Source organism: Bacillus sp. FSL R5-0585, from assembly GCF_038004545.1.
GTDB lineage: Bacteria > Bacillota > Bacilli > Bacillales > Bacillaceae_G > Bacillus_A > Bacillus_A cereus.
In genome coordinates this window covers 3,508,568-3,566,238 of sequence record NZ_JBBORJ010000001.1, presented here as the reverse complement: position 1 = coordinate 3,566,238, position 57,671 = coordinate 3,508,568, and the positions used below count along the sequence as shown (strand labels likewise).

The window sequence follows — 57,671 nt, the reverse complement described above, 5'->3', positions numbered from 1 at the left end:
CAGCAAATGAAGAGATAGCGGCTGAAGTTAGGAATTGTGGGTTTGATTGGACTTATAGCTGCAGTAAGGAGCAGGACTTTACTAGTATTTGTGAGTGTATTAAGAAGGTGATTTTACTAGGGGATGAGCTTCCAATCGTTAGTTTTTTCACAGAACACATTCGCTTTTCTTTTCAAGCACCTATTACTGTTGTTACAAGGAATAAACGATATCCAGCGAGGCTCTATGAAACAATTGGAGCTAAGTTTGTCGTGTTTACAAATTGTGATAATATTTCTTTTTTATTTTTTGAATAGGGCGGGGGAAGAAATGATGAAGGTACTATTACTTGGAGATATAGCAAATCGTTGGGCAGTATCGGTAGAGCGAGTTCAAGAATTGGTTCAGATCGATCCCCTTTTTCCAGGGCCGTATATTATATTACCATCAAAAGATGCTTTGTATTTAGAGGTAGATATTACCGAGTATGAGCAGCTACATGCAGAATTGACACAAGTTTATATTCGCGGGAGAAATTTACGTGCATTTTTACGAGGAGAATAAAGGTTGAATAAAAAAGAGCGAATGCTGAGTGCAACAAGCTATGCACTTCATGTCATTCGCTCTTTTTATTTCATATTTAAAAGGTCATTTTTAAGAAAAGAGAAGAGAAATAAAGAAAATAGATGAAATAATAGTAATAATCTTCAATGTAAGCGTTTAAATCAATGTAAATATTATTATTTTCAGTAATTTAATCCTTTACAAGTGAAATATAGAGGAGTATATTTACTCTCATAAATCATTCATAAAATTTCCAAAAAAACCTAAAATCGCTGAGTTCCAGAAATGGAGCGGGGGAACCAATTTTGTGCATCGTCACTTGGGGTGAATCTTTCAGTTTTGAAAGTAGGGCTACTCTTTAGGCCCGAATCCGACAGCTAACCTCGTAAGCGTTTAGAGAGGAGGTTTACTTTTTGTTGTTCATTTTTTGAACACTGAGTAGAGCTCAGTGTTCTTTTTTAATATTTAAATGGTAAATTTTAACAAAAGAACAAAGCGAGGGATAGCTATGTTAGATGTTGTAATGGTCGGGATTTTTATTTTATTAGTTGCATCAATGGCAAGTCTTGCAAGTTGGTCAGATAAAGTTGTGAAAGAAGGAAAGCAATCATGATGATTGTCTTATCGGTTATTGTCGCAGCAATTACAGTGTATTTAGTGTATGCATTATTAAATCCAGAGAAGTTTTAATTAGGGGGAATCATTCATTATGATTTGGGTTGCAGTCATTATTACAATGCTCTTGTTTATTTTAGTAGCAAAGCCAACGGGGGTTTATTTAGAAAAAGCTTTTCAAGGTAGCAAAACGCTAGATAAAGTATTTGGGCCTTTTGAAAAAATTATTTTTAAAATTACGGGTGTAAAAGAATACAATCAAACGTGGAAACAGTACGCATTATCATTAGTTTTACTCAACGGATTTATGATTGTTGTTGTATATTTCATTTTCAGATTACAAGGTGTGCTGCCGTTAAATCCAGCGCATATTGAAGGGATGGAGCCTACGCTCGCTTTTAATACAGCGATTAGTTTTATGGCTGATACAAATTTACAGCATTATAGCGGTGAAAATGGTTTATCCTATTTATCACAATTAATCGGGATTACATTTTTAATGTTTGCGGCACCAGCAACGACATTAGCGCTCGTTATGGCTTTTATAAGAGGACTTGCTGGAAAAGAACTTGGTAACTTTTTCGTTGATTTTACGAGAGCGTTAACGAGAGTGTTTCTTCCTATCGCATTTATTGCGGCACTAGTTTTTGTCGCACTCGGCGTACCCCAAACGTTAGATGGGGCGGTTACAGCACAAACGATTGATGGGGCAAAGCAAAGTATATTACGTGGACCTGTTGCATCATTCGTTTCCATAAAGGAACTTGGAAATAACGGCGGTGGATTTTTCGGAGCGAACTCTACGCATCCTTTTGAAAATCCAGGACAAATGAGTAATATTTTGCAAATGATGCTTATGATGTTATTACCAACAGCACTTCCATTTACGTACGGACGAATGGTAGGAAATAAAAAACAAGGTCGCATCCTTTTCGTATCACTTTTTATGGTGTTTTTACTAGGATTTATAACGATTACGACATCTGAACTAAATGGGAATCCGGCATTAAATGGAATGGGTATCGAACATGTACAAGGAAGTACAGAAGGGAAAGAAGTACGATTTGGAACAGTATTTTCTTCACTATACGCAACGGTAACGACAGCTGCTGAAACAGGCGCTGTTAATACGATGCATGATACGTTAACACCAATTGGCGGTTTAGTTCCGCTTGTAAATATGATGTTAAATACTGTGTATGGCGGCGTTGGAGCAGGTTTTGTAAACATTATTATGTATGCAATTATCGCGGTGTTTATATCTGGGTTAATGGTTGGACGGACACCAGAGTTTTTAGGTAAAAAGATTGAAGGTAAGGAAATGAAATTAATCGCGGTCACGATTTTATTTCATCCATTGCTCATTTTAGGATTTTCGGCATTAGCTCTTTCAACAAATTTAGGGACGGATGCTATTTCTCATTCCGGTTTCCACGGTTTGACGCAAGTGGTATATGAATATACATCGTCAGCTGCGAATAACGGATCTGGATTTGAAGGATTAGGAGATAATACACCGTTTTGGAATATTACGACTGGTTTAGTTATGTTTTTAGGACGTTACTTCAGTTTAATTACGATGCTAGCTGTGGCAGCTTCATTGAAAGAAAAAACGGTAGTGCCAGAAACAGTCGGAACGTTCCGTACAGATAATAGTTTATTTGGTGGCATCTTCATCGGAACAATTGTAATTGTCGGTGCATTAACATTCTTCCCAATGTTAGTACTCGGTCCAATTGCAGAATTTCTTACATTGAAGTAATGGAGGGTAAATGATGAGACCGGTAGTAGTAAAAGAAAAACAATTAAATGAGTCCCAAATACATGCTGTAGAAGATGAAGTTAGACAAGCGAAAACGATGGATCGTGATATCGTAACACATGCGATGAAGCAATCCGTTGCGAAATTGAATCCGAAGGTCATGATAAAGAATCCGATTATGTTCGTTGTGGAAATTGGATTTATCATTACGTTCATTTTATCTTTTCTTCCAAGCAGTTCTAGTAGTATACCAGGATGGTTTAATATAACAGTTTCTCTCATTCTATTATTTACAGTTTTATTTGCGAATTTTGCAGAAGCATTAGCAGAAGGTCGTGGTAAAGCGCAAGCCGATTCTTTAAAGCAGTCGAAGAAAGATGTGTTTGCAAATGTAGTAAAAGAAAATGGAGACATTGTCCAAGTTTCAGCAACTGATCTTAGAAAAGGTGACGTTGTTATCGTAAAACAAGGAGAAATGATTCCAAGTGATGGCGAAGTAATCAAAGGATTAGCATCTGTAGATGAATCTGCAATTACAGGTGAATCAGCTCCTGTTATAAAAGAAGCAGGCGGTGATTTTTGTTCCGTAACAGGTGGAACGATGGTCGTAAGTGATGAAATTACAATTGTCATTACGAGTAATCCTGGTGAATCATTTATCGATAAAATGATTTCTTTAGTAGAAGGAGCTGCTCGTCAAAAAACGCCGAATGAGATTGCTTTAAATACAGTATTAACGAGCTTAACTCTTATTTTCTTGATCGTCGTTGTGACGTTGCCGATTTTTACAAATTATTTAGGTTTTCAAATTGATACTGCTGTACTTGTAGCGTTGTTAGTATGTTTAATTCCAACGACAATTGGTGGTTTGCTATCAGCGATTGGTATTGCTGGGATGGACCGGGTAACAAAATTTAACGTGTTAGCGATGTCAGGGAAAGCAGTAGAAGCTGCTGGCGATATTAATACAATTATTTTAGATAAAACAGGTACAATTACTTTTGGGAACCGAATGGCTCATACATTATTACCTGTAGGAAATGAAACGATTGAGCAAGTTGGAAAGTGGGCCGCTATTAGTTCTGTTTTAGATGAAACACCAGAAGGTCGATCTGTTATCGAGTATGTGCAGGGAAAATCTATATCATATAATAGAGAACTTGCAGAACAAGGTGAGTTTGTTCCGTTTAAAGCAGAAACGAGAATGAGTGGTGTTGATTTACAAGACGGAACGAAAGTGAGAAAAGGTGCTGTAGGTGCCGTTATTGAATGGGTTGAGTCACAAGGCGGAACAATTCCGAAAGATGTAAATCAAAAAGCAGACTTAATTTCAAAAGAGGGCGGAACACCACTTGTAGTTGCAGTAGATAATCGTATTTACGGTTTAATTTATTTAAAGGATACAGTAAAACCGGGTATGCGTGAGCGTTTTGAACAGTTACGCCAAATGGGGATTAAAACGGTTATGTGTACAGGTGATAATCCGTTAACAGCAGCAACTATTGCAAAAGAAGCTGGAGTAGATGAATTCGTTGCCGAGTGTAAACCGGAAGATAAAATTGCTGTCATTAAAGCAGAGCAAGATAAAGGGAAACTTGTAGCGATGACAGGTGATGGTACAAATGATGCTCCAGCATTAGCACAGGCGGACGTTGGATTAGCGATGAACAGTGGTACGACAGCAGCGAAAGAAGCGGCAAACATGATTGATCTAGACTCGAATCCAACGAAAATTATTGAGGTTGTAGGAATCGGTAAGCAATTGTTAATGACGCGAGGTGCTTTAACGACGTTTAGTATTGCGAATGATATAGCAAAATATTTTGCTATCATTCCAGCAATGTTTACACTTGCGGTTCCGCAAATGGAGGCATTGAACATTATGAAATTAACATCACCACTGTCAGCGATTTTATCAGCATTAATATTTAACGCTGTTATTATTCCATTACTCATTCCGTTAGCGATGAAAGGTATTGCATATAAACCGATGAGTTCTAATGCATTGCTTAGCCGAAACTTACTTATTTATGGGCTTGGCGGAGTTATCGTTCCGTTCATTGGAATTAAGGTAATTGATATGATTGTCGGCTTGTTTATATAAGGAAGAGGGGAAAAAGATGGAGAAGAAACAAAGTATACTATCACCAATTATCCGTATTACTTTTACATTTCTAGTGTTGTGTGGACTTGTATACCCACTTATTGTTACTGGTATTGCACAAGCAGTAATGAAGGATAACGCGGATGGAAGTCTAATATATAATGATAAAAATGAAGTGATTGGTTCTAAATTAATTGGTCAAAACTTCACGGATCCACGTTATTTTCAAGGGCGTGTTTCTAGTATTGAATATAAGGCTGAAGCATCTGGTTCAAATAACTATGCACCATCTAATCCAGATTTAGCAAAGCGAGTAGAGAAAAGTATTGCGGACTGGAAGGAAAAAAATCCAGCTGTTCCGGTTACAGAAATACCGATAGATTTAGTGACAAATTCAGGTTCAGGGCTTGATCCTGATATTAGTCCAAAGGCGGCCTCGGTGCAGGTGGATCGCATCTCGAAATTAACGAATATTCCGAAAGAAAAACTTAATCAATTGATTAAAGATCAAACAGAAGGTGCTGCGCTTGGTTTATTTGGAGAGACCCGCGTAAACGTCTTAAAGCTAAATTTGGCATTACAGAAATTAATGAAATAGTAACAGTGCTACCTCAATCTAATGGATTGAGGTAGCGTTGTTTCGAATGAAAGGTAGTGTTTATTTTGTATGCAGATGATTATGAACCGAAGTTTCAAAGGCGAACGCCAGAGGAATATTTAGAATATATTCGTCAGCAAAATCGCGGAAAGTTAAAGTTATATGTAGGAGCAGCTCCAGGCGTAGGAAAAAGTTATAAAATGCTCTTTGATGCAAGGGAAATGAAAAAAGATGGAATTGATATTGTAATTGGTTTAATTGAAACGCATGGAAGAAAAGAGACGGAAGAAGCAATTGCTGATTTAGAAAAAGTTCCTTTGAAAGAAATACAGTATAAAGGAAAGGTATTTTATGAGCTTGATGTGGAAGGAATAAAAAAACGCGCGCCTCAAGTAGTCGTAGTGGATGAACTTGCGCATAGTAATGTTCCTGGTTCTAAACATAAGAAACGTTATATGGATGTGCAGGAATTGTTAGAGGCCGGTATATCGGTATTATCAGCTTTTAATATTCAACATTTAGAAAGTGTTCATGATATTGTAGCTCAAATTACGAATGTAAAAGTAAGAGAACGAATTCCAGATTTTATTTTACAAAAAGCAAATGAAATTCAGCTCGTTGATGCAACGCCCGAGGTATTAAGGAAGAGACTAATAGACGGAAAGATATATAAAGAAGAAAAAATTCAGCAAAGCTTACAAAATTTCTTTACGCTTAATAATTTAGGAGCACTTAGGGAATTATCGCTTCGTGAAGTCGCTGACGATATGGACGAAAAGATTAGTCAAACAGTGATAGAACCAATCGGAGTGAAAGAAAAAATTCTCGTTTGTGTACAATACAGTTCAACAGCGGAGAAATTAATAAGACGGGGATGGCGCATGGCTGATCGGTTAAACGCTGAATTGTACGTATTAAACGTTGAGAGGGAAAATATAGATTCTATTTCAGCTGGAAAAAAGCAGACGATTGAAGAGTGGAAGTTGCTAACGAATCAATTTGATGCAAGTTTTGTATTAGAAGAAGCAAAGGGAAGAAAGCCAGCAGATGTTATTATTGAAGTCGCGAAAAGATTGCAAGTAACACAAATTTTACTTGGGCAATCAGCGAGAACGCGGTGGGAAGAAATTCGAAAAGGTTCTATTGTAAATGAAATTATGAGACAAACAAAGTATATTGATATTCATATTGTTGCGGATCAAAGAGGGTAAAATAGAGCCGACATTTTTGGGGCTCTATTTTAATTTTTGTACAGAATGAAAACTTAGCATTTTCATTGTATATAAGATTACAAGTAAAAACATAATTGCGCCTAGGAAGAAAATCCAAAAGTAATTTTGGTTAAATAAAAGAAATCCACCTATAAGTGGCCCTGTGCCCATACCAAGATAGCGGATGAAGTTGTACATACCGATAGCTGTTGCGCGTTCTTGTACGAATTCTTCTGTTAATAAAGTGGTGTGAGTTGGCATAGAAAGTCCCATACTAAAACCGTACAAAGATGTAACGATAATGATAAATGGGATATTGATGTTATATGTGAAAGAGAATAAAACGACACATATAATATTGAAGAAACTCGTAATAAATAAAGCTTGCTTTGTTGTGAGGCGTTTTTGCAAAAATTTGTAGCAAAAACTTCCTAGCATGATAGAAAGAGACATTGGTACAAACATAAGACCAATTTTATTTACAGTTAAATGAAATGAATTTGTTAAAATACTCGGTAAAAAAACGAGAAAGCAAAAGTAAATACAAAATTGAATGAAGCCAATAAGAGTAATAGAAAATCCAGTTTTATTTTTTAAGATAAGAGAGTAATTCTTTTGTGCTTTAGATTGTTTAATTATATTTGGCTTTGTTTCTGGGAGTAGTGAAATGTTTATAATTAATAAGATAATGCCAAGTGTAGATAAAAAGAGAAATACAGATAAGTGACCATTTATACTGCCAAGATAACCACCTATGAGAGGAGCCATTGCAGGTGCGAGGGCAAGTAACATTTGGTATAGGCTCATCGCTTCTCCGCGTTCTTTTCCTTCAAATAAATCGCCGATAATCGTTGCTGAAACTACAGGTATAGCCGCTATTCCTATAGCTTGAACAGCTCTAAAAAAGAGAAATAAATAAATGTTTGCCGAAAAAGCACATCCGATTGAACCAATTGTACTAATGACCAAACTAGGAATAAGGACAGATTTTCTTCCTTTTGTATCAATTAAAGGTCCATATACGAGCTGCATAATTGCAAGAACGAATGTGAAAAGTGAAACGGTTATATTTACAAGATAAAGAGAAGTGTGAAAAGAATTTTGAATCATCGGTAAGATAGGTGTGTAAATATTTTGCGCGAAGGAACCGAATAAGGCACTAATACAGACAACATATAAAATAAAAGTTAGTTTAGAGTTTTTCATCATGTTAACCTCCTTGTGATTTAGTTTCCTTGGAAACTAAATTTATTTTAACATGATTTTCTTACTTGTAAAGATGAAAAAATGGTTTTAAAATGGTATATAGTTAAATTGTTTCTTTGGAAACTTAGGAGGCGAACGGATTGAAGCATGCAACGAAGCAAATGGAAATACTTTCGGACATTCGTACACTTTTGCATAAAAAAGAAGAACATTTAAAACGACAAAATGAGAAGTTTCTTCGTGAGACAGGCGTAAGTAGTATGTCTTTATCTGAGTTACATGTAATCGAATGTATCGGAAAAAATGGTTTGATGAATGTAACGGCAATTACGACAAGAATGGGCATGACGAAGGGAGCAATCTCTAAAATTTGTACAAAGTTGTTTCAAAAGCAATTCGTTGAGAAGATGCAAATGTTAGATAATCAAAAAGAAATCTTCTTCAGCTTAACGGAGAGTGGGAATGAAATATATAAAGCTCATGAAAAATTGCATAAGCAAGCTGAAGAAAAGTGGTTGTTACTTTTAGATGGATATACGAAAGAAGAGCAAGACTTTATTCAAAGGTTTATAAAGGATGTCTCCGGTCATTTGGAAATATAATTGGAAGAAAAAACTCCTTTTTCTCAAGGCTTTTAAATATAATTTCTGAAAGAACTCATATATAATAGAAAAAGATACTTAACATGGTGAATAATTAAAGAGTCAATATATATAGAGGAGAGAGTAACATGCTTGAAAATACGGGGTTAGTATTAGAAGGCGGCGGTATGCGTGGTGTATACACGGGCGGGATATTAGAATACTTTATGGAACAAGATTTATATTTTCCATATGTAATCGGTGTATCAGCTGGTGCTTGTCATGCAGCGTCGTATCTTTCCAGACAAAGAAATAGAAATAAAACGGTCAATATTGATTATGCATCACATCCGAAATATTTATCGTATAAAAATTTATGGAGAAAACGTCAGCTATTTGATATGGATTTCATTTTTCATGAAATTCCAGAAAAGCATGTGCCGTTTGATTTTGAAACATACTTTAATAGCCCAGAACGTTTCCTTGTAGGAACGACGGATTGTGAAACAGGACAGTCTGTTTATTTTGAAAAAGAAGGAACGAATGATGATGCACTAAATTTATTACAAGCGTCTAGTTCATTGCCTTTCATTGCACCAGTAGTAAATTATCGTGGTAAGCAACTGTTAGATGGCGGGATTTCTGATCCAATTCCAGTTCGTAAAGCACAGGAAGATGGATTTAAAAAATCAGTCGTAATTTTAACGAGAAATCATGGTTACGCAAAGAAAAAATCAAGATTTGGGTGGATTGCTGCGAAAGCTTATAAAAAATATCCGAACCTTGTGAACACGATGCTAAATCGTTATGAAGTGTATAATGAAACACTTCACTATATTGAAAAAGAAGAACAAGCTGGGAATTTATTTGTTATTCGTCCAGAAGTACCGCTTCAAGTAGATCGTATGGAAAAAGATACAGCAAAACTACAAAATCTATATGAGCAAGGCTATGAAGATGCAAAGAGACAGTTTGCAGATTTGCAGGCGTTTTTGCAAAAATAAGTACTAGGCTGTGGAGATGGAGTTCTCTGCAGCCTTTTTTATTATTGGTTTCAATACCGAATGTTGGTTATACACGCTTTTAGGTTATGGTATAATATGGATGAAAGTATGTAGGGAGGTGATACATATGGAAAATGTATATAAAGGACTTGGACATACTGGATTTATCATGATGTTTATTTTTGGTAGCGTATTTTTACTTCGCTGGTTTATTCATGATGAAATGTTAATAGATCAACTTATTGGTTTTAGTGTGGGCATAGTAATGGTTATTTCATCGGTTTTCATTCAAAAGTGCAGTAAAGAATTACAGATAGAAGAGAAGTATTAAAAGGTTATAAGCTCCTTCATATTTTAGAGGTGCCTTTATAGTTTGAAAGATTGTTATAAAAGAAAAGTAGAGCATCGAATTTCGATGCTCTACTTTTTTAATGTGGTAAGAATATCAATTGATAAGTAAACAAAATTCCAAATACATATACAAGTGGGTGAACAGCACGGAATTTACCTTTTGCCACTTTCATAAGTGGATATGAAATAAATCCAAGTGCGATACCTGTTGCGATACTTGATGTAAGAGGCATGCTTAAGATTACTAAAAATGCTGGGAATGCTTCATCAAATGCGTCCCAATCAATGTGGCGAACTGAACCCATCATAAGACTACCAACGATAATTAATGATGGAGCAGTAATAGCTGATACACCAGAGACAGCACTTACTAATGGTCCGAAGAATGCTGCTAGTGCGAATAGAACAGCTACTGTAACAGTTGTTAAACCAGTACGACCACCAGCTGCAACACCAGCAGATGATTCAATGTAAGCTGTTGATGGTGTCGTTCCGAACATAGAACCAATAGTTGCTGAGAATGAGTCAGATAGAAGAGCTCGTCCAGCTTTTGGGAGTTTTCCGTCTTTCATAAATCCACCTTGTTGAGCTACCCCAAGTAATGTACCTGTTGTATCAAATAATGTAACAAGGAAGAATGAAAATACAACGCCGTATAATCCATAGTTAATTACGTCAGATACAGCAGTAATTGGATTTGAAACGATAATTCCTTCTGGTAATCCAGGCATTGATGTAACACCGTTTGAGAATGTTAATTGTCCTGTGAAGAAAGCGATAATACCAGTTAATAGCATACCGATAAATAGTGCGCCATTTACATTTAAAGACATAAGGATAATAGTAATTCCAAGTCCAGCTAATGCTAGTAGAACTGGAGCAGAGTGAAGATCACCAAGTCCAACTAAGTTTGCATCATTTTTTGTAACGATACCTGTTAAACGTAAACCGATAAAGGCGATAAATAGCCCGATACCAGCCGTAATTGCATGTTTTAAGTTTTCAGGAATTGCTTCCATTAATTTTGTACGGAAAGATGTAAATGATAGCAAAATTAAAATCATACCTGCTACGAATACAGCAGAGAATGCAATTGCGAAAGTCATGCCTTCATGTGCTTTTACAACAGAGTAAGAGAAGTAAGCATTTAATCCCATACCTGGCGCGATAGCGATTGGTAAGTTTGTAAAGATTGCCATAAATAATGTTCCGACAACAGCAGCAATAATTGTTGCTGTAAATGCTTGTTCAAATGGAACACCTGCATCTCCAAGGATAACAGGGTTTACGACAATGATATATGCCATTGTTAAGAAGGTAATAATACCTGCCATAATTTCAGTTTTAATAGAAGTTTTATGTTTTGAAAGGTTAAACATATAAACATCCTTTCTGTTTACGAATAATTTTCACAACAGTTATATATAATATTCGTTTTTTATCTATTTTGCAATAGTTTTGCATAAAAAGTTTATAACAATTCATATTTTGTGTCTTAAATTCGAATATTAATCGTAAAACGATGTGTGAATTTCAGCTTTTTATTGTGCACATGCTAAGGAAAAGGAGTTGAAAGCAGCTATGCCACAGCAAAAAAACTTTATAACAATGCCTGCGCAACATCAAGATAAGCAGCCTGGTATTGAATCATTAATGAGCCCCCTTCCGCAGTTTGAAGATCCAAATTATAAAGGAAGTGAAAAGTTAAAAGGGAAGAATGTGTTAATTACGGGAGGAGATAGCGGAATTGGACGAGCAGTTTCCATCGCTTTTGCAAAAGAAGGAGCAAATGTTGCGATTGCTTATTTAGATGAGGAAGAAGATGCAAAAGAGACGAAACAACGTGTTGAAAAAGAAGGTGTAAAGTGTGTATTGTTGCCGGGGGATTTGAGTAATGAACAGCATTGTAAAGATATTGTGGAAGAGACCGCCCGGCAGTTAGGTAGTTTAAATATTTTAGTGAATAACGTTGCACAGCAATATCCGCAGCAAGGGCTAGAGTATATTACAGCAGAACAGCTAGAAAAAACATTTCGTATTAATATTTTTTCTTATTTTCACGTTACGAAAGCAGCCCTTTCTCATTTGAAGAAAGGGGATGTCATTATAAATACGGCATCTATCGTTGCATATGAAGGAAATGAAACGTTAATTGATTATTCCGCAACGAAAGGAGCAATCGTAGCTTTTACAAGATCACTTTCTCAATCGTTAGTGCAAAAAGGGATTCGGGTAAATGGTGTTGCACCAGGACCGATTTGGACACCGCTTATTCCATCGAGCTTTGATGAGAAGAAAGTCTCTCAGTTTGGGAGCAATGTCCCAATGCAAAGGCCTGGTCAACCATATGAGTTAGCGCCGGCATACGTATATTTAGCGTCTGGTGATTCTTCTTATGTTACTGGACAAATGATACATGTAAATGGGGGCGTTATTGTAAATGGATAGTTTTCATTTATAAGAGCAAAGTAATGTTAATTCCACTTATTATAGTGAGCGCTAGGGGGGATATAGCTGAAAAAGTTATGTTTCGTCATACTATTATTTTTCATCCTACCGGTTAGTGCTTTTGCTAATACAGATCATTTAATATTAGTGAATCTTACGACAAATCAGTTGTCTTTTTTTGAGAATGGAAATTATACAAAAACATTTCCAGTAACGACTGGAAGAGATCGTACACCTACGCCTGAAGGTAACTTTTGTATTATAACTAAATTTAAAAATAAAGAATACCATCGAAAAAAAATACCTGGGGGTGCACCGAATAACCCTCTCGGTACGAGGTGGCTTGGACTAGATAAGAATGAATATGCGATTCACGGGACGAACCGGGAATGGACGATTGGAAGTAGGGAATCAAATGGTTGTATTCGCATGCATGACAGGGATATACAATGGTTATATGACAGAGTACAATTACAAACAAAAGTAATCATTTCTCGTTTTCATACGAGCCCCGAATATGAAGCGAATAAGCTTGGTTATCGCGTTGTGAGCTGGAATGGTCGAAAAATAGAAGAAGAACAAATTGGAGTACTAACGCTAGTAGACCGCGCGGATATATATTGGCAAGAACCAAATGGACAGTTAACGAAAGTGAAAACGGTATTGCCAAATGAAAGATATCCAGTGTACTCAAAACGAAAAGATGGAATATATTATATAGGAAACAATTCGTATATTATAGATGAAACAGGAGAGAAAATTCGTTACGAGCAAATTCCTTCTTCGATTTTAAGTAATATATATAAACGGAAATACAATGTTCCGTAATGGCTACCGTATTATAGACGGTAGCTTATTTATACTTGGAGTTTAACTGCAACTATTGTATTTTGCTGAATATAATACAGTACAGATAGGGGGCGGTTATATTATGAAAAGTGAATTTGCGTTTAAAGTTTTTTTAGTAACGACCTGTTTATTTATCGTGTATTTATATGCGTTTCTCGTCTTTTCTTTTTATGTTCCATATGTTGATTTAATATTGTTCTTCGGATTTATTTGGGCGTTTGTGAAAGCGAGGGAAGGAGAGAAGAGTATATATCGGCGCATTACCTTATGCGGGACGGCTGTTCTCGTTATTTTGTACTTTTTTATTATGCATGATTTTTGGAGGGGAATGTAAAAAAGCATACGATTAATCGTATGCTTTTATATCTGTTAATGATGGAAGAGAGGCAATTGCACCGTAATTTGTACATGTGATAGCGCCTACTTTATTTGCAAAGGAGATAAACGCTGTTAAGTCTTTGAAATGATACGAAAGTGTATGTTCACTTTGGGCAATCTGATATAACATTGCTCCAACGAAAGCATCACCAGCACCAGTTGTATCGACTTGTTGAATGGAAATAGAAGAGACAATGGTTTGACCTTCATTTGTCGCAAGAAGGGTACCGTCTTTTCCAAGTGTAATAGCTACTACTTTTGCGCCATAATTTAATAATTTGAGTGCAGCTTGTTGTAAATCACTCTCTTTAGAGAGCATAGTAGCTTCCTCTTGACTTACTTTTACGAAGTGTGCATGTTTTATAAAGGTTAGACAATCTTGAGAGAATTGTTCTGTATTTGTAATGAGTGCACTTCGATAATTTGGATCAAAAGAAATAAAATGGCCGTTATCTTTCGCATATTGTAACAACTGAAAATACGTTTCTTTTAATGGGCTTGATAGTAAAGCTGTCGCTGAACCGAAATGTATTAAATCATTCGTTTGTATTTTTGATAAATCAATGCTATTGAATTGATATTCACCATCTGCACCACGCATAAAAGTAAAATCACGTTCGCCATCTTGATCGATGGATACGAATGCAAGTGTTGTTTGTTTATCTTTTATGAGCATGGATGTATCGACTTGCGCACGCTGTAAAGTTTGTTCAAGAAACTCACCAAATGGGTCATTTCCTACTTGTCCCATAAATGTAGCGTGTCCACCTAATTTTGTAATCGCAGCAGCAACGTTAGCGGGTGCTCCACCAGCTTTTTTTTCGAAATCTGAACCGTTTACTAAAGAAACGTTAGTATTTCGGCACACAAAATCAATTAATAGTTCACCTATACAAAAGACATTTCTCATACAATCCCTCTTTTCAGCTTATATTGTGTGATGGTAAAGTTTAGTTTTGCATCTGAAAAGATTGCGATATGATGTTTCATGTCTTTTCGAGGAAAAACTCGGGACGTAAAGACTGTTGAACCATCGTATAAGAAAATTTCCACGATGCTTTTATCTACAAATATTTGTAGTTCTATCGTATCTTGAATATCGATTTTTTTACAGCGTTCAAATCCATATTCTCCGCCAAATTGATGGTAGAAGTTGCCCCTGTCTATAGAAATAGTACCTTGTTCCCGATTAAATGTAATGGGGAAACATTCCTCCTCATTGTGGAAGAGAGAAAGCCCAAAACGCTTTGCATCTTCTGTTTTAAGTGTAACAATTAATTCATAGGAGTCTTCATCATCAAGCGTTGATAATACATTTAATCCAGCTATTATATCTCCTGAAATGTCTTTTTTTGTTGTTCGTAGTTTTGTTAATTCTGAAACTGGTTTTTGTTTTAAGGTGTTATCTTCTAATGTTAATTCACGTGGAAGTGTTAGGCAATGAGCCCACATATAATCATCAGAAGGATATGTGATTTCACTTGATCCTGCCCAAGCAAACAATAGGCGACGACTAGTAGAGTCTTCTAAAGTTTGAGGGGCATAAAAATCGAATCCTTTATCAGCTTCGTAATAGGAATCAACATGGAAATATAAATTTTTAATATCGAAATGGCCTATAGCATAAACGACATTGTATATATTGTGAAAGTTTTCTCCGTCTTTTTCAATCCCTTGCGGTGAAAAGAGAAGTACATCTTTCCCTGATAATTGGAAGTAATCGGGGCATTCCCACATAAATCCGAATTCTTTTAAATTTGTTGTAATTTCCCCTTGGAAATGCCAATTGTATAGGTCTTGTGATTTGTATAGTAATAGAGTTCCTGTTTTATTTTCACGTTGGGCACCGAGTAACATATAGTACATATCATTATGTTTCCAGACTTTTGGATCACGTACATGTTTTGTATATCCGTCAGGAATTATATCAATAACAGGATTATTACTATATTTCGTCATCGTATATTGTGAATCCATTGTTGCCATACATTGTTTTGCATCACGGGAATCATCAGGATTTTTTATATTCCCTGTATAAATTAAATGAAGAAGGCCATCTTTTACGATAGCACTACCAGAATATGCACCGTGTGATTCATAGCTTTCAGTAGGGATGATGGCTACAGGCATACGCTCCCAGTTAATAAGGTCTTTTGACTTCACATGCCCCCAATGCTTCATTCCATGAATGGGACCAAATGGATACCACTGATAAAAAACGTGATATTCATCATTGTAGTATGATACACCGTTAGGATCATTCATTAATCCAAATGGTGGGTGGATATGATAAATTGGTTTCCATGAATCTTGGTTTGCAATTTCATATAAAGAATGTAATTCGTCTTTATTAGATTGCAGTATTGTTTTATATTTTGACATAGGTTTTCACCCCGTTATTATTTACTTTCTTTATATAAAATGAATGTGGCAACAAAAGCAGTGATAACTGCAATAGCGAAACCAATTATATAGTGAATCATGTTCATCATGCCAAGAGGTGCAACAATTGTAAGCATCGGAATACCTGTTAAACCGTATGCATTAGCCGCTACTTGCATCCAAACAACGTAAGCGCCTCCAATTGCGCCGCCAATAGCTGCTGCAATAAATGGTTTACCAAGTTTTAAATTGACACCAAAGATAGCTGGTTCTGTAATTCCTAAAAATGCTGAAGCTGCTGCTGGAATTGCAATTTCTTTCGTTTTTTTGTTTTTTGTTTTGAAATAGACAGCTAAAGTAGCACCGCCCTGTGCAATGTTCGCCATTGACCAAATAGGGAGTAGGAAATTGACACCGATATCTTTATTTGCGAGTAAGCCCGCTTCAATAGCGTGGAAGCTATGATGTAAGCCAGTAAGAACGATTGTTGAATACAATCCACCGAATATAAGTCCAGCTACTGGTCCTGCAAATTGATAAATTGTATTTAAAAGGTACGTAATGCCGTCACCGATTTTATATCCAATTGGTCCGATAATAATAAGTGATAAAAAGCCAGTTATAATAATTGTTAAGAATGGTGTAACTAATAAATCTAAAGAGTTCGGAACACGTTTTCGAAGTTCTTTTTCAATTGTACTCATAACATATACACATAATAAAATAGGTAAAACAGTACCTTGATAGCCAATCATATCAATATCCATACCAAGGAAATGTAAAACAGTGGGTTTTGCATTTGAAAGAGTCCAAGGATTTGTTAAGTTTGGGTGAGTTAATATACCACCAACAACTGCACCTAAGAAAATGTTTCCACCAAATTCTTTAGCGGCACTAACTCCAATTAAAATAGGTAAAATGATGAAAGCTGCACTTGAGAACATATCAAGTAATTGGATAAGTGAGTGATCTCCAGGAACTAATTTAAACGCTTTCAACATTCCGAGTAGACCCATAAGTAAACCGCTTGCGACGATAGCTGGAATAATTGGAACAAAAATATTAGATAGTGTCTTTGCTAGGCGGGCGATAGGATTCATTTTTTTCTTAGGTATATCGTTTGATGTTGTAGAATCTAGTTCGGCTATTCCAATTAGTTTTGAGAATTCATCATATACTTTGTTTACTATGCCAGTTCCAAAAATAATTTGATATTGCTCGGTCGTTGCAAAAGCACCTTTTACTCCATCGATGTTTTCGATTTCTGCAGAGTTTATTTTCGTATCATCCTTTAATATAAGACGAAGGCGAGTCGCGCAATGTGTGGCACGAACAATGTTTTCCTTTCCACCAATGTTCTGTATTACTTGAGTTGCAATTTGCTTCATATCCATAAAAATTCCCCCTTACTATAAATTTCCTTATATGGAACCGGTTCCGTAATGAGTTAAAATAAAAAAACAGGGAAATGATGTTGAAAATCCTGTTTTTAAAATGTGGAACCGGTTTTAATTTTATTATAGAGCGCCTTTATATTTTGTCAACGCTTTCTTGGATTTTTAATGTATAACGAGAGTGTAATATTTTTGGTATAGTTTTGTTTTCAACAAGCTGTGAAAGAGAAGTGGCAGCAAGCTTTCCAGCATACTCATAGTCAAACGCAATTGTCGTTAAACTAGGGTGTACCATTTCTGAAATATCATATCCACCGAATCCTGTTACAGAAATATCACCTGGTACAGAAAGGGAGTGGGAGTGAATGACTTTCATTGCGCCAAGAGCGATGTTATCTGTAGCACATACGATAAGAGTTGGGCGATTATTATCTAAAATATGTTGTACTTGTTTCATGGCATCTTCTATGCGGAAAGTTGTTTCGTAATATGAAACGTTGCAAGTCGGTTCTAAATTTTCAATTGCTTTTTGAAAACCATTTTTTCGATTTATTCCAACAGAAATATCATCTTTTTCTATCCCTAAATAGGCAATATGTCGATGGCCTTGCGATAAAACGTATGCTCCTAACTCATAAGCTGCATCATAATCATCGTGAACGAGGCAATATTGATCTTTATATTCTTGCCCGACGAATAAAATAGGGATGTTTGAATTAGCCATAATTTTTTGATGTTCATTCGTTAATGTTTTTGTTAATAAAATAATGCCAGCTACCTTTTGTTTTATAAAGTTTTCAATTGCTTGTATTTCAGCTTCGGTTGTTTGATTTGCATTTGCTACAAGCATTTGATAGTTATTTTCCTGTAATGTTTTATCGATCCCGATAAGTGTTTTCATTGTAGCGAAGGAGTCTAATCGGGGGATGATGACACCAATTAAATTTGTTGTTTTTGCTTTTAAACTTTGAGCAAATGTATTGGGAGAGAAATTTGTTTCCTGAATAATACCTTCGATTTTAAGTTTTGTTTTATCACTTACATATCCGCCGTTTAAGTAACGAGAGACTGTGCTTTTTGCAACTCCAGCCAATTTGGCGATATCTGCAATTGTTTTAGCCATAGTATTTCACCTTCGTATTCATAAAAATGTTAACTTTATTATAGGGAGAATTAGAGATGACGTAAACAAGAAGAGAGAAAGAAAAAACCACCTCACGTATATGAGGTGGAATAATTGTTAATATCTAGGCTTAAATGTATGACAACAAGTCTCTACACTCGTTGCTACAGAACTTTCTAGCGTCTCGTTTGTTAAAACAGCAGCTGTATATGAATCATTTTCAGTTTGACCAGTTTCATCTGCATCAGGCTGAACGATGATCGCACTTGCTTGACAAAAGTTACCTTGTCCCCAAAAAGAACAGTTGGAAACAGAACATCTTACTTCTGGCATAAAACCCCCTCCTTATACATTAGTGTGGGATTTTACGCCCATTTCATGTGTAGAAGGAGTTTCCTTTTCTCGTTACTTTTTCGTTTGCTCAAGCCATTCTTTTAATTTATCTTTCGGCTGTTCACCGCTAATACGGCTCACTTCTTTGCCATCTTTAAAATGAATGATTGTTGGTGTTCCTTGAATTTTATATTCATCCCAAGGAGCATCTAATTTTTCAATATCCATAACTTTCATATCAACGTTTAAGTCTTTAGCCATTGGCACTAGGACAGGAGATAATTTTTGGCAATGAACGCAAGATGTTTGATAAAAGTATACTGTTTCTTCTTTTTTCTCTTTTAAGTTCTTTTGAAGATCTGAAAGAGAAATTTTATTTGTGTAGTAGTCAGGACCATCTGTTTGACTACCAGTAGCATTATCAATTTTTTGGCTAGTTGAAGCGTTTTTTTCTTCCATTTGTGTTACAGCGAAAATTGCCGCAAACAAGGCGATAATAATACCACCAAATATAAGCATTTTTTTCATTCTTTCATCTCCTTATTTGTTTTTGATGACAATAAAGCTACAAACAGCGATTGTAATAAAGCCGATAAGTGCTAAAAACGGGATTGTCACAAAGCCGAACCAGTTTATGTATTCTCCCGTACATGGTACACGTCCACAAGCTGCCCCAGCGGCTGAAAATGCTGCGACTTTTTGAATTGCATAGTGATATAAAGAAATACAAGCACCAATACTTGCGATAGGTAAAGAATAAGTTGCGATGCGATAGTCTTTCTTTGCTACAGCGATACCGAGCCATAAAACGAATGGATACATAAAAATACGTTGATACCAACAAAGTACACAAGGCTCAAATTTCATGATTTCGGAAAAATAAAGACTTCCTAGTGTAGCGATAAAAGAAGCTCCCCATGCGGTAAGTAAAGCATATTCTTGCTTTTTTTCTCGTCCCATATTTTATACCTCTCTTATAATAGTTACATACTAAATTATAGTATGAAGTGGTATGTAAAAGAAAGAAAAAATATGTTTATCAATAAAAGTTTTATGAGGAGAAACTTTTATTGATATAAAAATTTAAAAAAAGCGCCATTCTCCGGAAGAGAATAGCGCTATAGTTTACATTTGAATTTGTTCTACTTCTTCTACATGCGACTTTTGGGATGCGTGGTCAATATATTGAAATAGGAGCTGCAATTGTTTATCAACTTCTGGTAGTTCTTTACTGTATTGATAAGCGTGTAAAAAATGCTCAATACGCTTAGAAAATAATTGATCGTTCGTTTGAACCATGAGAACGAGTAATTTATCCCAATTACAGCAATACGTGTAATAGAGAGCTTTATCATAGTCGTTATATGTTTGCACTGTGTACCCTCCTTACCGAGAGTTATATATAGTGTGTGATAAGTAAGGAGAAATACACTTGAAAGAATTTGTTAAGAAAAAAAGTGAATGAAAAGAAAAAACGAGGAGTTTCCTCGTTTTTTAAGCTTTTGGCATTGGCGTAGGTGTTGGTTTGCCATAGCCTTCTTTATATTTATTATCGATATAGTTACGAATTTCTAGCGTTGATTTTCCTTTTTGTTTCATGGAAGCAGATTCAACTGCGATTTCTAGGCAATTGACGCAAGTCGTTGCATGGGAGTCCCAAACAACTTCACCATTCTTTTTAATTTCACGAATAAAGCAGTTTTTATTATTTTTATGTCCTACACTTTCACCGCAACCACAATAGCATGGAATCCAATCTAATAGCTCTGCATTTTGTCCAGCGACGGTGTAGATATCTTTCATTTGTGGATCAAGCTTATCTAGGAAGGTAGGAAGTGTGTCGACTCCTTTTGTTTTCTCTTGAATGTCAGCTTGCTGAGTGTGCGATGCGTGGTCATGTTCTTCTTTTTTTGATTCAGAAGATTTTTGGTCATTTGTACCAGTACTTCCGCATCCAGCAAGAATTAAGCTTAGTACTGCAAGTAAAGAAAATACATACTTTTTCATTCGCTTGTCCCCTTTACAAATGTATTAATCAAATTGTATCAGAGATTACGGTGTATCGGTTGAAGATTTTTTTGACTGATTTTTGAAGCGCCATCTTAGCGAATGGAATAGAAATAAAATTGGGATATAAGCGTATACAATATATAAACCCGCTTGAGATAGTACGGTATTTAATGTGTTGATACTTTCACGGTTTGTGAAAAGTAGAGAAGCTGAAAATATGATGAAAATAAAAAACGGTAATGTAAATTTAAATGAAATATGAAAGGAACGCTTCATCGTTTGACATGATGACCAAATGGTTAAGCAAAGGTTTGGTAAAATAATTAAAAACCAAACGAAAATAATAATATATTCAAAGCGCTGAATAAAAGGAACTTTAATTATTTTTAACATCGTTAAAGTAGGCCAAATAGTACGGTTTAATTGTCCCTCGCTGTAATACATAAAAGATACGATAGCTAAAACTACATAAATTAAGGTGCTAAAAGCAATTCCAGCATGGGCCCATCGCTTTAAAGATTTTCCTTTTTCAATAAAGGGATAAAAGATAAGAATTGTTTCAAACCCTAGAAATTCCAATGCAGAGTGTTTTGCAGATATAAGCATGTCAAAAGGTGAATGTGTAAAAATAGGTAAAATATTACGGAAATGAGCATATTTCATTGGATAGATTAAAAAGAATACAACGAAAATAGGAAGAACAATACCCCAAAAACATATCCCTGTCACAGAACGGAAGCCACCTTTTATAATGTAGTAAGTGACTAATAAAAACATAAGCGTAAGTTTCCATAACTTAATGGTAGGGAAAATCCAAACTTGTATCACTTCCATATATGTACGAAGAACAGTAAGGCAAAATAATAAGCAATAGAGAGTGAAAATTACAGAAAATATAGAGCCAATCCATTTTCCAAAGGTTGTTGTATGAATGCTAATTAAATCTCCGTCTTTTTCAAGCATTTTTAACATACAAAACAGCACAATATGAGTTGCAATACCTGCAATAATAAGAGAAATCCAAGCATCATAACCTGCATTTTTCAAAATTACACGTTGATATCCGAGAATTCCTATACCAATCTGGAGAGAATGCAATAAAATAAATGCAAAATATGGAGATACTGTCTTTGTTTTATTCATTGTATTCATTGCTTATTTCACCTCACTATTCTCCGATTCCAGATTGTACAATATTAAGATCTAAATTTATATCTACCGCTACATTTTTATACATATTTCGAATTTGTTTTATATTCCATTTTCTCGTATGGCTTCTAATTTCATCTCGTATTCCTAAAGGATCAATTTCTTTTTCTTGAAATTGTTTTATTAAATCTTCACAGTCTTTTTCGACATTTCGTTCAATTTGTTTTTTTATATAGTTGATATTTGCTTTTTTTCTTAGATCAATCCAATTAGGAGAGTTTTTAATTAATCCATTTAATTTTAAATGGATTTTTACTTTTGGTATGTCGCCAGTTTGATCTATATCATACTTATTTTCCCCAGCTAAGTTTTGTATAACAACCATACCTTTATGTTTATCCTTTTTTATTGCTGCTTCGTAACGTCCATTTTTCGTAGGATTAATAAGTAATTTTGCTAAAACAGAATGTCTTTTATCCGTATACATAACGACTTTATCGCCTTTTAAAAAGGCAAGTCCTTTGACAGCGACAGAATGATTATCGTCCATTTTAATATAAGGAACATAGGCATCACATACAGAAGAGTAATAATTATATAAAAAAATGTTTAATTCAGTTTGTGGAATGTTCTCATTTCTTATATTTTGCTCGAGTAAATCAGCAATATATAAAGACCCATTTTTTTTTCCGTAATTTAAAAGCTCTTCAGCCGATCCATCTACAATTGCTAGTTGTACATCACGCCCGATATTTGGGTCACGTTGTAAGTTAGTAATAATCTCTCCCATTCCGCGTTCTCCTAGAGCCTTTCCAAATAGGACGACACGCATTTGACCTACAACAACATTGTGAGGAGATTTCGCATTCAATCTTGAAGCAATTGTTTCAAGTGAACGGGCAGATGTTGTTTGAGTCTCTGGCTTAGACTTTACACCATGTGTGTACTCTGGGAATAGAATAGTTCCTTGGAATCTTTTGTTTTTTGTGATGTCAAATCCAGCAATATGAATAATACGCTGTGCATCCACTATATACGTTTGTGTACAGCCAGTTTGTAAAACGAAGAAGATAATGATAAGGTGCAATAAAATTTTCTTCATTCATTCTCACCATCACGTTTTTGCTTCGATTTGTTTGGATTATAGCGCCATTTTGATTTTGGTCTAAGAAAAGAAGGTCTTTGAGCCGTTTGGCTAAATGGTAATCGAAGAAAACCTTCTGCTGTACCTAAACCACGAAATGGATATAAAGGTAATAAATAAGGTGATCCAAGTGATTTTAATTTAATTAAATGAGCTAAAATAAATACAAATCCGACAATAAGGCCTAATCCTCCGAATGCACCGGCTAAAAGAATAAGAGGAAAGCGTAACAACCGGATAGTAGAAGACATCTTTACAGTCGGTGTTGTGAAAGATGCAAGAGCGGATAAAGCAACTGCAATTAATAAAATTGTACTTGTCAAAGCTGCCTCCACGGATGCTTGGCCAATTACAATCCCCCCAACAATCCCGATTGTTTGTCCGACTTTTGTCGGTAAACGCGCCCCCGCTTCACGAAGCAATTCGATTGTAATTTCTAAAAAGAGTGCTTCTAGAATAGGAGGAAAAGGTACGTTAGCTCTCGAGAAAATAATAGGACCTAGTAAGTCGGCAGGAATCATTTGATAATGATATGTTAAAGCCGCTGTATAAATAGCGGAGGAAAAAAGAGAAAATATAGCCCCGAAAAAACGAATGATACGAAAGAATGAACCAATCATCCACGGTAAATAATAGTCCTCTGGCGAAATAAAAAAATCCAGTAACGTTGTTGGTCCTGATAAAGCATATGGAGAGCCATCTGTTAAAATTAAAACTTCCCCGTTAATTAACGCAAATACAGCTCGATCTAATCGCTCTGTAGGTAATAGAACAGGAAAAGGTGAATTGCTATTATCACTAATAAATTGCTCAATCATAGTTGAATCAAATGGGACATCAAAGTCAATGTCTTCTAGCCGTTGTATTGCGGTGTTGATAAATTGTTCATTTGTAACTCCTTCTATATAAGCAACTGCTACTTTCGTTTTTGACATAGATCCGACGGTAACTTCTTTAAAAATGAGTTGCTCAGTTACAATATTTCGGCGTAATAAGTGTATATTTGTATCAAGGTTTTCAACGAAACCGATTTTAGGCCCGATTACGCTATACTCATTTTCTGTATCGTTATATAATCGTTTTCCTAAAACAGTACTTTCGGCACGAATTAAAGCATATTGATCAGGATTCGAATTGTTTTTTAATCGTATTAAAATATATCCACCTAATAATTTTTCACGAATATCATCAATAGAAGGGGAGGTAATAATGTCTTCAATAGAGATGATATTACATAAATCAGAGATGTTTTGGATTTGTTCCGATTCCTTTTTTAGAGGAGTTAAAATGAATTGTTTAATAATAAGTGCTTCCACGACAGATTTATAATAAAATAAGCACAACGTTTCATCTTTAAGTATGTTATAAGAGACAAAATCGCTTGATTCTTTCATGGTTTGTATAAATTCTGGGATAGAACAAAGTGTTTTTGTATTAGTCTTTTTTGATTTCTTAGATGATAAACCGAACATTTTCTCACCCCTAACTTACATCATTTACTTGTGTTAGTTTTTGGGAAAGACGGGAATTTATACTTAAAAATTGAAAGTTCATAAAGAAAAGGAAGAGTGGTGAATGCCTCTTCCTTTTTAGCAGTTTAATTTGTTTTTTGTTCTTTAATAGACTTCACTAATTTCATCATTTCCGCTCGTATATCTTCTCTTTTTACATTTAATTTTTCGGCAATTTGTTTAATGTCCATTCCATCTTTTTTCATCTTTAATACATCATCAAGAGGGGTATTGCTTTTTTGAGAGATGATTGTTAACACAGTAAGATGACGCAATTTGATGTTATATTCTTTCATTTTTTGCTTTAGCTGATCCGGTGTGGATTTTTGCATAGTTGCTAACTGTTGTAGCAGTGCTTGCTTTGTTTCTTTATTCATATGATGCTTTTTCAGCTTACTTGGATCTACACCGAAATGCTCGGCTGTTTTCTCCCAAGATTTATTTTGCTTATAGTAAGCTAAAACATCTTTTATTTCTTTATTACTAATTCTTGCAATATGAGCAGCTTTCCAAATTTCATGTTTGTTATAGCCGAGTTTTTCTAGCGATTGCATTTCTTCTTCTGAAATTGGTTTATGGTGATGCATTGTTACTTCTTTTGGCGTGGCAGCGGATGTAGGGAAGGTGGATATCCCGCATAATAATGCTGTCATAGTCATACAAACAGCGAATTTTTTGTACATGTAAACTCCTCCTAGATGGATAATGTAGAAAACTGTACACATATCATTTCCATAAAATGTGAAATACTTGTGAACAAGTTAAGTTTTTTTATTCACAGTATAAAATGACGTTTTTAGAAGTTTTCCAACATAAAACATTGATTAATAGTAAAAAACTAAGGTATAATCGAAATTGAAAATCAATATCAATAATGACGATAAACTTATACATATAGATAAAAATAAGGGAGAGATAAATATGACTACATATACTTCCATCGCTAATGTGATTAAAGAAAGACGCTCTGTTCGTACATTTACAGACAAAGCAGTAGAAAAAGATTTATTAATTGAACTATTAAACGATGCAACATGGGCACCAAATCATAAGCACCGTGAACCATGGAATTGTAAACTATACATCGGAGAAGGCCGCAAGAAATTAGTAGATGCAGTATTAAACTCTTTCACGGAAGAAGAAAGAGCGAAACGCGGTAAAATTTTATCAGATCGTTTTTTAAGCACGCCTGCACAAATCGTTGTATATATAAATGAAGATCCGCGTCAAATTCAACGTGATGAAGATTATGCTGCAACATGTGCATTCATGCAAAACTTCCAACTTCTTGCTTGGGAACGCGGATTAGGTTGCGTTTGGAAATCAGGCGGATTAAACTACAATCCATTATTTATAGAAGGAATCGGTTTAACAAGAGGCCAACGTATCGTTGGAATTCTTCATATCGGCTATTTCGATAAAGCGCCAGAAGGAAAAGCACGTACTCCGATTACAGAGAAGATGGAGATTATTGAAGGTTAATAGATGAGACATTCTCGTTTTTGCGGGGGTGTCTTTTTATTATGCAATCAATCCTCATGAAAGCTTGTTCTTCATCATACACTTTCTTAAGGGAAAGTGTAAGGAGGGAAAATAATGAGAGCAAGTGACGATAAAGCACTGCAATATGCGATTGCGGAAATTACGGAAATTGCGACTGGATTTGGGCTTGATTTTTATCCGATGCGTTATGAAATATGTCCAGCGGAAATTATTTATACATTTGGTGCATATGGGATGCCGACAAGGTTTTCACATTGGAGTTTTGGAAAACAATTTTTCAGAATGAAATTACAATACGATTTAGGACTTAGTAAAATATACGAACTCGTTATTAACTCTGATCCATGTTACGCCTTTTTATTAGATACGAACTCTTTAATTCAAAACAAATTAATTGTAGCGCACGTTTTAGCACACTGTGATTTCTTCAAAAATAATATTCGTTTTTCAAATACGAAGCGAGACATGGTGGAGAGTATGGCGGCAACAGCGGACCGCGTGAAAGCGTATGAGCATAAGTACGGAAAGGCAGAGGTAGAAACATTTTTAGATGCCGTACTTGCCATTCAAGAGCATATTGATCCGTCGCTTATGCGTCCGAAGCTCGCATGGAGTATTGATGATTTAGAAGATGAAGAAGTAGAAAAGAAAAAGGTGTCGCAATACGATGATTTATGGAATTTAGATAATCGCAATAAAAAGCAGGAACGTTCTAATGTGCGTAAAAAGAAGAAAATTCCACCACAACCAGAGAAAGATTTACTGCTCTTTATTGAAGAATATAGCCGTGAGTTAGAAGATTGGCAGCGTGATATATTAACGATGATGCGCGAAGAAATGTTATATTTTTGGCCACAGCTTGAAACGAAAATCATGAACGAAGGCTGGGCATCCTACTGGCATCAACGCATACTTCGTGAAATGGACTTAACATCTGATGAGGCTATTGAATTTGCGAAATTAAATGCAGGTGTTGTACAGCCGTCAAAAACAAGTATTAATCCATACTACCTAGGTATTAAAATCTTTGAAGATATTGAAGAACGGTACAACAATCCAACAGAAGAAATGAAACGACGAGGCGTAAAACCAGGATCTGGTCGTGATAAAATGTTTGAAGTACGCGAAATTGAATGGGACGTATCGTTCCTAAGAAACTACTTAAATAAAGATCTTGTTATGCGAGAAGATATGTACTTATTCCAGCGCCAAGGAAAAGAATATAAAGTCATAGATAAAGAATGGGAAAATGTGCGTGATCAACTCGTAAATATGCGGACAAATGGTGGGTTCCCGTACTTAGTAGTAGAAGATGGAGACTACTTAAAGAATGGAGAATTATACATTAAACATAGTTATGAAGGAATCGAGCTCGATTTGAAATACTTAGAAAAGGTATTACCATATCTTCATCAACTATGGGGAAGAACGGTGCATATGGAGTCCATTGTGGAGAGTAAGGGCGTTGTGTTTTCTTATGATGGGAAGATGGTGCATCGGAAGTATGTGTGAGGGGAAGAACGGACATAGGATACTGTGTCCGTTCTTTTTTATTTAAAATAGGAAAAATATGCTATTCTTGAAAAAAGGGAGTTACATAGAGAAATGGAGAGGTTCAAATGAGCAAAGTAGGGGTATGTAAGGTGGATATTACACCGCCTATAGGTATTGATTTTGTCGGATACCATAGAGAGACAGGAATAAATAATATTGAAGAACGTATTTATGGAACGGTTTTTGTATTTGAAAAAGATGAAATGAAAACTGTGTTTATAAGTATTGATAATATTGGAATGTTAGTAGAAGATACGAATATGATTCGTGAGCGAGTAGCAAGTAGGCTTCATGTGCCATTTGAGCGAATAACTGTTGTTTATACACATACACACTCTGGGCCGGAAACAGTCGGTGATCATCCTTTAGTAAAGTCGCATAAAACGATTTTAGTAAATAATGTAGTGCATGGTGCTGTTACTGCAAATAAAAATTTGAAGCTATGTGAAGTTGGCTGGGGTGTTACGACAGGTGATATTGGGGTAAACCGAAGAGAGAGAACATCTGATGGAAAAGCGAAGATGGGCATAAATATAGAAGGTGTTGTAGATAACCGAATTGGCATGTTAGCAATAAGAGATGCTGAAACGAAGAAGTTATCTGGGATTTTAGTATTTTGTACTGCGCATCCGAATGTTTTAAAAGGTGATAGTGATGAATTATCAGCGGATTATCCTGGAATGACGAGAGAGATTCTAGAGCAGATAGTGAACTGCCCTGTTATTATCGTTCAAGGTGCCGCTGGAAATGTGAATGCGAAATATCGCGGTTCAAGGGAAGCGTTAAAACAAATGGCCTATTTACTTAGTGGACATGTATTAACGATGTTGCCAACAGTTACATATAGCCCAATTGTAAATTTAAGAACAGTTTCAAGTATGCTGCAAATGAAGTTGAAGGATATTCCTGAAATTGATGAGATACGAAGCATGGCTCAATTAGCCGAGAAGCAGTGGGGCGTGAATACGGATGAATGGCTTACTATCGTTTTAGAGAAATTTGAGCAAGGTATTCGGCGGTTAAGTATTGATTTAGAAGTGCAACTGTTTCAAGTTAATGATGGGATTTTCTCTGGTATACCGATGGAACCTTTTTCAGAAACTGCCCTAGAAATGAAAGAAATCCTTCAAAATGAATTAGCTTTCTTTGGTGGATATACGAACGGATATATTGGTTATTTACCAACGAAGGAAGAATTCGCATATGGTGGATATGAAGTGGAATTAAGTCCTGTAGTGTATGGACCGGTTACGAATTTATTGATACCACCGGAGGAGAATACTGCGGAGTTGGTTGTGGAGAAGGTTACGGGTTTATGTAATAAAGTGAACCTTTAATGAGACAGATTTTTGAACGCAGAGTAAAGAATATAATAATTGTTTGATTTTGTTAAGTCAATGTAATTAATAATGATAATCATTATTAATTACATTGACTTCTGAAAAAAGAAAACCTAGAATTTATAAAGGGATCTTCAATTGTTCGCTATCATTTGTATAGGAGGTAAGTTATGTTGGATAGCTTTATTTCTATAAGATGTAGGTTGGCTCTTTATAGTTTTGGTGTTCTTTTTATCTTTTTTTGTACAGTATTTTTGGTGAATCAGAAGGTGTATGCAGAAGATGTACCGTGGACATCAGTTTCAAATGAGGGAGAACGTGTACTTTTTCAAGAACAATCTTTGTATAGTAATAATCGAAGGGGAGAAGATCTTGTTTCACCTTCATTTGAAGGGCGTAAACATGGTGGGGAAGATTGGGGATACTTATTAAGAGACAGTAATTTTAATTATCCATTCTCGTACGGGTGTAATAATAATAGCTACCCATACAGTAGGAAGTAGTTCTTGGAATTCTGGAAACCGGGTGACAGACGATGTTTTTAATAATCTTAAAAAATGGTCTGAATAAATATAATAACCTTATATGGATTTTATGTTGTATATTGGTCATTATCATAATGTCTAGTTCTATAGCAAATAATGAAAAGAAGTTTAGTAAGGTTGTTAATTATGTAACTTTTCACGTGAAAAATAAAGAAAAACAGCCAATAAAAGGTTTTGAAATTATACTTATGAAAGACGAATCACCTGAGCCGAGTAAAGAAATTGGGATTTCAATAGGGAAAACGGATGAAGAAGGGAAAGTTATTTGGAAGAATGTGAGGAAGGGAAATTATATCATATTTTTACCAAATAGTGAGACGCAAATAGTTAGGGTTAATGATAGAGATGAAACGAGAGTAATAAATATATTATTGTAGAAAACGAATCCATTTTGAAGAAGATGAATCAAAATGGATTCGTTTTTTGTTTACCAGACAGGTCGTATATTTGATGATAATTTCTCTGTATTTTCTTTAGTAACGAATGTTGTTAAATCTTCTTTTAGCATTTGCATTCGTTCTGTACCTATGTTTTCAATCCATCGCTGTTCTATTTCAGCTACTATTTCTTCTTTTGCTTTCATTACTGACAAACCACGTTCGGTTAAAACGATGATTTTACCTCTTTTATCAGTAGGATGTGTTTTGCGTGTAACGTAGCCATTACTCTCAAGAGAATCCACCATTTTACTTACAGCTTGTTTGGAAATCCCCAAATACTCAGCTAGCTCTATACCAGTTGCCCCATTCGGAAGGATGCGTTTGAACATAAAACCATGTGCTGGCCTAATATCTTCAAATCCTAATTCACTTAATTTGTCATGTAGCTCAGTAATTAATGTGCTAAATGATAATGATAAAAGCGATGTAAGATCTAACTCGTTGAATGTTTGATCCATGTATATAACCTCCGTACTTGTAGTCAATTAAGTTGACTATATGTAATGCCTATTGTACTATGTATAATATAGTCAATCAAATTGACTATATTATGTTGGTAGAACAAATAATGATTTATATAATATAGAATCAATGGAGGTTTCACATGGTTAATATCGTGAAAATTAGAGGGAGTGTATTTGCACCGTATGCATCGCTGGAACCTATTAAGGACCCTGCAACAGGAAGAGTGTTTGAATATGCTGGAGATGCACGTGAGTTTACACCACAAGCTGTGAACACAAAGCGTTCAAGGTTAGAACAAGAAGTGAATATTGATTTTTATAAAAGAGAAATTTTCACATATGCAGATGCTTGTATCGTCACCGTGAAGATTACAAATTCAGATGGCTCAATTGAGTATCAAAAGGGAGAAACAAGTAGAGAAAACATTGTATGTACAAATATTGTATGGAGTGAAGATGAAGTTTCATTTGAAATGAGAGCAAGTGCAAGTAATCCTTTAAACGCAGCAGCACCTGCAGCTGATTATTTTTTGACTATACGAGCTAATGAAAGTGGTACTGTGAATATTGAAGGTGTACATGATGGTTTCCCTTGCTATGAATTTTATAAACAAGTAGATTTTGGTTCGTTTGAATTGATATACACACATGATTTCAGAAAAACGGATGATACCCCAGCAGCACTAGCTGGAGAGATGGAATATAGCTTTAAAACGACAATCTAAACATAAATATAGCGCTATTTTTTAGAAGGAAATAGAAAAGTAAAAGAGAAATCTATTGGTTTTAGGATTGAAATTGTGGTCTGTTTTATTTAATAAGCATTCAGCATCTAAAATAAAATTATAGAGGTGTTTTTTATGACTAATATCGTGAAAATTAGAGCCAGTGTATTTATTCCAATGTCTTGGACTGAGGCTAAGAAGGATATGGAAACAGGAAAAGTAATTCAATTCGAAGGTGATTCACGTGAATTCACACCGTATGCGGTAAATGCGATGCGCTCTAGAGTTGAGCAAGAGGTAGTAGTTGATTTCTATAAAGAAGAAGTGTTTTCATATGCGAACACGGGTATTACGACCGAGAAGATTACAAGTCCAGATGGTTCTGTGAGTAAAAGAACAGGGAAAGCAAGTACAGAAAATATTATGTGCACTGATATCACATGGAATTCTGAAGGTGTGCAATTCAAAATGAGTGCGAGTGCAAGTAATCCATTAAATGTATATGCACCTCCTGTGGATTATGTATTAAATGTATGTGTGAAACAGGATGGTAGTATTGATATTCAAGGGGAGCATGATGGATTCCCTTGTTTTGAATTTTATAAGCAAGTCGATTTCGGTTCATTTGAAAAAATATATACACATGATTTTAGAGAAACTGGTGATACAGCGGCAGCCCTAGGCGGGAACATGGAGTATAGTTTTACAAAGAGATTATAGGAAGTATGACAATAGAACGATGGATTGATTCATTCGTAAAGAACTTGGAAATATCTAAGTTCTTTTTTGTTTCAAATTTGTGAAAGAAAGACATATTGATTGAAATTAAATTTTTTATACTCTATCATATACCCATACAGGTATAGGTTTTTCTGTGTGATGCATGAGAAAATTAAATAATATGGAGGTTCGAAATATGTCTAGAAAAATTGTTGTAGTAGGCGGAGTTGCTGGCGGGGCATCAGTAGCTGCAAGGCTTCGTCGTTTAAGTGAGGAAGATGAAATTATTATGGTTGAACGCGGTGAATACATTTCGTTCGCAAACTGTGGATTGCCATATTATATTGGCGGTGTCATTACAGAAAGACAAAAGTTATTAGTACAAACTGTTGAAAGGATGTCAAAACGTTTTAATTTAGATATACGTGTATTGAGTGAAGTTGTAAAGATTAATAAAGAAGAGAAAACAATTACGATAAAGAATGTAACTACAGATGAAACATATAACGAGGAATATGATGTTTTGATTCTTTCACCAGGGGCGAAACCAATTGTTCCACCTATTCCGGGCATTGAAGAAGCGAAGGCTTTGTTTGCGTTACGAAATGTACCTGATACAGATCGTATAAAAGCGTATATTGATGAGAAGAAACCACGTCATGCGACGGTTATTGGTGGAGGATTTATTGGAGTGGAAATGGTTGAGAATTTAAGAGAACGCGGGATTGAGGTTACTCTTGTAGAGATGGCAAATCAAGTGATGCCACCAATTGATTACGAAATGGCGGCATATGTACATGAGCATATGAAGGTGCACAATGTTGAGCTTGTTTTTGAAGATGGTGTAGATGCGTTAGAAGAGAATGGGACTGTTGTACGTTTAAAACGTGGCTCAGTTATAAAAACAGATATGATTATTTTAGCAATTGGTGTACAACCAGAGAGTAGTTTAGCGAAAGATGCAGGATTAGCATTAGGAGTTAGAGGGACGATAAAAGTAAATGAGAAATTTCAAACATCGGATCCACATGTATATGCAATTGGTGATGCGATTGAAGTGAAAGATTTTGTTACAGAAACAGAAACGATGATTCCTTTAGCGTGGCCAGCTAATCGTCAAGGTCGCATGTTAGCAGATATTATTCATGGTCATACGGAGTCTTTATATAAAGGTACGATGGGAACTTCTGTGGCTAAAGTTTTTGATTTAACAGTTGCTTCGACTGGAGTAAATGAGAAAATATTAAAACGATTAAATATACCCTATGAGGTAGTACATGTACAGGCAAATTCTCATGCAGGATACTATCCGAATGCTACGCCAGTGCTAATAAAATTAATCTTTAATAAAGAAAGCGGAAAAATTTACGGAGCACAGGCTTTAGGGCGTGATGGGGTAGATAAGCGTATCGATGTTATTGCAACGGCAATGAAGGCAAATTTAACTGTAATCGATTTACCAGATTTAGAATTATCATATGCCCCGCCGTATTCTTCTGCAAAAGATCCAGTAAACATGGTGGGGTATGCTGCAAGTAATATAGTAGATGGTTTTGTGGACACAGTGCAATGGCATGAAATAGATCACATTGTTGAAAATGGTGGGTACCTTATTGATGTTCGAGAACCTAATGAACTAAAACAGGGAATGATTAAAGGCTCTATTAATATTCCATTAGATGAATTACGTGATCGATTGGATGAAGTACCAATGGACAAAGAAATATATATCACTTGCCAACTTGGTATGAGAGGGTATGTTGCAGCGCGTATGTTAATGGAAAAGGGATATAAGGTAAAGAATGTAGATGGTGGTTTTAAGTTGTATGGGACAGTATTGCCAGAACGTGTTGTATATTGATATTTTTCATCTTCTACTTAAAAATTTAGTGGAAGATGAAAATCTATAGATTAAGGTTTTATTTTTTGGTTTGCGAACATATAAGACAAAAATTAAAAATAGGGGTTTACAAAATACCCTATAGGGTATTTTGTATTGTCATAGGTTATAAATGGTGACATAATGGTAATGAGGTGATTATAGAATGGAATATAATCAAGATATGAAAAATAGATTGAAACGTATTGAAGGTCAAGTTCGTGGTGTGCTTCGTATGATGGAAGAAGGAAAAGATTGCCGAGAAGTTATTACACAGTTAACAGCATCTCGTTCTGCACTTGATCGTACAATTGGACTCGTTGTTGGAACGAATTTAGAGCAATGTCTGCGTGAACAGTTTGAAAGTGGTAATGGTTCGAATGAAGAGTTAATTAAAGAAGCTGTTCAATTACTTGTAAAAAGCCGATAATCTGTCAAACATAATTGTTGACAGATTTTCAAAAACATTTTAACATACCCCTACAGGTATATGTATATAAATTGTGGAGGAATCGATTATGAGTATAAAAGTGGATATGAGTTTAGATTGTAAAGGGTTGGCTTGTCCGATGCCGATTGTGAAAACGAAGAAGGCGATAGAAGGATTAGCACCAGGGCAAGTGATTGAAGTTCAGGCAACAGATAAAGGTTCTACGGTAGATATAAAAAGTTGGGCGAGTAAAGTAGGACATCAATATATCGGGACGAAACAAGAGGGTGATGTATTGGTGCATTATGTTAGGAAAGCAAACGAGCATGAAGTGAATGAAGTTGTGAAATATCCTCATACAATTACGAATTCGGAATTGGAAGAGATATTATTAAATGGTGAAGAGTGTATTGTATTAGATGTTCGCGAAGCAGCGGAATTTGCTTTTGGCCATATTCCATCCGCCATTTCGATGCCATTAGGTGAATTATACAGCGCAGTGTTAGATGAGACGAAGCAAATTTATGTTGTTTGTCGAACTGGTAACCGTAGTGATGTAGCTTGCCACATGTTGAAAGAGAAAGGTTATGCAAATGTGAAAAATGTCATTCCAGGCATGTTAGAGTGGCAAGGGAATATAGAGAAATAAATTTTTTTGAATAAAAATATACCTATGGGGGTAATAAGATGAGTGTTAAACCGTTACAAGCAAAAGATGTGGCAGAGAAAGTTTTATTCGGAGAGTTATTCATTTTAGATGTTCGTAATGAGGCGGATTATGAAGATTGGAAAATTGAAGGGAAACAAGTTTCTTCTATTAATAGACCTTACTTTGACTTGTTAGATGGTGTAGATCATATTGTAAGTGAATTACCTAAAGATAAAGATGTTTTAGTAGTATGTGCAAAAGAAGGGTCTTCTATATTTGTGGCAGAGCAATTAACAGAGGCTGGATTAGAAAATATTTATTATTTAGCTGGTGGCATGAAGGCTTGGAGTGAATATGTAAAGCCTATAAAAGTTGGAGATTTAAAAAATGGTGGAAGTATGTATCAGTTTAACCGCCTTGGAAAAGGCTGTTTATCTTATATGGTCGTTTCAAATGGTGAAGCAGCAGTTATTGATGCAGTAAGAACAGCCGAGGCATATGAAGAATTTGCGAAAGAGCATGGCGTTACGATTACGACTGTAATGGATACACATTTACATGCAGACCATATTTCCGGAGGACGTAAGTTAGCGGAAAAGGTAGGTGGTACGTATTGGTTACCACCAAAAGATGCAGAGGAAGTTGTTTTCTCATACGAACCGCTTGTTGAAGGATCTGTTATTACGGTGGGGGGGACTAAAATTGTAATTGACGCATTATACTCACCAGGGCATACGATTGGAAGTACGTCATTCATTGTAGATGATTCTTATTTATTATCAGGCGATATTTTATTTGTAGATTCAATTGGGCGTCCTGATCTTGCTGGTAAGGCTGAAGATTGGGTGAGTGATTTACGTAATACTTTGTATAGCCGATATAAAGAGCTATCTCAAAATTTAGTTGTGTTACCGGCTCATTATTCAAAAATAAGTGAAATGAACGAAAGTGGTATTGTTAGTGCAAAATTAAAAGATTTATTTGAGCATAATGCAGGATTAAATATTGAGGATGAGGGAGAGTTCCGTAAAGTTGTAACAGAAAACTTACCACCTCAGCCAAATGCATATGAAGAAATTCGTCAAACCAATATGGGTAAAATTCACCCAAGTGTGGATAAAGAGCGTGAAATGGAGATTGGTCCAAATCGTTGTGCAGTGCATGAATAATGAAATAAATAAAAAATGGAGGAATTGATGATGAATATAAAACAAGTGTTAGATGCGAAAGGTTTAGCATGTCCAATGCCGATTGTAAGAACAAAGAGAGCAATGGATGCTCTACAAACTGGAGAAGTGTTAGAAATACATGTAACGGATAAAGGGTCAGTTAAGGATATTCCAGCGTGGGCAAATAAATGTGGCCATGACATCGTAAAGCTTGAAGAAGAAGGCGATGTGCTGAAGTTTTGGATTATGAAGACGTAGTGAAGCAATAGTTTTGTAAATATAGAGAGGTTGGTTATATGAACACAATATTAAGTACACTTTTCATTGTACTTGCTGCATGGTTTGTTATTTCACGATTTTTACCAGTGAAAGGTGTTCAAAATATAAATGGCAAAGAATTGAAAAGTATAGTGGGGAAAAAGGAGAAGTATTTTATTGATGTTCGCACAATAGGTGAATATAGAGGGAATCATATGAAAGGGTTTCAAAATATCCCCCTAAATGATCTAGCAAGTAAGGCGAATCAATTAGATAAGAATAAGGAAGTAATCGTTATTTGCCAAAGTGGAATGAGAAGTAAGCAAGCAGCAAAGGTATTGAAAAAACTAGGGTTTCAGCAAGTAATAAACGTTTCAGGCGGGATGAATAGTTTGTGAGGAGGGAATTTAAAATGAAAGAAATGACAGTAAAAGAATTGGAAGAAAAATTGTTACGTAAAGAAGCAGTAAATATCGTGGATGTACGTGAAGTAGAAGAAGTAGCTGAAGGGAAAATTCCAGAAGCATGTAATATTCCACTAGGACTATTAGAGTTTCGTATGCATGAGTTGGATAAAAAGAAGGAGTATATTATCGTTTGTCGTTCTGGCGGAAGAAGTGCACGAGCAGTTCAGTTTTTAGAGAGCTACGGTTTTCAAGCAATTAATATGGTAGGTGGTATGTTAGCATGGGAAGGTAAAGTCGTATAGTACAGGGATACATGATTTGAGCCTTTTTATAAATGATAAAATACCCCTATAGGTAATTGGAGAGAACAATATGGAACAACAGAAGAAAACAACAATCGTTTTATTTAGCGGAGATTACGATAAAGCAATGGCTGCTTATATTATTGCAAATGGTGCAGCGGCGTATGATCAAGAGGTAACTATTTTTCATACTTTTTGGGGATTAAATGCTTTAAGGAAAGATGAGCATGTGAAGGTAAAGAAAACTTTTATAGAAAAAGTGTTTGGAAAAATGATGCCACGCGGTGCGGATAAGATGGGATTATCAAAAATGAATTTTGCTGGTATGGGACCAAAGATGATTAAAGGCATTATGAAAAAACATAATGCAATGCCTTTGCCAGATTTAATTGATTTGGCGAAAGAACAGGGGATTAAACTTGTAGCTTGTCAAATGACAGTAGATTTATTAGGGTTAAAAGAGGAAGAGATTATGGAAGGGGTAGAGTTTGCAGGTGTAGGGGCATATTTAGCAGATGCTTCGGATGGGAATGTAAACTTATTCATTTAATCACCTTCTTTTTAGAAGGAGGGGGATGTAAGGTGAGTGTAGTATTATTACTTTTTATAATTGGATTTATAGGGTCGTTTATATCAGGAATGGTTGGAATTGGCGGTGCGATTATTAACTATCCGATGATCTTATACATTCCGGTATTGCTAGGATTTACTGGATATACGTCACATGAAGTGAGCGGTATTACAGCGGTACAAGTATTCTTCGCAACTTTTGCAGGTGCGTGGGCATATCGGAAAAGTACTGATATGAATAAAACGTTAGTTGTGTATATGGGAGCTAGTATATTAATAGGAAGTTTTATAGGAAGTTTTAGTGCAAATCTATTAGATGAACACGCTGTAAATGTTGTTTATACAGTATTGGCGACCATTGCAGCTATGATGATGTTTGTACCGAAGAAAAATAATAGTGGAGCAGTTACGTATAATAAATGGTTAGCAAGTGTGTTAGCTTTTATTGTAGGAGGTGTTTCGGGCATTATTGGAGCTGGCGGTGCGTTTCTTTTAGTTCCTATTATGCTAGTTATTTTAAAATTACCATTGCGCATGACGATAGCGACATCTATCGCTATTACGTTTATTTCCTCAGTAGGGATTACGACTGGAAAAGTGATTACTGGACAAGTAGTTATCATTCCAGCTTTAATTATTGCGGTTGCAAGTATATTTGCTGCGCCAGTTGGAGCGCGAGTCGGGAAGAGGATAAATCAAAAAGTACTACAATATATGTTATCGATTTTAATTGTCGGCACTGCTATTAAGATGTGGATTGATATGATATCGAAATAAAAGGATGGCGCTGCTTGCAGCCCATCCTTTTATTTATGCCCAAATAACTTTCATTAAGTTTTTATATTCGTCATTCGCTAATTTATATAGCATTCTCGTATGTTCAAAGACAAGTGCTGGATTAAAGTTTGGTTCTGAGAATGCAAGAGATGTTGAAATATCAATTGCATTTTGCTTATTTAATGTGAATTTTGCAAAGCGATAAGATGTATTTAATTCATTGATGACATGTAAAATATCATTTGTTGATGTTGCATCAGGTACGTGAGCAACATTGAAGCAGTATATATCCACCGTAGGATGTTCGTTTTGGAAAGCAGCGATAAGTTGAATCTTTGCGCCAGCTTCAGTCTCTAATCCTACTGAAAAATGAACAGAGCCATCATTTTCATCTATATTTTCTTCCATGTATATATCGTTGGATTTTAAGTAGTCTTTAAAATCTGAGATGTTATGTTTTACTGCAGCTTTCATATGTATAAGCCCCCTGATAATTGGAATAGATTGCTACTATTTATTATAATTTAAAAATATTAAAAAAGATAGTTAGAAAGTTCTGATTTTTAATTCTGAAGAAATAAAAAGAAGCCGTACTCTACCTCCATAGAGTACGGCTTCTTTACTATTCATTGTCGTTAGACGATGTTTCTGTATCTTCACTGCTATTTTTGTTCTTATTTTTCACTTCATTGTTACTTGATTCGCGTTCACTTGAATTTTCAGACTTAGATTCTTTTGTCTTTTTCGAATCAGAGTCTGAGTGAGACTTTGTATATGCAGGTAGCCCAAGATGAGTACGAAGTTCATTTGTAACATTAGCTAATTCTTTTTTATCTGGATTGTAGTAGTAAGTTCGACCACCACCAGCAGATTTGCTACAAGTATCGTCACCTTTTGCCATATAGCAATCATCACCTTGGATTTGTAATTTCTCAATTTCCGAATCCGATCCATATTTATAGAATGAAAGCATATCATCAAATGTTAAGTTTGTAACGAATTGTCCGTTAATATCATCAATGATGTTGCCAACTTTTGTTACAGAACCAACACTTGTTAGCTTCTTTAAAATAGCCTCGATAACGAGTTGTTGACGTTGTCCACGCATTGCATCACTATCGATGTGTCTTGTTCTAGCAAGAGCAAGAGCTTCTTCGCCATTTAGCTTTTGAACACCTTTTTCTAGGTGAATAGCCTCAGCATTATCATTGCTATCTTGCTCAGTAAATTCAACTGGTACATCAACTTCAACACCGCCCAAGTCATCGACGATTTTTATAAATGATTTAAAGTTGAATTTTACAAAATAATCGACAGGAACATTCATTAATTTTTCAACTGCATCAATGCTTGCTTGTGGTCCACCATTTTTTCCGTTTTTAGCAGAACCGAATGCATGAGCGTGTGTAATTTTATCTTTTTTCTTTTCTATTGGAATATAAGTATATGTGTCACGTGGAATACTTAATAGTTTAACAGTTTTGCTATCTTTATTAAATGTTGCAAGTAAAAGCGCGTCTGTTCTTATAGCTTCACCATATTCTTTTCCACGGACATCGCTTTCATCAACACCCATTATTAAAACAGAGACATTGTTTGTAATAGGTTTTACAGCTTTATCACGTAAATCAGATTTATCACCGCGTGCTAAATCGTGTGCGGCATTTCGAACAGCAGAAGATGCTTTATTTACTAAAAACCAAGTATAACCGCCGCCTATTAATAAAACGAATAGTATAGCGCTTATAATAATTTTTATTTTTTTCTTATTTTTTTTCGGTTTATTGCGTGTATTTTCTTGCAAAGATGGGTTTTGCTCCATTTCCTGTACTCCTTCATTTGGATTGAAATACGACACTCATATCCACTTATTATAATGAAATTTAGCGAAAAAAAACATTACAAAACATTTACATTTCGTAAAAATTCAATATATTTATAAAAAGTCAGATTTTCTATATTATATTTTTGAGATGTAGAATAAGTATAAGTTGTTTTAGTAGAAATGAAAATATATATTGTGAGAAAGTGATAGAGAAGTAAGATTTGTTGAAATATAGCCAAGAAGAAATGAGTAAGCTTACTTATTTCTTCTATATAATAAAGAAGAATTTGACGGATAAAGGAGAGAGCATAATGAATCATACATCATTCCGAGCAATCGTTGTGAACGAAAAGGAAAATCATCAGTTTGTAAGAAAAGTTGTTGAGAGAGAAGTAAGTAGTTTACCTGAGGGAGACGTATTCATACAAGTTCATTATTCTTCATTAAATTATAAAGATGCTCTTTCAGCTACTGGTAATAAGGGTGTTACGAGAACATATCCTCATACGCCAGGAATTGATGCTGCAGGAGTGGTTGTGAGTAGTGAAGATGCTACCATTAAAGCAGGAGATCAAGTTATTGTAACGGGATATGACTTAGGTATGAATACCTCTGGTGGTTTCGGAGAATATATTCGCGTGCCATCATCTTGGGTCGTGCCTTTACCGGAAGGAATGTCATTAAAGGAAAGTATGATGTATGGGACAGCAGGTTTTACTGCGGCTTTGTCGGTATATAAGCTTATTGGAGCAGGAATCAAGCCTAGTATGGGAGATGTTTTAGTAACGGGTGCTACAGGCGGCGTAGGGAGTGTAGCTGTTAGTATATTAAGTAAGCTAGGGTTTAACGTAGTAGGAGCGACAGGAAAAATGGAAGAGGAAGATATGCTACTACGTCTAGGAGCGAAAAAGGTGATTCATCGCGCGGAATTGAATGATGAATCAGGAAGACCGATGTTAAAAGGGATATACGCGGGAGTTATCGATACTGTAGGTGGACATATGCTAGAAACAGCTTTAAAAACAGTAAAGTATGGTGGTTGTGTAACGACATGTGGTAATGTGGCAGGCCAGGAACTACAAACAACGGTATATCCGTTTATTTTACGAGGTATAAGCCTTTTAGGGATAGATTCCGTGCAATGCCCAGTAGATGTGAGAAGAGATGTTTGGACGCTTTTAGCGAAAGAATGGGGAAATAAAGAGTTACTATCTTATACAGAAGAATGTACATTAGAAGAATTAGAGAAGAAGTTTGCACTTATATTGCAAGGAAAGTTAAAAGGAAGAACAGTTGTTAAAATATAATGAAAAAAGAGACGCTTAAGTTAGCGTCTCTTTCTTATTATAATGATTGTTTTAGATTGATTTTTCCTTGTTCACCTAAAACACCGTCAGCGATATTTACAGCGTGATCGCCAATGCGCTCTAAGTTACTTACCATATCGACGAAGATGATACTTGCATCACCTGAACAGCTGCGTTCGTTTAGACGTAATACATGACGTTTACGAAGAACACGTTCCATTTGGTCGATTTTGCGTTCTTTTGCAATAACAGTTTGAGCTAGTTCAGTATCGAAGTTTGTTAAAGCTTCAACTGAGTCTTGCAGTGTTGAAATTGTTAACTCAAGCATTTCGTTTAATTCAGCTAATGCTTCATCTGATAGTGAAACACGGTTTGAAATTTGGAAATCTACAAGTTCTACAAGGTTTTCTACATGATCACCGACACGTTCAATATCTCCAACAACACCTGCTAAAACAGAATGTTTTTCAGAATCCGTAGGTGAAAGTGGCTTTTCTGATAGTAAAACTAAATACTCGGTAATTTTTTTGTCTAAATTGTTAATAGCTCCTTCTAATTGAGTAGCCATGTTTGCGTGTTTTTTGTCTTGTGTATTTAAAAATTGATTTGCTTCTTTTAATCCATGTAATGAGAACTCAGCCATACGGATAATCTCTTTTTGAGCTTCAGTTAAAGCGATGGCTGGAGATTGTTCAATAAAGATTGGATTTAAATGTTGTGGTTTGAAGTCAATCGCTGCATCTTCACCACGAATAATTTTTGTTACGATCCATGCTAACACTGCAATGAACGGGAATTGAATGATTGTATTTGTTACGTTAAATGTTCCGTGTGCAAATGCAATAGTCATTTCTGGATTCAAGTTTAATGATGTTTGGAAATATTGAATTAAACTTGTAAATGGTATTAATAAAATTGTAAAGATAATTGTACCGATAATATTAAAGATAACGTGAACTAATGCTGCACGTCTTGCTGCAATTGAAGTACCGATTGCTGCTAATACAGCTGTAATTGTTGTACCGATGTTATCACCGAATAATACAGGAAGAGCTGCTTGTAAATCGATTGCCCCTTGACCGAATAGTTCTTGTAAAATACCGATAGTTGCACTTGAGCTTTGTACAATTAAAGTAAAGACTGTACCGACAACAATTCCTAAAATTGGATTATCACTCATGCTAACTGTTAATTCTTGGAATGATTCTAAAGAACGAAGAGGTTTCATACCTGCACTCATTAATTCTAAACCGAAGAATAACATACCAAAACCGAATACAACTTGACCTACAGAATGTACTTTTTTATTTTTAAAGAAGAATAGTAAGATTGCTCCAATTGCCATAACTGGGAGAGCATATTCTCCGATTTTAATTCCGATAATAAATGCAGTAACTGTCGTACCGATGTTTGCACCCATAATAACACCGATTGCTTGTCTTAATGTCATAAATCCGGCACTTACAAGTCCGACTGTTAAAGCGGTTGTTCCTGAACTGGATTGGATTAATACAGTAACTAACATACCTGCTAGTACACCCATAAGTGGGTTTGTTGTAAAACGATCTAGAATATCGCGAAGACGATCTCCAGCTGCTTGTTGTAGTCCATCGCCCATGTATTTAATCCCGAATAAGAAAATACCTAATCCACCAATGAACTGGAAGATCATATCTTGAACATTATATTCCACGCATTCCACTCCTTAAATTTCATGTACGATGTAATTATTAACTGAACCTTGAGTCACTGTAAACGGTTTGCTAGTAAAATTTACACTAAATTTACAAAGGGAAGAAAAGTTTACAATCCCTTAAAGAAACAACTGCATTTCATGGTTTTTATCTTGTATAAATCTTAATTTTGTAAAGAAATCACACTTTTTAGAATAATGTTGTTCAGTCGAATATTAAGGAAAGCGTCTGCGAGTTCATCGTATATTTTTTGATGAAAGTTAAAAAAATATGTAGGAAAATGCATGTAGTTTTATAACAGCAAAACGAGGGGAAATAATTCTTTTAACACGATAAAAAAGCCACTGAATTATCCAGCAGCTTTTTCCGTGTTTTTATCGCCATGCTTTTGTTTTCTTATGCTTGTAATGTAAATGAAGAGAAAAGCAATAAGTAATAGAGAGGAGTAACGATATACAGTTGCATAGTTTGTAAAATGAGCAATAAATCCAAATATAATCGCTCCAGCGCCGATTCCAAGGTCAAATGCGGAGAAGAATGTAGCCGTTGCTACGCCGCGTCGATGCGGTGCTACACGGTCAATCATCCATGCTTGTAGTGCAGGTTGGATCGCTCCAAAACCACTTCCGTAACATGCTGCAGCAATAATTAAGCTCGGAATTGTCGTCGTATACGACAATAAAATAATGCCTGTAAAAGTTATAATAACTCCCGGAATGATGACGAATGTATGGCCTTTCGCATCATATAGCTTTCCAGAGAATGGACGAGTTACAGCGATTGCTAGTGCGTTACATAAAAAGAAGAGACTAATATCAGCTATGCCGACTTCTGTAGCAAATAGAGTGATAAAACTTCCGATTCCTCCGTACATTAATGTAATACATAATATTAATAATGAAGGAAGTAAAGCTTTACGCTCAATAAATCCATCGAGAAAAGTACTAGATGATTGTAGTGGAGGTTTTTTCGATTTTTGGATTTGAAGTAGTTTCGTTAATATTAATGAAACAATTGTGCACGATAATGCACATAAAAAAAGAATTGTGAAGTTATATGTTTGCATAAGCCATAGTCCGATAAGTGGACCGAGGGCCATTGCAATTGTTCCAGAAAGGCCAAAATATCCCATGCCTTCTCCGCGGCGAGCTGAGGGAATTAAATCAGAAACGACAGTTCCATATGTAGTCGTTGTAATACCGAAACCAGCTCCGTGTAAAATACGAACAGCAAGCAAAAGAAAGATAGTTGAGGCGAAAAGGTAACTGCCCATAGCGAGTAAACAGATAGCAGTACCGATCATTAAAATGATTTTTTTATTGAATTTTTGCAAGGCGTTCCCAGTTAGCGGTCTAACAAAAAGTGCCGCAACGGTAAACATGCCGACAACAAATCCGATATTGGAACTTGTGCCACCAATTTCTTTCACATAAACAGGTAAGGTTGGAATTAACATTTGAAACCCTAAAAACATACATAAGTTTGCAAAAATTAAAGCAACAAACTCTTTCGTCCATAACGGTTCTCGTTTTACGAGTATTGCTTCTCCCATATATTCATCCCCTATATAAAATTTTCTCTTTTCTTTCGAGTATATGTATTGGCCAATGCAACAGTCAAGGAAGGTGTCTTGAAAACGGATAACAATTTTTAAGGTGAAAAACTGACAAATTTGTGTAAAAGCTACACAACTATGAAAAAAAGTTGTAAAGTATAGATGTATAGACTTGTAGGTGTTAAGAATGATAGAAATTGTTTTTTCTTTAAAGAAAGCGGATTCAAAAGAGTAGTGAACAAGAAGGGGGATATATACTTTTTCACTACATATATTTGAAAAGGTTTACAATATGATGAAGAAAGAGGCGTGTACATATGAGACGATTAGGTATTTCTATTTATCCAGAACATTCAACAGTAGAGAAAGATAAGGAGTATTTAACATTAGCAAGTAAATATGGATTTACACGTGTGTTCACATGTTTATTATCTGTGGATGGAGAAAAAGAGAAAATTATTGAAGAATTTAAAGAAACGATTTCTCATGCGAATGCATTAGGGTTCCAAGTATTAGTGGATATTAGTCCATCTGTTTTTGAACAATTAGGTATTTCGTATAATGATTTATCATTTTTCCATGAATTAGGTGCGTACGGTATTCGTTTAGATGTTGGTTTCTCAGGATTAGAAGAATCAATTATGACTTATAATCCGTATGGTTTGAAAATTGAGATTAATATGAGCAATGGTACGAAGTATGTAGATAACATTATGAGTCATAGACCAAATCGTGAAAATTTAATTGGTTGTCATAATTTTTATCCGCATCGTTATTCAGGGTTATCATACGATCATTTCATTAAATGCTCGAAACAATTTAAAGATTACGGTATGAGAACGGCTGCTTTTATTTCATCATTTGATGCAACATACGGACCTTGGCCAGTAACAGAAGGGTTATGTACATTAGAGCAGCATCGTGAATTACCGATGACAACACAGGCGAAACATTTATTCGCGACGGAATTAATTGATGATGTTATTATTGCAAACGCATATGCGTCAGAAGAAGAATTACAAGCACTAGGTGCATTAAATAAAGAGAAACAAACATTTGATATAGAAATATATGATACAACGACAGAACTAGAAAGAATTATCGTATTAAACGAACCACATTTTTATCGCGGAGATGTATCTGAATATATGATTCGTTCTACACAAAGTCGTGTGAAATATAAAAAAGAAGAGTTTAAACCTCATAATACGCGTGAAATTAAGCGTGGGGATTTATTAATTGATAATGAACAATATGGTCAGTATAAAGGCGAATTACAAATTGCATTAAAAGATATGGTGAATACAGGAAAAACAAATGTAGTTGGTCGAATTGTAGAAGAAGAGATTTTCTTACTAGACTATTTACAAGCATGGGATAAATTCGGGTTCACATTAAAGAGATAGAGAGAATATAAAGGGGAAAAACTACTGATTTCAGCAGCTTTTCCCCCTTTATATATAAAGAGCGAGAGGAAGAGCTATGACAAAGGTGTATCAGCGATTAATTTCTATTTTAGAGGAATTTTTAGAAGAGAAATCGATGTTAAATCGAGCTTTTTTAGCAGGCCGTTTACATGTATCAACGAAGACGATTCAAAAGGATATAAAATTATTAAATGATATATTGGAAGAAAACGGAGCGAAAATCGAATCGCAAAGAGGGAATGGGTACGAATTAGAAATTATACAAAAGAAGAAATTTGAAGACTTTTGTGTGAGTCTATTTCAAAAACAGACGGAAAAGATCCCAACTTCTTATGAAGAAAGAATAGCGTACATTCTGCAGCGTGTTTTAATGACAGAGGGATATGTGAAGCTTTCAGAATTAGCGGAAGAGATGTATGTGAGCAAATCAACGGTCAATTTAATTATGAAAGATGTTACAGATATATGTGGTTGCTATGAATTACAAATTGAGAAGAGACCGTATTATGGTATACGTATTGTTGGAGAGGAATTTAATATTCGTTCTTGTTTATCACAATATGGTTTACCGCGTTATGATCATACTCCGTTTCATGAGCAATTTGAGCAGACGGAGACATATTTATCGCTACCTCATATATCACTCATTCGCTCAATTATATTAAAGTATATTGAAGGCGGAACAATATATTTATCTGATATAGAAATTGATAATTTAGTCATTCATATTGCAATCGCATTAAAGCGTTGTCAAAGTCAACATTATGTGAAAGGACTGCATGCGGAGCAATCAGAACTTATAATAAAGAAAGAATATACAATTGCGAAGCAGATTTTAGGAGATTTAGAGAAAGAGTTAAAATTTTCATTTCCAGAAGAAGAAGTATTATATGTGACGATGCATTTATTAAGTACTGCTGTTACAACGAGAAATCGCTATGAAAATCTAGAAGAGCTATTAGGGAAAGATATATATGCATTTATGCAACATATTCTTTTTAAAGTAGCGGAAGAACGGAATCTTATTTTTTATTATGATGAAGAATTATTATTTGGATTTGGTATTCATTTAAAAACGTTATTAAATCGTTTGAAGTATAAGTTAAATACGAGAAATCCTCTTTTGGCAGAAGTGAAAAAGAATTATCCGTATGCTTTTGAAATTGCGGTTCTCGTTGGAGATATCATTGGTGAATATACGGGTGAATCGATCCCTGAAAGTGAAATTGGTTATATTGCAATTCACTTCGGCGGAGCGATGAGCCGTTTGCAGGAGCAAAATCAAAAGAAAAGATGCTTATTAGTTTGTGCGACTGGTCAAGGAAGTGCCCAACTATTAAAATATAAAATTTTATCACAGTTCCGAGATAAATTAGAGATTGTAGGTATTACAGGCTATTATCAATTGAAAGTAGAAGATCTTTATAAAGAAAAAATAGATTGTATTATTAGTACGATTCATATACCGAGTGGCTTGCCTGTTCCAGTTATAAAAGTGAATTCAATATTTGATGATAAAGAGATTAAATCGATTGGTCAGCGGTTGTTTACGCATGTGAATACTAGTGTGCAGCCTTATATTAAGGAAGATTTAATCTTTTTAAATCATAATGCTTCTACGAAAGAGGATGTTATTCAGTTTTTATGTGAAAAAGCTGCTGAGAAACGCTATGTACCAAAAAACTTTTATGCTTCTGTTATGGAGAGAGAAAATACGTCTCCGACAGCGGTTGGGAATTCAGTTGCGATTCCGCATCCGATGCAGTTATTAAGTGAGGAAACTTTTTTGATGTTTTGCACACTTGAAAAGGCTGTTGATTGGGGAGATAAAAAAGTACAAGTAATTATTTTATTTAGTGTAAAGCGCAATAATAATGAAGATTTGCAAAGGCTTTATGATTTTTTATATGATATTATGTCTAGTCAAACTACGATAGAGAAACTTACTCAGACTGAGGTAATTGAAGATTTTCAAGAAATTTTATTATCATTTTGAAAAAGTATATAAAAACTTCCGTTACATAACGGAAGTTTTTTATGTTTAATTGTATGCGTTTTCATAATAAGATAAAAATATAGAAAACATATAGCTTGGGGGAATTTAAAATGGCTGATATGCAAACTCCATTCGCGTTAATTTTACATGGTGGCAATGCAAGAAGCGCGGCGCTTGAAGCAATTGCTTTTGCAAGACAAGGAGATTTCGGGAATGCCGGTGAAAAGATGAAACTTGCTAGTGAGGAAATTTCAGCAGCGCACCGTATTCAAACGGATTTAATTCAAGAAGAGGCAAGAGGAAATCATGCAGAAATTAGTTTACTGTTAGTGCACGCACAAGATCATTTAATGAATGCAATTACAGTGAAAGAACTGGCTGAAGAATTTATTGCTCTTCATAAACGAGTAGAAGAGAAAGTGACAGTATAAGATGTACATTTTATTATGTTGTGCAGCAGGTATGTCAACGAGTATGGTCGTAAGAAAAATGCAAGAAGAGGCAAAGAAACAGGGGAAGAATTATAAAATTAAGGCGGTTGATTCAGAACTTGTGAAACTTGAAATAAAGGAAGCCGATGTCGTTTTAATTGGCCCACAGGTGAAATATTTATTTCCAGCTGTAGAGTTTCTTGCGAACTCATACAACATACCAGTTGCGATTATAGACCAACGAGATTATGGTATGTGTGATGGTTTGAAAGTGCTTAAGCAAGCAGAACAATTAGTTTTAGCATAATTATATCTTTTTAAATATAAACATTATAATGTTATAAAGTTTATTTCATTCTTTTATAGTAGAGAGAAAGAGGAGGGCTATTGATGAATGGGTTTATGAGTTTTATGGAACAAAAGATTATGCCAACAACGCAAAAGATTGCAGGACAACGACATTTATTAGCAATTCGAAATGGGGTTATTTCTACATTACCGTTAACGATCGTCGGATCATTTTTCGTTATCTTTTTAAATTTACCAATTGATGCATATATGGAATGGATTGCACCGTTTCGCCATATTTTAGATATTCCATTTCGATTTACAGTAGGACTAATGGCATTATACGCAGCGTTTGGTGTAGGGGCTTCGCTCGCGAACTTTTATCAGCTCAATCAGTTAAGTGCAGGGTTATTATCTGTACTCGCCTTTTTACTAGCATCAGTTGAACCAATTCAAATTACGAAAGCTGTACCAGGTGTTATTGATGCAGGTAGATATATTTCAGTAGGAACATTAAGTGCAACGTCTTTATTTGGCGCAATTGTTACAGCATTAATTGCAGTAGAAATTTATCATTTTATGATTAAGCATAATATCTCGATTAAATTACCAGATAGTGTACCACCAGCAGTTTCAAATTCGTTTGCAGCATTAATTCCAACGTTAGCAGTTATTCTTTTATTCTGGGGCATTCGCTACGGTTTGAAATTTGATGTGAATACAACAATTACATACTTAATCGCACCATTAAAATCAGTATTAGTAGGAAATAATTTATTCGGTGGTTTATTAACAGTATTCTTAATCGTATTTTTCTGGTCATTCGGTATACATGGCCCTGCGATTTTAGGACCGATCATTCGTCCAATGTGGGATTCGGCAATTCTTGAAAATATGGAAGTATTCACAGCTACAGGAAATGCACATCAATTACCAAACTTATTTACAGAGCAATTTATTCAATGGTTCGTATGGATCGGTGGATCAGGATCAACGTTAGCTTTAGTTATTATGTTTATGTTCTCTAAATCTAAGTTCTTAAAAGAGTTAGGTAGATTATCATTCGTGCCAGGCTTATTCAATATTAACGAACCAATTATTTTCGGTGCACCAATTGTAATGAACCCAATCTTAATTATTCCGTTCGTTATTACACCGTTAGTGACAACGACGGTATCATATTTCGCAGTTGTTTCAGGTTTGATTCCACTTATGATGGCGAAACTGCCATTTACGATGTTAGCACCAATTGCAGCGGTGATTAGTACGGACTGGACAATTATGGCTGGTGTACTTGTACTTGTTAACTTTGTTATCTCGTTCGTTATTTACTATCCATTCTTCAAAATGTATGAGAAACAACAATTAGCAGGAGAGGAGAAAACAGAATGCTCGGAGCAATTATCATCTTAATTACATTCGTGGTCGGACAGTGTATTGCCCATTATTCGAAATGGGTACAAAGTAAATCTTTATTAGTGTTACTACTAGTATCAGTTTTATTTATCGGTTGTTCAATGGGTGCATATGTAATGTTAGGATTGCAATCACCGTACGTAATTATTGTACCGACAATTTTATGTGCAACATGTTTATCTGCAAAATATAGATTTACGAGCATGGCATTAATACAACGTGTGAAGGAGATGCAAAAGCATGGAGCGTAAATTAGGAATTTCACTTTATCCAGAGCATTCAACGAAAGAAAAAGATATGGCATACATTTCGGCAGCGGCACGCCACGGTTTTTCAAGAATATTCACTTGTTTATTATCTGTGAATCGTCCGAAAGAAGAAATTGTAGCTGAATTTAAAGAAATTATTCATCATGCGAAAGATAATAATATGGAAGTTATTTTAGATGTAGCTCCAGCCGTGTTTGATCAGCTTGGTATTAGTTATAGTGATCTATCATTTTTCGCAGAGTTAGGTGCAGACGGCATTCGTTTAGATTTAGGATTTGACGGATTAACTGAAGCGAAAATGACAAATAACCCGTACGGTTTAAAAATCGAGCTAAACGTAAGTAACGATATTGCGTACTTAGAAAATATTCTTTCGCATCAGGCGAATAAACCAGCTTTAATTGGTTGTCATAACTTTTATCCGCAAAAATTCACTGGACTTCCGTATGATTATTTCATTCGCTGTAGTGAACGTTTTAAAAAACACGGTATTCGCACGGCAGCGTTTATTACGTCACATGCAGCTAACATCGGTCCATGGGATATTAATGACGGATTATGTACGTTAGAAGAGCATCGTAACTTACCGATTGAAGTACAAGCGAAACATTTATGGGCAACAGGGCTTATTGATGATGTTATTATCGGAAATGCTTATGCGAGTGAAGAAGAGTTAGAGAAACTAGGAAACTTAAATCGTTACATGTTACAGCTAAAGGTACACTTTGTAGACGAAGCGACTGAAGTAGAGAAGAGAGCCACACTACAAGAATTACACGTAAGACGCGGTGACATAACAGAATATATGGTACGTTCTACAGAAGTACGTAAAAAGTACAAAGACTATGATTTCCCAGTGCGTGAAAGCGTACTACAGGAAAGAGGGCAAGTTGTAATAGGTAACAACTCATTCGGAAAGTATAAAGGTGAACTGCAAATCATTCTAAAAGAAATGCCGATAGATGAACGGAAAAATATTGTCGGTACAATTGCGGAAGAAGAGTTATTCTTACTAGATTATGTAGGAGCTTGGACACAGTTTACTTGTGTGGAATAGGGAAGAGCAGGAGAGGAGAGGATGCTATGGCATCCTCTTTTTTCTGTTGTAGTTTATTGCTGCTAACAAGATATCTTTTGGTTTAAGGGTTGGATGTGGTGTGGCTTTGAAATAAAGTCTGTAAAGGATTGTTTTAAACCAATCCAAGTTAACACAACTAGAATTTTAAATTAAGAAAATAGCTAATAATAATATTGTACATCTAATAAGAGCATGTTTATTTATCAAAACTGATGGTGCTAATTTAATCAAATATTTAGAGGTGAATAATATATAATTATTTAGTTAGTTTATTTACGTATTTTCAATGTTTAAAGATGGAGAATCTCCCTTTTTTAGAATGATTTATAATAATTCATTTAATTTATTATCCAATTTTAATGTAAACGTTCTTGTACTAAGCTTCTGTTCTATTGCTTCAAGGTTGGTATATAACTTTCTTTCTTTTCAAATAAAAGTAGTTGCACGATGTTTTAAGTGTGTATATAATTCCTCATATAGTTTATATACATTATATAAACTATATGAGGAATTATATTGAAATAAGTTTTCGATGATAATAAATGGAGGGGTGACCATTACTAATATTTTATAGAGAATTTGAAATTAGTAACTACTCAACATGATGAAGTGTGAGTGGAGAGATTTTCAGATGTCAGGAACAATAAAGTGATACTATATTAGTTATGCAAATTGCTAGATGATTCCCCTTGTTACATTTTTAATTATATAATTGATTTATATTGCGTTGAGGGCATTTTCCTGAAGCCACAGTACAGGACATTATTTCAAATGTTCTTACAAAAAAATACAAAAGAGGTATTGGTATGCAAATAATTATTTCGAACAGTTCAAAGGAGCCGATTTATGAACAAATTACGAATCAAATCAAATCGTATATTTTAGCAGGTGAACTACAGGAGGGGACAGCAATACCTTCCATGCGTAATCTTGCAAAGGATTTACAAGTTAGTGTAATTACAACGAAACGTGCCTATGAGGAATTGGAAAAGGCAGGCTTTATTTATTCCATTGTAGGAAAAGGTTCTTTTATCGCAGAGCAAAATCTAGAGGTCATGAGAGAGAAGAAGCTGAAGGTCATTGAGGAACAATTGAGTGCGGTCATAACGAATAGTAAAGAAATTGGGATACCACTTGATGAAATACAGCAATTATTGAAGATTTTATATGAGGAGTGAAATGAATGGGAAATGTGGTTGACTTAAAAAATGTAACGAAGAAATTCAAAGATTTTTCCGTTGAAAATATTGATTTACAAGTGAAGCAAGGCTTTGTAACGGGATTTATTGGAGCAAATGGGGCCGGTAAGTCTACAATCATAAAAATGATGATGAATCTATTAAAACCGGATTTCGGAGAAGTTAAGCTTTTCGGATTGGACTACAAGACGCATGAGAAGGCGATCAAGGAACGCATTGGGTTTGTATACGATGAGAATGTATTTTTTGAAGGGCTGGACTTAAAAGATATAAAACGTATTGTTGCACCAGCTTACAAACACTGGGATGATACATTATTTTATCAATATGTTGAAAAATTCGAATTACCGCTAAATAAAGCGATAAAAACTTTCTCAAAAGGGATGCAAATGAAGACTTCATTGGCGATAGCACTATCACATCATGCAGAGCTAATTATTATGGACGAGCCGACAGCAGGCCTAGACCCCATATTTAGACGAGAGCTGTTGGATCTTTTACAGGAGTCAATGATTGATGGTAATCGTACCATTTTCTTCTCTACACATATTACAACAGATTTAGATCGCATCGCAGATTATATTACTTTTATGCAGAATGGGAAATTAGTATTTAATCAGTCCATTCACGATGTAGTTGAAAACTATGCGCTCGTTAAAGGAGGATTGGATCTGCTAGATAGAGACACTGAAAGGGCATTTGTTTATGTTCATCGTGCTCCAACAGGGTTTGAAGCATTAACGGATAATATTAAAGAAGTGAAAAGTACTTTCGGGGATACAGTTGTCATTGAACGCGCCTCTCTGGAAGATATCATGTATTACTTTAAAGGGAGGCAGACCCCATGTTTAATTTAATCAGACGTGATGTCATACTACAGAAGAAACAGCTATTAATCTTTATTCCCTTTATCGTAATCTTTATCATTTTGGGCGTACCTCCAGTTTTGATTTTTCTGGTTGCCAGTATTTTTATTCCCTTTAATACATATGCTTACGATGAAAAAGTAGAGACAAATATATTATTAAATTCCTTACCCTACACACGTAGGGAAATTATCGCATCACGTTATATTGGCGCTATCGTATATATGATTCTATCCATTGGGGTGACAAGTTTAGTATTATTTACTTTCAATGAACCTTTTACGATTACTGATATTGCGATTGGCAGCGGCTTATTTTTATTATTTGTTGCGTTTACCTTCCCATTATTTTATATATTTAAACCAGGCTATATTACAACAGTTGTTCTCATAAGCTTTATTATTTTAACATGGATAGCACGGCCTATTGCATCGTTTATAACTGAACACTCAACAGTAATAACTGATTTTACTGTCAATTTATCTATCCCGGCTTTATATACGTTAGCGACACTTGTTATTGTGGGAGTCTATGTTATTTCTTGGGGGATTACCACAGCTATGTATCAGCGAAAAGCGTTCTAAGTGGGTTCTTTGTACCAACTGAAAAACTCAAGTGAAATTCGATTAGATGTATGATGCAAGAAGCAGCAATATTCTTTTTGGGGATATAAAGTTATATGACTGAAATTGTAGTAATAGTCCTTTAATAATCATTGTTCGACAGGGAGAAGTAAACCTTGAATCAATTTTTCTGGAGGTTGGTCCTACACGGGTTTCGATGGAGTTTTTATATATGCTGCTGGGCTAGATACTGATTGGGGCCTCTGGTGTAACGCATCTTAGATATTGAATTTTAATATAATACTTAAACATTAGAAATAATGTTATTCAGGAAACGGAAGCCATTCTTAAGTAAGATGGTATCTTCTTTTATTCAAGCATATTCTTGAATGAGGAAAAGAATTGTATGAATAATCTTTGAATTGCGATTTATTCTAGGGAAAGTCATCTTTTTCGTACACCTATCGATACGTACCTTGATTAAAATAAATATGTAATAGCAAGATAAATATAAAAGTGAAAGTAACTTAATCAAACGATGTTGTAAGTTCCTTATCTGAGGAGGAATGAGTCCTCTTATCTTGAGGCTATTCAAAACAAAAATGGGATGCGAACGCAAAGCCATTTAAGAATTCTCCCGTCGCACCAAAAGGTGTAGAGCTTGTGCTTTTAATTGTAGATGTTTGATTGTATAGAAAAAGGGAGACCATGCTCTGGAAAGATTTACAGTAGAAGGAAGAACATTAATAATATTATTGTGGATTTAAAAGAAAATAGTACTATTTTACCCCTTTAGGCATTTTTGTTGAGAGGGGTGTTTTTATATCTAAAAGAAAAAGAACATCTGAAATTGAAAAGTAGATTAAACAAGGTTGAGTTTCAGAAGAGGTGCAAATTATAAAGCTATAGTTAAAGATTCAAGATGTATCCAATAAGGTTGTTCAATTTATTTAAAAGAAATAAAAACAAGTAGGAAACATGAATTTTTATCGAATTTAAAACGAAATGAATTTCATTTGACTTATATTACCAGGTTAAGTTATTGTAAAATTGTATAAAGTTAAAATTTTTAAACAAAATAAATTCCGTAACGGATTTTATTTAAGGCGCTATACATTGAAGGGAGGTTTATTACATATATGCGTTTTATCACTATCTACATGTTAATTTTTAGATACCATTAAATGTGGGGATAAGTAGGGATATTTTATTGCTTATTATATATTAAATACTTTGATCAGGAAGCTTAACAACCTGTTACTAGAGGAAAATGACGAATTTTATTACTGGATTGCCCTTTTGATTACTTTTCTTTTATTGCAGTAGTTTTAAAGACGTTGTATTGGATTGTGTGTGAAAATTATTTAAATGTGAATATCTTATATATTAAGGGAATTCTACAAATATATGTGTCTCCTTAATATTTCACATTAAAATATGATAATATACAAAACCGGAGTTTAAGATTAGTATATATTTCTTGTTCAATACAGAGATTCTAACAATAAAAGTAGAAGTTTACTTAATATATTTTTAGGGGTATACAGAATGGGCGTAATAATAACCAAATTAAAGTAATAATATATGAGGAGAGGGATATGAAAGATGGAAGATATACATATAAGTTCCAGTGAACAAAATGGGTTACAGCTACACCTATGTAACACAGATAAATTTAAGACAATTAGTATAATGTTGATGATAAAAGCACCTCTTCAAGAGGATTTCACTACCGCAAGAGCATTAATTCCTTATATTCTGAATGGAGGATCAATAAATTACCCGAATCGTAAGCTATTAAAACAAAAACTTGATGAGATGTATGGAGCCACTCTTTCAACAGATGTCCTAAAAAAGGGTGAGAATCAAATTATTGCTTTTAGAATGGAGCTACCTGCAGATAAATTTCTTAATGTACCTAACTCTTTGTTAAAATCATCTTTAGATTTATTGCACGAGGTTGTTTACAGTCCACTGCTTGAAAATGGAGTATTTAATTCCACAATTGTTGAACAAGAGAAACGTTCATTAAAGCACCGACTTGCTTCAGTGTACAATGAGAAAATGCTATACGCCAATATTCGTTTGATAGAAGAGATGTTTAAAGGTGAACCGTATCAACTGTCTGTATTTGGGAGAGAAGAAGATATTGCTTCACTTAATGCTGCATCTATTTATCAAGTATATGAAGAACTACTTCAAAACGCTTGTTTTGATTTATTCATCGTTGGTACCCTGAATGAGAATGAGATTAAATTAATGGTACAAGATGTTTTTTCTGAACAACATGACACCAAACTTATAAAGAAGATTTCTTCAGATAGGAAAGCTGTAAATGGTGTCAAGATTATTCAAGATAAAATGGATGTGAAGCAAGGGAAACTTCTTTTAGGCTATAGAACTTTTTCGACAATACAAGATGAGGATTATGAAGCTACAAGGGTAGCGAACGCAATCTTTGGTAGGTTTCCATCTTCTAAATTATTCGTTAATTTACGTGAAAAGGAAAGCCTTGCTTATTTTGTACTTTCACAAATAGAAAGCAATAAAGGAATATTAACAACGATGGCTGGAATTGATTTTGATAATTATGAACGTGCAATTGAAATTATGAGAAAACAAGAGTATGCGATGAAAGAGGGGGACTTTACTGATGCTGAAGTTGAACAAGGTAAAGCGATGTTGATTAATCTATTCCTAGAAGCATACGATACTCCTCTAGGAATTATGGATATATCTATTCAAGCGGTTGATAGTGGATTATCTAATAAAATAAATGATCAGATTAAAAGAATTCGTATGGTATCAAAAAGCGATGTTATTCGAGCTGTTAATAAATGGGAACTAGATACTATCTACTTCTTAAATAGAAAGGGATAAATAAAATGAATTCAATAATTTATAAGAAATTAGGAGAGACAATATATCAAGAAAAGCTCGCCAATGGTCTTGAAGTTTTCATACTTCCTAAGAAAGAGTTTCATAAAACATTTGCGACATTCACAACAAAATATGGTTCAATAGATAACAAATTCTCATCTCAAGGGAAAGAATGTTCCACTCAAGTTCCAGATGGAATAGCACATTTCTTAGAACATAAAATGTTTGAAAGTGAAAAGGGTGATGTTTTTCATACATTTGCAAAGCAAGGAGCTTCTGTTAATGCTTTTACAAATTTTACTCGTACGGCCTATACAGTATCAGCTACGTCTGAAATAAACAAAAATCTTATAGCTCTTCTAGACTTTGTTCAAGATCCATACTTTACAGATGAAACGGTTGAAAAGGAAAGAGGCATCATTGAACAGGAAATAAAAATGTATGATGAT

63 protein-coding genes, 1 pseudogene and 1 riboswitch (2 of these 65 running past the window's edge) are annotated in these 57,671 nt (G+C 35.0%); of the genes and pseudogenes, 44 read left to right on the top strand and 20 right to left on the bottom strand.

The window, feature by feature from the left end; genetic code table 11:
• The 9 genes from MKY38_RS18460 to kdpDN all read left to right on the top strand — a co-directional run.
• Positions 1-296: the 3' portion of a hypothetical protein gene (locus MKY38_RS18460; RefSeq protein WP_000424090.1), read on the top strand. Its footprint begins 91 nt before the window's first position; only the last 296 of its 387 coding nucleotides appear in the window; its start codon lies beyond the left edge, outside the window; its stop codon occupies positions 294-296.
• A 13-nt stretch (positions 297-309) separates the two neighbouring features.
• Positions 310-543 (top strand): hypothetical protein, encoded by a 234-nt coding sequence (locus MKY38_RS18455; protein ID WP_001985933.1) that lies wholly within the window; start codon positions 310-312, stop codon positions 541-543.
• A 3-nt stretch (positions 544-546) separates the two neighbouring features.
• Entirely contained in the window at positions 547-669 is a 123-nt protein-coding gene (locus MKY38_RS18450; protein WP_001034421.1) for a hypothetical protein, read from the top strand.
• 134 nt (positions 670-803) lie between these two features.
• A riboswitch (cyclic di-AMP (ydaO/yuaA leader) is annotated at positions 804-949 on the top strand.
• Positions 950-1,051: 102 nt separating this feature from the next.
• A complete protein-coding gene (locus tag MKY38_RS18445) occupies positions 1,052-1,156 on the top strand; it encodes a SipW-dependent-type signal peptide-containing protein (RefSeq protein ID WP_000887894.1) in 105 nt (34 codons plus the stop codon).
• Positions 1,153-1,233, top strand: coding sequence for a K(+)-transporting ATPase subunit F (gene kdpF / locus MKY38_RS18440; protein ID WP_000973728.1), 81 nt, complete (start codon positions 1,153-1,155; stop codon positions 1,231-1,233). Before MKY38_RS18445 ends, kdpF begins: the two co-directional genes overlap by 4 nt.
• A 19-nt stretch (positions 1,234-1,252) precedes the next feature.
• Positions 1,253-2,920 (top strand): potassium-transporting ATPase subunit KdpA, encoded by a 1,668-nt coding sequence (gene kdpA / locus MKY38_RS18435; RefSeq protein WP_065224743.1) that lies wholly within the window; start codon positions 1,253-1,255, stop codon positions 2,918-2,920.
• 13 nt (positions 2,921-2,933) lie between these two features.
• Complete coding sequence (kdpB, locus tag MKY38_RS18430) at positions 2,934-5,024, top strand: potassium-transporting ATPase subunit KdpB (protein ID WP_065224742.1); 2,091 nt, start codon at positions 2,934-2,936, stop codon at positions 5,022-5,024.
• A gap of 16 nt (positions 5,025-5,040) precedes the next feature.
• Positions 5,041-5,622 (top strand): K(+)-transporting ATPase subunit C, encoded by a 582-nt coding sequence (kdpC, locus tag MKY38_RS18425; RefSeq protein ID WP_000412594.1) that lies wholly within the window; start codon positions 5,041-5,043, stop codon positions 5,620-5,622.
• Positions 5,623-5,678: 56 nt separating this feature from the next.
• The gene (kdpDN, locus tag MKY38_RS18420; RefSeq protein ID WP_003269552.1) at positions 5,679-6,833 is read left to right on the top strand and encodes a KdpD-like non-kinase potassium sensor; all 1,155 of its coding nucleotides are present in this window, start codon (positions 5,679-5,681) and stop codon (positions 6,831-6,833) included.
• Positions 6,834-6,857: 24 nt separating this feature from the next.
• Here the strand turns inward: kdpDN and MKY38_RS18415 are convergent, their stop codons facing one another.
• Complete coding sequence (locus tag MKY38_RS18415; RefSeq protein ID WP_070179731.1) at positions 6,858-8,039, bottom strand: MFS transporter; 1,182 nt, start codon at positions 8,037-8,039, stop codon at positions 6,858-6,860.
• Positions 8,040-8,179: 140 nt separating this feature from the next.
• Here MKY38_RS18415 and MKY38_RS18410 point away from each other — a divergent pair, with 140 nt between their 5' ends.
• The 3 genes from MKY38_RS18410 to MKY38_RS18400 all read left to right on the top strand — a co-directional run bounded on the left by MKY38_RS18410 (position 8,180) and on the right by MKY38_RS18400 (position 9,955).
• Positions 8,180-8,641, top strand: a complete 462-nt coding sequence (locus MKY38_RS18410; protein ID WP_065224740.1) for a MarR family transcriptional regulator — start codon at positions 8,180-8,182, stop codon at positions 8,639-8,641.
• A gap of 128 nt (positions 8,642-8,769) precedes the next feature.
• The gene (locus MKY38_RS18405) at positions 8,770-9,624 is read left to right on the top strand and encodes a patatin-like phospholipase family protein (RefSeq protein ID WP_000892679.1); all 855 of its coding nucleotides are present in this window, start codon (positions 8,770-8,772) and stop codon (positions 9,622-9,624) included.
• Between the two features lie 127 nt (positions 9,625-9,751).
• The gene (locus MKY38_RS18400; RefSeq protein WP_065224739.1) at positions 9,752-9,955 is read left to right on the top strand and encodes a hypothetical protein; all 204 of its coding nucleotides are present in this window, start codon (positions 9,752-9,754) and stop codon (positions 9,953-9,955) included.
• Between the two features lie 97 nt (positions 9,956-10,052).
• Here MKY38_RS18400 and MKY38_RS18395 read toward each other — a convergent pair whose 3' ends face one another.
• Positions 10,053-11,354: an NCS2 family permease gene (locus tag MKY38_RS18395; RefSeq protein WP_065224738.1), complete on the bottom strand. Its 1,302-nt coding sequence runs from the start codon at positions 11,352-11,354 to the stop codon at positions 10,053-10,055.
• Positions 11,355-11,556: 202 nt separating this feature from the next.
• Here MKY38_RS18395 and MKY38_RS18390 point away from each other — a divergent pair, with 202 nt between their 5' ends.
• The 3 genes from MKY38_RS18390 to MKY38_RS18380 all read left to right on the top strand — a co-directional run bounded on the left by MKY38_RS18390 (position 11,557) and on the right by MKY38_RS18380 (position 13,606).
• On the top strand, positions 11,557-12,423 hold the full coding sequence (locus MKY38_RS18390; RefSeq protein WP_070179732.1) for an SDR family oxidoreductase: 867 nt from the start codon (positions 11,557-11,559) through the stop codon (positions 12,421-12,423).
• A gap of 66 nt (positions 12,424-12,489) precedes the next feature.
• The gene (locus tag MKY38_RS18385; protein WP_033682769.1) at positions 12,490-13,251 is read left to right on the top strand and encodes a L,D-transpeptidase; all 762 of its coding nucleotides are present in this window, start codon (positions 12,490-12,492) and stop codon (positions 13,249-13,251) included.
• A gap of 103 nt (positions 13,252-13,354) precedes the next feature.
• On the top strand, positions 13,355-13,606 hold the full coding sequence (locus MKY38_RS18380; protein WP_000834195.1) for a hypothetical protein: 252 nt from the start codon (positions 13,355-13,357) through the stop codon (positions 13,604-13,606).
• A gap of 12 nt (positions 13,607-13,618) precedes the next feature.
• On the opposite strand, the gene MKY38_RS18375 is transcribed toward MKY38_RS18380, so the two are convergent.
• From MKY38_RS18375 to MKY38_RS18315, 13 genes are all read right to left on the bottom strand, one after another.
• A complete protein-coding gene (locus tag MKY38_RS18375) occupies positions 13,619-14,560 on the bottom strand; it encodes a carbohydrate kinase family protein (protein ID WP_001246642.1) in 942 nt (313 codons plus the stop codon).
• Positions 14,557-16,032 (bottom strand): beta-fructofuranosidase, encoded by a 1,476-nt coding sequence (gene scrB / locus MKY38_RS18370; RefSeq protein ID WP_070179733.1) that lies wholly within the window; start codon positions 16,030-16,032, stop codon positions 14,557-14,559. Before scrB ends, MKY38_RS18375 begins: the two co-directional genes overlap by 4 nt.
• 17 nt (positions 16,033-16,049) lie before the next feature.
• Positions 16,050-17,426, bottom strand: a complete 1,377-nt coding sequence (locus MKY38_RS18365; RefSeq protein WP_070179734.1) for a sucrose-specific PTS transporter subunit IIBC — start codon at positions 17,424-17,426, stop codon at positions 16,050-16,052.
• Between the two features lie 136 nt (positions 17,427-17,562).
• On the bottom strand, positions 17,563-18,549 hold the full coding sequence (locus tag MKY38_RS18360) for a LacI family DNA-binding transcriptional regulator (RefSeq protein ID WP_070179735.1): 987 nt from the start codon (positions 18,547-18,549) through the stop codon (positions 17,563-17,565).
• A 117-nt stretch (positions 18,550-18,666) separates the two neighbouring features.
• Positions 18,667-18,882, bottom strand: a complete 216-nt coding sequence (locus MKY38_RS18355) for a DUF1540 domain-containing protein (RefSeq protein WP_001115482.1) — start codon at positions 18,880-18,882, stop codon at positions 18,667-18,669.
• Positions 18,883-18,954: 72 nt separating this feature from the next.
• Positions 18,955-19,410, bottom strand: a complete 456-nt coding sequence (locus MKY38_RS18350) for a thioredoxin family protein (protein WP_065224733.1) — start codon at positions 19,408-19,410, stop codon at positions 18,955-18,957.
• A gap of 12 nt (positions 19,411-19,422) precedes the next feature.
• Positions 19,423-19,842 carry a disulfide formation protein C gene (locus tag MKY38_RS18345; RefSeq protein WP_065224732.1) on the bottom strand — a complete coding sequence of 140 codons (420 nt, stop codon included), beginning with the start codon at positions 19,840-19,842 and terminating at the stop codon, positions 19,423-19,425.
• 165 nt (positions 19,843-20,007) lie between these two features.
• Complete coding sequence (locus MKY38_RS18340) at positions 20,008-20,256, bottom strand: YhdB family protein (protein ID WP_001195459.1); 249 nt, start codon at positions 20,254-20,256, stop codon at positions 20,008-20,010.
• A gap of 120 nt (positions 20,257-20,376) precedes the next feature.
• The gene (locus MKY38_RS18335; RefSeq protein ID WP_000761026.1) at positions 20,377-20,889 is read right to left on the bottom strand and encodes a PCYCGC domain-containing protein; all 513 of its coding nucleotides are present in this window, start codon (positions 20,887-20,889) and stop codon (positions 20,377-20,379) included.
• Between the two features lie 45 nt (positions 20,890-20,934).
• Positions 20,935-22,044 carry a GerAB/ArcD/ProY family transporter gene (locus MKY38_RS18330; protein WP_065224731.1) on the bottom strand — a complete coding sequence of 370 codons (1,110 nt, stop codon included), beginning with the start codon at positions 22,042-22,044 and terminating at the stop codon, positions 20,935-20,937.
• Between the two features lie 16 nt (positions 22,045-22,060).
• Positions 22,061-23,143 (bottom strand): Ger(x)C family spore germination protein, encoded by a 1,083-nt coding sequence (locus MKY38_RS18325; protein WP_065224730.1) that lies wholly within the window; start codon positions 23,141-23,143, stop codon positions 22,061-22,063.
• Positions 23,140-24,657: a spore germination protein gene (locus MKY38_RS18320; RefSeq protein WP_114555732.1), complete on the bottom strand. Its 1,518-nt coding sequence runs from the start codon at positions 24,655-24,657 to the stop codon at positions 23,140-23,142. The genes MKY38_RS18325 and MKY38_RS18320 overlap by 4 nt, the downstream gene beginning before the upstream one ends.
• Positions 24,658-24,782: 125 nt before the next feature.
• Complete coding sequence (locus tag MKY38_RS18315) at positions 24,783-25,379, bottom strand: hypothetical protein (RefSeq protein WP_065224728.1); 597 nt, start codon at positions 25,377-25,379, stop codon at positions 24,783-24,785.
• Positions 25,380-25,617: 238 nt separating this feature from the next.
• On the opposite strand from MKY38_RS18315, the gene MKY38_RS18310 reads away from it, so the two are divergent.
• The 5 genes and pseudogenes from MKY38_RS18310 (at position 25,618) to MKY38_RS18290 (ending at position 30,015) form a co-directional block, all read left to right on the top strand.
• Positions 25,618-26,178: a nitroreductase family protein gene (locus MKY38_RS18310; RefSeq protein WP_000214819.1), complete on the top strand. Its 561-nt coding sequence runs from the start codon at positions 25,618-25,620 to the stop codon at positions 26,176-26,178.
• A 114-nt stretch (positions 26,179-26,292) separates the two neighbouring features.
• Entirely contained in the window at positions 26,293-27,711 is a 1,419-nt protein-coding gene (gene spoVR, locus MKY38_RS18305) for a stage V sporulation protein SpoVR (RefSeq protein ID WP_001202693.1), read from the top strand.
• Positions 27,712-27,818: 107 nt separating this feature from the next.
• Entirely contained in the window at positions 27,819-29,090 is a 1,272-nt protein-coding gene (locus MKY38_RS18300) for a neutral/alkaline non-lysosomal ceramidase N-terminal domain-containing protein (RefSeq protein WP_341049366.1), read from the top strand.
• Between the two features lie 173 nt (positions 29,091-29,263).
• Positions 29,264-29,548 (top strand): annotated as a pseudogene (locus MKY38_RS18295) (trypsin-like serine peptidase); the annotation flags it as partial.
• Between the two features lie 80 nt (positions 29,549-29,628).
• The gene (locus MKY38_RS18290) at positions 29,629-30,015 is read left to right on the top strand and encodes a DUF2606 family protein (RefSeq protein WP_000478589.1); all 387 of its coding nucleotides are present in this window, start codon (positions 29,629-29,631) and stop codon (positions 30,013-30,015) included.
• A gap of 50 nt (positions 30,016-30,065) precedes the next feature.
• Here the strand turns inward: MKY38_RS18290 and MKY38_RS18285 are convergent, their stop codons facing one another.
• The gene (locus MKY38_RS18285) at positions 30,066-30,536 is read right to left on the bottom strand and encodes a MarR family winged helix-turn-helix transcriptional regulator (RefSeq protein ID WP_065224725.1); all 471 of its coding nucleotides are present in this window, start codon (positions 30,534-30,536) and stop codon (positions 30,066-30,068) included.
• Positions 30,537-30,682: 146 nt separating this feature from the next.
• Here MKY38_RS18285 and MKY38_RS18280 point away from each other — a divergent pair, with 146 nt between their 5' ends.
• From MKY38_RS18280 to MKY38_RS18230, 11 genes are all read left to right on the top strand, one after another.
• Positions 30,683-31,267 (top strand): DUF3238 domain-containing protein, encoded by a 585-nt coding sequence (locus MKY38_RS18280; protein WP_341049363.1) that lies wholly within the window; start codon positions 30,683-30,685, stop codon positions 31,265-31,267.
• Positions 31,268-31,402: 135 nt separating this feature from the next.
• Positions 31,403-31,987, top strand: coding sequence for a DUF3238 domain-containing protein (locus MKY38_RS18275; protein WP_065224723.1), 585 nt, complete (start codon positions 31,403-31,405; stop codon positions 31,985-31,987).
• A gap of 196 nt (positions 31,988-32,183) precedes the next feature.
• Positions 32,184-33,848, top strand: a complete 1,665-nt coding sequence (gene cdr / locus MKY38_RS18270; protein WP_341049360.1) for a CoA-disulfide reductase — start codon at positions 32,184-32,186, stop codon at positions 33,846-33,848.
• A 184-nt stretch (positions 33,849-34,032) separates the two neighbouring features.
• Positions 34,033-34,296, top strand: coding sequence for a metal-sensitive transcriptional regulator (locus MKY38_RS18265; RefSeq protein WP_000456206.1), 264 nt, complete (start codon positions 34,033-34,035; stop codon positions 34,294-34,296).
• Between the two features lie 88 nt (positions 34,297-34,384).
• Positions 34,385-34,945: a sulfurtransferase TusA family protein gene (locus MKY38_RS18260; RefSeq protein ID WP_065224721.1), complete on the top strand. Its 561-nt coding sequence runs from the start codon at positions 34,385-34,387 to the stop codon at positions 34,943-34,945.
• A 38-nt stretch (positions 34,946-34,983) separates the two neighbouring features.
• A complete protein-coding gene (locus tag MKY38_RS18255; RefSeq protein ID WP_065224720.1) occupies positions 34,984-36,114 on the top strand; it encodes an MBL fold metallo-hydrolase in 1,131 nt (376 codons plus the stop codon).
• A 27-nt stretch (positions 36,115-36,141) separates the two neighbouring features.
• Complete coding sequence (locus tag MKY38_RS18250) at positions 36,142-36,372, top strand: sulfurtransferase TusA family protein (protein ID WP_065224719.1); 231 nt, start codon at positions 36,142-36,144, stop codon at positions 36,370-36,372.
• Positions 36,373-36,410: 38 nt separating this feature from the next.
• Entirely contained in the window at positions 36,411-36,770 is a 360-nt protein-coding gene (locus MKY38_RS18245; RefSeq protein ID WP_065224718.1) for a rhodanese-like domain-containing protein, read from the top strand.
• A gap of 14 nt (positions 36,771-36,784) precedes the next feature.
• Positions 36,785-37,081, top strand: a complete 297-nt coding sequence (locus MKY38_RS18240; RefSeq protein WP_000661816.1) for a rhodanese-like domain-containing protein — start codon at positions 36,785-36,787, stop codon at positions 37,079-37,081.
• Positions 37,082-37,151: 70 nt separating this feature from the next.
• Complete coding sequence (locus MKY38_RS18235) at positions 37,152-37,631, top strand: DsrE/DsrF/DrsH-like family protein (protein ID WP_000437728.1); 480 nt, start codon at positions 37,152-37,154, stop codon at positions 37,629-37,631.
• A 32-nt stretch (positions 37,632-37,663) separates the two neighbouring features.
• A complete protein-coding gene (locus tag MKY38_RS18230; protein WP_065224717.1) occupies positions 37,664-38,428 on the top strand; it encodes a sulfite exporter TauE/SafE family protein in 765 nt (254 codons plus the stop codon).
• A gap of 33 nt (positions 38,429-38,461) precedes the next feature.
• Here the strand turns inward: MKY38_RS18230 and MKY38_RS18225 are convergent, their stop codons facing one another.
• Together MKY38_RS18225 and MKY38_RS18220 are read right to left on the bottom strand one after the other, a co-directional pair.
• On the bottom strand, positions 38,462-38,902 hold the full coding sequence (locus MKY38_RS18225; RefSeq protein WP_000642362.1) for a hypothetical protein: 441 nt from the start codon (positions 38,900-38,902) through the stop codon (positions 38,462-38,464).
• A 148-nt stretch (positions 38,903-39,050) separates the two neighbouring features.
• Complete coding sequence (locus MKY38_RS18220; RefSeq protein ID WP_341049355.1) at positions 39,051-40,250, bottom strand: LCP family protein; 1,200 nt, start codon at positions 40,248-40,250, stop codon at positions 39,051-39,053.
• 314 nt (positions 40,251-40,564) lie between these two features.
• On the opposite strand from MKY38_RS18220, the gene MKY38_RS18215 reads away from it, so the two are divergent.
• Entirely contained in the window at positions 40,565-41,560 is a 996-nt protein-coding gene (locus MKY38_RS18215) for a YhdH/YhfP family quinone oxidoreductase (protein ID WP_065224716.1), read from the top strand.
• Between the two features lie 37 nt (positions 41,561-41,597).
• On the opposite strand, the gene MKY38_RS18210 is transcribed toward MKY38_RS18215, so the two are convergent.
• Positions 41,598-43,253 carry a Na/Pi cotransporter family protein gene (locus tag MKY38_RS18210; RefSeq protein ID WP_000456269.1) on the bottom strand — a complete coding sequence of 552 codons (1,656 nt, stop codon included), beginning with the start codon at positions 43,251-43,253 and terminating at the stop codon, positions 41,598-41,600.
• 350 nt (positions 43,254-43,603) lie between these two features.
• A complete protein-coding gene (locus MKY38_RS18205) occupies positions 43,604-44,806 on the bottom strand; it encodes an MFS transporter (RefSeq protein ID WP_065224715.1) in 1,203 nt (400 codons plus the stop codon).
• 320 nt (positions 44,807-45,126) lie between these two features.
• On the opposite strand from MKY38_RS18205, the gene MKY38_RS18200 reads away from it, so the two are divergent.
• From MKY38_RS18200 to yfmH, 12 genes are all read left to right on the top strand, one after another.
• The gene (locus MKY38_RS18200) at positions 45,127-46,215 is read left to right on the top strand and encodes a DUF871 domain-containing protein (RefSeq protein WP_078384519.1); all 1,089 of its coding nucleotides are present in this window, start codon (positions 45,127-45,129) and stop codon (positions 46,213-46,215) included.
• Between the two features lie 76 nt (positions 46,216-46,291).
• Entirely contained in the window at positions 46,292-48,232 is a 1,941-nt protein-coding gene (locus tag MKY38_RS18195; RefSeq protein ID WP_065224713.1) for a BglG family transcription antiterminator, read from the top strand.
• Positions 48,233-48,342: 110 nt separating this feature from the next.
• Positions 48,343-48,663, top strand: a complete 321-nt coding sequence (locus MKY38_RS18190; RefSeq protein WP_000774631.1) for a PTS lactose/cellobiose transporter subunit IIA — start codon at positions 48,343-48,345, stop codon at positions 48,661-48,663.
• 1 nt (position 48,664) lies between these two features.
• A complete protein-coding gene (locus tag MKY38_RS18185; RefSeq protein WP_000275642.1) occupies positions 48,665-48,970 on the top strand; it encodes a PTS sugar transporter subunit IIB in 306 nt (101 codons plus the stop codon).
• Between the two features lie 83 nt (positions 48,971-49,053).
• Positions 49,054-50,364 (top strand): PTS sugar transporter subunit IIC, encoded by a 1,311-nt coding sequence (locus MKY38_RS18180; protein WP_065224711.1) that lies wholly within the window; start codon positions 49,054-49,056, stop codon positions 50,362-50,364.
• Positions 50,340-50,618: a hypothetical protein gene (locus tag MKY38_RS18175; RefSeq protein WP_000900048.1), complete on the top strand. Its 279-nt coding sequence runs from the start codon at positions 50,340-50,342 to the stop codon at positions 50,616-50,618. The genes MKY38_RS18180 and MKY38_RS18175 overlap by 25 nt, the downstream gene beginning before the upstream one ends.
• Positions 50,608-51,693: a DUF871 domain-containing protein gene (locus MKY38_RS18170; RefSeq protein ID WP_029437557.1), complete on the top strand. Its 1,086-nt coding sequence runs from the start codon at positions 50,608-50,610 to the stop codon at positions 51,691-51,693. The genes MKY38_RS18175 and MKY38_RS18170 overlap by 11 nt, the downstream gene beginning before the upstream one ends.
• An 827-nt stretch (positions 51,694-52,520) precedes the next feature.
• Positions 52,521-52,892: a GntR family transcriptional regulator gene (locus tag MKY38_RS18165; RefSeq protein WP_075396495.1), complete on the top strand. Its 372-nt coding sequence runs from the start codon at positions 52,521-52,523 to the stop codon at positions 52,890-52,892.
• 5 nt (positions 52,893-52,897) lie between these two features.
• Entirely contained in the window at positions 52,898-53,770 is an 873-nt protein-coding gene (locus MKY38_RS18160; RefSeq protein WP_098225440.1) for an ABC transporter ATP-binding protein, read from the top strand.
• Entirely contained in the window at positions 53,758-54,363 is a 606-nt protein-coding gene (locus MKY38_RS18155; RefSeq protein ID WP_098225441.1) for an ABC-2 transporter permease, read from the top strand. Before MKY38_RS18160 ends, MKY38_RS18155 begins: the two co-directional genes overlap by 13 nt.
• A 1,584-nt stretch (positions 54,364-55,947) precedes the next feature.
• A complete protein-coding gene (gene yfmF / locus MKY38_RS18150) occupies positions 55,948-57,222 on the top strand; it encodes an EF-P 5-aminopentanol modification-associated protein YfmF (RefSeq protein WP_098225442.1) in 1,275 nt (424 codons plus the stop codon).
• Positions 57,223-57,227: 5 nt separating this feature from the next.
• Positions 57,228-57,671, top strand: partial view of an EF-P 5-aminopentanol modification-associated protein YfmH gene (gene yfmH / locus MKY38_RS18145; protein ID WP_098225444.1) — the 5' portion only. The gene runs 840 nt beyond the window's last position; the window shows 444 of its 1,284 coding nt (coding positions 1-444); it begins with the start codon at positions 57,228-57,230; the stop codon falls past the right edge of the window.

What these genes read in the sequence shown, in the direction of transcription:
- scrB (WP_070179733.1), bottom strand. Translation starts at nt 16,032, where the DNA reads ATGTCAAAATATAAAACAATACTGCAATCTAATAAAGACGAATTACAT.
- MKY38_RS18285 (WP_065224725.1), bottom strand. Translation starts at nt 30,536, where the DNA reads ATGGATCAAACATTCAACGAGTTAGATCTTACATCGCTTTTATCATTA.
- kdpF (WP_000973728.1), top strand. Translation starts at nt 1,153, where the DNA reads ATGATGATTGTCTTATCGGTTATTGTCGCAGCAATTACAGTGTATTTA.
- kdpC (WP_000412594.1), top strand. Translation starts at nt 5,041, where the DNA reads ATGGAGAAGAAACAAAGTATACTATCACCAATTATCCGTATTACTTTT.
- MKY38_RS18160 (WP_098225440.1), top strand. Translation starts at nt 52,898, where the DNA reads ATGGGAAATGTGGTTGACTTAAAAAATGTAACGAAGAAATTCAAAGAT.
- MKY38_RS18185 (WP_000275642.1), top strand. Translation starts at nt 48,665, where the DNA reads ATGTACATTTTATTATGTTGTGCAGCAGGTATGTCAACGAGTATGGTC.
- MKY38_RS18245 (WP_065224718.1), top strand. Translation starts at nt 36,411, where the DNA reads ATGAACACAATATTAAGTACACTTTTCATTGTACTTGCTGCATGGTTT.
- MKY38_RS18300 (WP_341049366.1), top strand. Translation starts at nt 27,819, where the DNA reads ATGAGCAAAGTAGGGGTATGTAAGGTGGATATTACACCGCCTATAGGT.
- MKY38_RS18265 (WP_000456206.1), top strand. Translation starts at nt 34,033, where the DNA reads ATGGAATATAATCAAGATATGAAAAATAGATTGAAACGTATTGAAGGT.
- MKY38_RS18395 (WP_065224738.1), bottom strand. Translation starts at nt 11,354, where the DNA reads ATGTTTAACCTTTCAAAACATAAAACTTCTATTAAAACTGAAATTATG.
- MKY38_RS18260 (WP_065224721.1), top strand. Translation starts at nt 34,385, where the DNA reads ATGAGTATAAAAGTGGATATGAGTTTAGATTGTAAAGGGTTGGCTTGT.
- MKY38_RS18155 (WP_098225441.1), top strand. Translation starts at nt 53,758, where the DNA reads ATGTTTAATTTAATCAGACGTGATGTCATACTACAGAAGAAACAGCTA.
- MKY38_RS18350 (WP_065224733.1), bottom strand. Translation starts at nt 19,410, where the DNA reads ATGAAAAAAATGCTTATATTTGGTGGTATTATTATCGCCTTGTTTGCG.
- MKY38_RS18455 (WP_001985933.1), top strand. Translation starts at nt 310, where the DNA reads ATGATGAAGGTACTATTACTTGGAGATATAGCAAATCGTTGGGCAGTA.
- MKY38_RS18335 (WP_000761026.1), bottom strand. Translation starts at nt 20,889, where the DNA reads ATGAAAAAGTATGTATTTTCTTTACTTGCAGTACTAAGCTTAATTCTT.
- MKY38_RS18400 (WP_065224739.1), top strand. Translation starts at nt 9,752, where the DNA reads ATGGAAAATGTATATAAAGGACTTGGACATACTGGATTTATCATGATG.
- MKY38_RS18225 (WP_000642362.1), bottom strand. Translation starts at nt 38,902, where the DNA reads ATGAAAGCTGCAGTAAAACATAACATCTCAGATTTTAAAGACTACTTA.
- spoVR (WP_001202693.1), top strand. Translation starts at nt 26,293, where the DNA reads ATGAGAGCAAGTGACGATAAAGCACTGCAATATGCGATTGCGGAAATT.
- MKY38_RS18255 (WP_065224720.1), top strand. Translation starts at nt 34,984, where the DNA reads ATGAGTGTTAAACCGTTACAAGCAAAAGATGTGGCAGAGAAAGTTTTA.
- MKY38_RS18320 (WP_114555732.1), bottom strand. Translation starts at nt 24,657, where the DNA reads ATGTTCGGTTTATCATCTAAGAAATCAAAAAAGACTAATACAAAAACA.
- kdpB (WP_065224742.1), top strand. Translation starts at nt 2,934, where the DNA reads ATGAGACCGGTAGTAGTAAAAGAAAAACAATTAAATGAGTCCCAAATA.
- MKY38_RS18240 (WP_000661816.1), top strand. Translation starts at nt 36,785, where the DNA reads ATGAAAGAAATGACAGTAAAAGAATTGGAAGAAAAATTGTTACGTAAA.
- MKY38_RS18235 (WP_000437728.1), top strand. Translation starts at nt 37,152, where the DNA reads ATGGAACAACAGAAGAAAACAACAATCGTTTTATTTAGCGGAGATTAC.
- MKY38_RS18205 (WP_065224715.1), bottom strand. Translation starts at nt 44,806, where the DNA reads ATGGGAGAAGCAATACTCGTAAAACGAGAACCGTTATGGACGAAAGAG.
- MKY38_RS18315 (WP_065224728.1), bottom strand. Translation starts at nt 25,379, where the DNA reads ATGTACAAAAAATTCGCTGTTTGTATGACTATGACAGCATTATTATGC.
- cdr (WP_341049360.1), top strand. Translation starts at nt 32,184, where the DNA reads ATGTCTAGAAAAATTGTTGTAGTAGGCGGAGTTGCTGGCGGGGCATCA.
- MKY38_RS18220 (WP_341049355.1), bottom strand. Translation starts at nt 40,250, where the DNA reads ATGGAGCAAAACCCATCTTTGCAAGAAAATACACGCAATAAACCGAAA.
- MKY38_RS18380 (WP_000834195.1), top strand. Translation starts at nt 13,355, where the DNA reads ATGAAAAGTGAATTTGCGTTTAAAGTTTTTTTAGTAACGACCTGTTTA.
- kdpA (WP_065224743.1), top strand. Translation starts at nt 1,253, where the DNA reads ATGATTTGGGTTGCAGTCATTATTACAATGCTCTTGTTTATTTTAGTA.
- MKY38_RS18170 (WP_029437557.1), top strand. Translation starts at nt 50,608, where the DNA reads ATGGAGCGTAAATTAGGAATTTCACTTTATCCAGAGCATTCAACGAAA.
- MKY38_RS18360 (WP_070179735.1), bottom strand. Translation starts at nt 18,549, where the DNA reads ATGGCTAAAACAATTGCAGATATCGCCAAATTGGCTGGAGTTGCAAAA.
- MKY38_RS18215 (WP_065224716.1), top strand. Translation starts at nt 40,565, where the DNA reads ATGAATCATACATCATTCCGAGCAATCGTTGTGAACGAAAAGGAAAAT.
- MKY38_RS18405 (WP_000892679.1), top strand. Translation starts at nt 8,770, where the DNA reads ATGCTTGAAAATACGGGGTTAGTATTAGAAGGCGGCGGTATGCGTGGT.
- MKY38_RS18325 (WP_065224730.1), bottom strand. Translation starts at nt 23,143, where the DNA reads ATGAAGAAAATTTTATTGCACCTTATCATTATCTTCTTCGTTTTACAA.
- MKY38_RS18250 (WP_065224719.1), top strand. Translation starts at nt 36,142, where the DNA reads ATGATGAATATAAAACAAGTGTTAGATGCGAAAGGTTTAGCATGTCCA.
- MKY38_RS18195 (WP_065224713.1), top strand. Translation starts at nt 46,292, where the DNA reads ATGACAAAGGTGTATCAGCGATTAATTTCTATTTTAGAGGAATTTTTA.
- MKY38_RS18390 (WP_070179732.1), top strand. Translation starts at nt 11,557, where the DNA reads ATGCCACAGCAAAAAAACTTTATAACAATGCCTGCGCAACATCAAGAT.
- MKY38_RS18165 (WP_075396495.1), top strand. Translation starts at nt 52,521, where the DNA reads ATGCAAATAATTATTTCGAACAGTTCAAAGGAGCCGATTTATGAACAA.
- MKY38_RS18275 (WP_065224723.1), top strand. Translation starts at nt 31,403, where the DNA reads ATGACTAATATCGTGAAAATTAGAGCCAGTGTATTTATTCCAATGTCT.
- MKY38_RS18365 (WP_070179734.1), bottom strand. Translation starts at nt 17,426, where the DNA reads ATGGATATGAAGCAAATTGCAACTCAAGTAATACAGAACATTGGTGGA.
- MKY38_RS18290 (WP_000478589.1), top strand. Translation starts at nt 29,629, where the DNA reads ATGTTTTTAATAATCTTAAAAAATGGTCTGAATAAATATAATAACCTT.
- MKY38_RS18445 (WP_000887894.1), top strand. Translation starts at nt 1,052, where the DNA reads ATGTTAGATGTTGTAATGGTCGGGATTTTTATTTTATTAGTTGCATCA.
- MKY38_RS18175 (WP_000900048.1), top strand. Translation starts at nt 50,340, where the DNA reads ATGCTCGGAGCAATTATCATCTTAATTACATTCGTGGTCGGACAGTGT.
- MKY38_RS18180 (WP_065224711.1), top strand. Translation starts at nt 49,054, where the DNA reads ATGAATGGGTTTATGAGTTTTATGGAACAAAAGATTATGCCAACAACG.
- MKY38_RS18345 (WP_065224732.1), bottom strand. Translation starts at nt 19,842, where the DNA reads ATGGGACGAGAAAAAAAGCAAGAATATGCTTTACTTACCGCATGGGGA.
- MKY38_RS18375 (WP_001246642.1), bottom strand. Translation starts at nt 14,560, where the DNA reads ATGAGAAATGTCTTTTGTATAGGTGAACTATTAATTGATTTTGTGTGC.
- yfmF (WP_098225442.1), top strand. Translation starts at nt 55,948, where the DNA reads ATGGAAGATATACATATAAGTTCCAGTGAACAAAATGGGTTACAGCTA.
- MKY38_RS18355 (WP_001115482.1), bottom strand. Translation starts at nt 18,882, where the DNA reads ATGCCAGAAGTAAGATGTTCTGTTTCCAACTGTTCTTTTTGGGGACAA.
- MKY38_RS18280 (WP_341049363.1), top strand. Translation starts at nt 30,683, where the DNA reads ATGGTTAATATCGTGAAAATTAGAGGGAGTGTATTTGCACCGTATGCA.
- MKY38_RS18190 (WP_000774631.1), top strand. Translation starts at nt 48,343, where the DNA reads ATGGCTGATATGCAAACTCCATTCGCGTTAATTTTACATGGTGGCAAT.
- MKY38_RS18310 (WP_000214819.1), top strand. Translation starts at nt 25,618, where the DNA reads ATGACTACATATACTTCCATCGCTAATGTGATTAAAGAAAGACGCTCT.
- MKY38_RS18415 (WP_070179731.1), bottom strand. Translation starts at nt 8,039, where the DNA reads ATGAAAAACTCTAAACTAACTTTTATTTTATATGTTGTCTGTATTAGT.
- MKY38_RS18330 (WP_065224731.1), bottom strand. Translation starts at nt 22,044, where the DNA reads ATGAATACAATGAATAAAACAAAGACAGTATCTCCATATTTTGCATTT.
- MKY38_RS18200 (WP_078384519.1), top strand. Translation starts at nt 45,127, where the DNA reads ATGAGACGATTAGGTATTTCTATTTATCCAGAACATTCAACAGTAGAG.